The sequence below is a fragment of the Neoaquamicrobium sediminum genome, assembly GCF_040970315.1.
Classification (GTDB): Bacteria; Pseudomonadota; Alphaproteobacteria; order Rhizobiales; family Rhizobiaceae; genus Aerobium; species Aerobium sediminum.
On the sequence record NZ_JAZHFV010000007.1, the window covers coordinates 57273 to 114789 of the forward strand.

The 57517-nt window shown below is 62.9% G+C and carries 51 protein-coding genes and 3 pseudogenes (1 of these 54 running past the window's edge); 46 read left to right on the forward strand and 8 right to left on the reverse strand.

What is annotated here, in order from left to right:
- The 18 genes from V1479_RS20720 to V1479_RS20805 form a co-directional block, all read left to right on the forward strand.
- On the forward strand, positions 1 to 611 hold the 3' portion of the coding sequence (locus tag V1479_RS20720) for a crotonase/enoyl-CoA hydratase family protein (protein ID WP_252913172.1). 187 nt of this gene lie to the left of the window's left edge; the window shows 611 of its 798 coding nt (coding positions 188–798); its start codon lies beyond the left edge, outside the window; the stop codon is at positions 609 to 611.
- Complete coding sequence (locus V1479_RS20725) at positions 596 to 2611, forward strand: acetyl/propionyl/methylcrotonyl-CoA carboxylase subunit alpha (RefSeq protein ID WP_173194946.1); 2016 nt, start codon at positions 596 to 598, stop codon at positions 2609 to 2611. The genes V1479_RS20720 and V1479_RS20725 overlap by 16 nt, the downstream gene beginning before the upstream one ends.
- A gap of 53 nt (positions 2612 to 2664) precedes the next feature.
- Positions 2665 to 3774, forward strand: coding sequence for an acyl-CoA dehydrogenase family protein (locus V1479_RS20730; protein WP_173194945.1), 1110 nt, complete (start codon positions 2665 to 2667; stop codon positions 3772 to 3774).
- 74 nt (positions 3775 to 3848) lie between these two features.
- Positions 3849 to 4454 (forward strand): biotin transporter BioY, encoded by a 606-nt coding sequence (locus V1479_RS20735; RefSeq protein WP_206680624.1) that lies wholly within the window; start codon positions 3849 to 3851, stop codon positions 4452 to 4454.
- 269 nt (positions 4455 to 4723) lie between these two features.
- Complete coding sequence (locus tag V1479_RS20740) at positions 4724 to 5941, forward strand: CaiB/BaiF CoA transferase family protein (protein ID WP_173194944.1); 1218 nt, start codon at positions 4724 to 4726, stop codon at positions 5939 to 5941.
- Positions 5938 to 7104, forward strand: coding sequence for an acyl-CoA dehydrogenase family protein (locus V1479_RS20745; protein WP_173194943.1), 1167 nt, complete (start codon positions 5938 to 5940; stop codon positions 7102 to 7104). The genes V1479_RS20740 and V1479_RS20745 overlap by 4 nt, the downstream gene beginning before the upstream one ends.
- 110 nt (positions 7105 to 7214) lie before the next feature.
- Positions 7215 to 8069 (forward strand): SDR family oxidoreductase, encoded by an 855-nt coding sequence (locus V1479_RS20750; RefSeq protein ID WP_173194942.1) that lies wholly within the window; start codon positions 7215 to 7217, stop codon positions 8067 to 8069.
- Between the two features lie 27 nt (positions 8070 to 8096).
- Positions 8097 to 8915 (forward strand): ABC transporter ATP-binding protein, encoded by an 819-nt coding sequence (locus V1479_RS20755; protein ID WP_244649507.1) that lies wholly within the window; start codon positions 8097 to 8099, stop codon positions 8913 to 8915.
- A complete protein-coding gene (locus tag V1479_RS20760; protein ID WP_368804602.1) occupies positions 8908 to 10827 on the forward strand; it encodes an AMP-dependent synthetase/ligase in 1920 nt (639 codons plus the stop codon). Before V1479_RS20755 ends, V1479_RS20760 begins: the two co-directional genes overlap by 8 nt.
- The gene (locus V1479_RS20765) at positions 10828 to 11715 is read left to right on the forward strand and encodes a branched-chain amino acid ABC transporter permease (protein WP_173194941.1); all 888 of its coding nucleotides are present in this window, start codon (positions 10828 to 10830) and stop codon (positions 11713 to 11715) included. It abuts the gene before it with no gap.
- Positions 11687 to 12793: a branched-chain amino acid ABC transporter permease gene (locus V1479_RS20770; protein ID WP_252913179.1), complete on the forward strand. Its 1107-nt coding sequence runs from the start codon at positions 11687 to 11689 to the stop codon at positions 12791 to 12793. Before V1479_RS20765 ends, V1479_RS20770 begins: the two co-directional genes overlap by 29 nt.
- Before the next feature lie 7 nt (positions 12794 to 12800).
- Entirely contained in the window at positions 12801 to 13619 is an 819-nt protein-coding gene (locus V1479_RS20775) for an ABC transporter ATP-binding protein (protein ID WP_252913180.1), read from the forward strand.
- Between the two features lie 60 nt (positions 13620 to 13679).
- Positions 13680 to 14900, forward strand: a complete 1221-nt coding sequence (locus V1479_RS20780; RefSeq protein WP_368804603.1) for an ABC transporter substrate-binding protein — start codon at positions 13680 to 13682, stop codon at positions 14898 to 14900.
- A gap of 101 nt (positions 14901 to 15001) precedes the next feature.
- Positions 15002 to 16252, forward strand: coding sequence for an ABC transporter substrate-binding protein (locus V1479_RS20785; protein ID WP_368804604.1), 1251 nt, complete (start codon positions 15002 to 15004; stop codon positions 16250 to 16252).
- A gap of 86 nt (positions 16253 to 16338) precedes the next feature.
- Positions 16339 to 17121: an enoyl-CoA hydratase-related protein gene (locus V1479_RS20790; protein ID WP_173194940.1), complete on the forward strand. Its 783-nt coding sequence runs from the start codon at positions 16339 to 16341 to the stop codon at positions 17119 to 17121.
- Between the two features lie 13 nt (positions 17122 to 17134).
- Positions 17135 to 17917, forward strand: coding sequence for an enoyl-CoA hydratase/isomerase family protein (locus V1479_RS20795; RefSeq protein WP_173194939.1), 783 nt, complete (start codon positions 17135 to 17137; stop codon positions 17915 to 17917).
- Between the two features lie 41 nt (positions 17918 to 17958).
- Positions 17959 to 18717, forward strand: coding sequence for an electron transfer flavoprotein subunit beta/FixA family protein (locus V1479_RS20800; protein ID WP_173194938.1), 759 nt, complete (start codon positions 17959 to 17961; stop codon positions 18715 to 18717).
- Positions 18717 to 19643, forward strand: coding sequence for an electron transfer flavoprotein subunit alpha/FixB family protein (locus V1479_RS20805; protein ID WP_173194937.1), 927 nt, complete (start codon positions 18717 to 18719; stop codon positions 19641 to 19643). Before V1479_RS20800 ends, V1479_RS20805 begins: the two co-directional genes overlap by 1 nt.
- A 220-nt stretch (positions 19644 to 19863) precedes the next feature.
- Here the strand turns inward: V1479_RS20805 and V1479_RS20810 are convergent, their stop codons facing one another.
- Together V1479_RS20810 and V1479_RS20815 are read right to left on the reverse strand one after the other, a co-directional pair.
- Complete coding sequence (locus V1479_RS20810) at positions 19864 to 21030, reverse strand: CaiB/BaiF CoA transferase family protein (protein ID WP_368804605.1); 1167 nt, start codon at positions 21028 to 21030, stop codon at positions 19864 to 19866.
- Positions 21027 to 22190, reverse strand: coding sequence for a CaiB/BaiF CoA transferase family protein (locus V1479_RS20815; RefSeq protein WP_173194935.1), 1164 nt, complete (start codon positions 22188 to 22190; stop codon positions 21027 to 21029). Before V1479_RS20815 ends, V1479_RS20810 begins: the two co-directional genes overlap by 4 nt.
- Before the next feature lie 107 nt (positions 22191 to 22297).
- Between V1479_RS20815 and V1479_RS20820 the strand changes: the two genes are divergently transcribed.
- The 13 genes and pseudogenes from V1479_RS20820 to V1479_RS20880 all read left to right on the forward strand — a co-directional run bounded on the left by V1479_RS20820 (position 22298) and on the right by V1479_RS20880 (position 33138).
- Positions 22298 to 22669 carry a Zn-ribbon domain-containing OB-fold protein gene (locus tag V1479_RS20820; RefSeq protein ID WP_173194934.1) on the forward strand — a complete coding sequence of 124 codons (372 nt, stop codon included), beginning with the start codon at positions 22298 to 22300 and terminating at the stop codon, positions 22667 to 22669.
- 4 nt (positions 22670 to 22673) lie between these two features.
- Positions 22674 to 23825 carry a thiolase family protein gene (locus tag V1479_RS20825; RefSeq protein WP_257810498.1) on the forward strand — a complete coding sequence of 384 codons (1152 nt, stop codon included), beginning with the start codon at positions 22674 to 22676 and terminating at the stop codon, positions 23823 to 23825.
- Positions 23826 to 23846: 21 nt separating this feature from the next.
- On the forward strand, positions 23847 to 24704 hold the full coding sequence (locus tag V1479_RS20830; RefSeq protein WP_173194933.1) for a MaoC/PaaZ C-terminal domain-containing protein: 858 nt from the start codon (positions 23847 to 23849) through the stop codon (positions 24702 to 24704).
- Between the two features lie 11 nt (positions 24705 to 24715).
- Positions 24716 to 25843: a CaiB/BaiF CoA transferase family protein gene (locus tag V1479_RS20835; RefSeq protein WP_368804606.1), complete on the forward strand. Its 1128-nt coding sequence runs from the start codon at positions 24716 to 24718 to the stop codon at positions 25841 to 25843.
- Between the two features lie 92 nt (positions 25844 to 25935).
- Positions 25936 to 26658, forward strand: coding sequence for a transglutaminase-like domain-containing protein (locus V1479_RS20840; RefSeq protein ID WP_173195028.1), 723 nt, complete (start codon positions 25936 to 25938; stop codon positions 26656 to 26658).
- Complete coding sequence (locus V1479_RS20845) at positions 26655 to 27104, forward strand: MaoC/PaaZ C-terminal domain-containing protein (RefSeq protein ID WP_257810502.1); 450 nt, start codon at positions 26655 to 26657, stop codon at positions 27102 to 27104. Before V1479_RS20840 ends, V1479_RS20845 begins: the two co-directional genes overlap by 4 nt.
- Positions 27101 to 28219, forward strand: a complete 1119-nt coding sequence (locus V1479_RS20850) for an acyl-CoA dehydrogenase family protein (protein WP_173194932.1) — start codon at positions 27101 to 27103, stop codon at positions 28217 to 28219. Before V1479_RS20845 ends, V1479_RS20850 begins: the two co-directional genes overlap by 4 nt.
- Positions 28216 to 29367 carry an acyl-CoA dehydrogenase family protein gene (locus V1479_RS20855; RefSeq protein WP_368804607.1) on the forward strand — a complete coding sequence of 384 codons (1152 nt, stop codon included), beginning with the start codon at positions 28216 to 28218 and terminating at the stop codon, positions 29365 to 29367. Before V1479_RS20850 ends, V1479_RS20855 begins: the two co-directional genes overlap by 4 nt.
- 19 nt (positions 29368 to 29386) lie before the next feature.
- Positions 29387 to 30196, forward strand: a complete 810-nt coding sequence (locus V1479_RS20860; RefSeq protein WP_173195027.1) for an enoyl-CoA hydratase/isomerase family protein — start codon at positions 29387 to 29389, stop codon at positions 30194 to 30196.
- Positions 30197 to 30226: 30 nt separating this feature from the next.
- Positions 30227 to 31423 carry a phenylacetate--CoA ligase family protein gene (locus V1479_RS20865; RefSeq protein ID WP_368804608.1) on the forward strand — a complete coding sequence of 399 codons (1197 nt, stop codon included), beginning with the start codon at positions 30227 to 30229 and terminating at the stop codon, positions 31421 to 31423.
- Between the two features lie 202 nt (positions 31424 to 31625).
- A complete protein-coding gene (locus V1479_RS20870; protein WP_173194931.1) occupies positions 31626 to 32645 on the forward strand; it encodes an MBL fold metallo-hydrolase in 1020 nt (339 codons plus the stop codon).
- A 75-nt stretch (positions 32646 to 32720) separates the two neighbouring features.
- A pseudogene (locus V1479_RS20875) lies at positions 32721 to 32822 on the forward strand (IS66 family transposase); the annotation flags it as partial.
- Between the two features lie 22 nt (positions 32823 to 32844).
- Positions 32845 to 33138 (forward strand): nitronate monooxygenase family protein, encoded by a 294-nt coding sequence (locus V1479_RS20880; RefSeq protein ID WP_173194855.1) that lies wholly within the window; start codon positions 32845 to 32847, stop codon positions 33136 to 33138.
- A gap of 289 nt (positions 33139 to 33427) precedes the next feature.
- Here V1479_RS20880 and V1479_RS20885 read toward each other — a convergent pair whose 3' ends face one another.
- From V1479_RS20885 to V1479_RS20895, 3 genes are read right to left on the reverse strand one after another with little or no spacing between them, the layout of a single operon-like run.
- Positions 33428 to 35014, reverse strand: coding sequence for a DHA2 family efflux MFS transporter permease subunit (locus tag V1479_RS20885; protein WP_368804609.1), 1587 nt, complete (start codon positions 35012 to 35014; stop codon positions 33428 to 33430).
- Positions 34998 to 36197 carry an HlyD family secretion protein gene (locus V1479_RS20890; protein WP_206680611.1) on the reverse strand — a complete coding sequence of 400 codons (1200 nt, stop codon included), beginning with the start codon at positions 36195 to 36197 and terminating at the stop codon, positions 34998 to 35000. Before V1479_RS20890 ends, V1479_RS20885 begins: the two co-directional genes overlap by 17 nt.
- A 1-nt stretch (position 36198) precedes the next feature.
- Entirely contained in the window at positions 36199 to 36600 is a 402-nt protein-coding gene (locus V1479_RS20895) for a MarR family transcriptional regulator (protein WP_206680610.1), read from the reverse strand.
- A 94-nt stretch (positions 36601 to 36694) separates the two neighbouring features.
- Between V1479_RS20895 and V1479_RS20900 the strand changes: the two are divergent.
- From V1479_RS20900 to V1479_RS20915, 4 genes and pseudogenes are all read left to right on the forward strand, one after another.
- Positions 36695 to 36808: pseudogene (locus V1479_RS20900) on the forward strand (universal stress protein); the annotation flags it as partial.
- A 143-nt stretch (positions 36809 to 36951) separates the two neighbouring features.
- Entirely contained in the window at positions 36952 to 37170 is a 219-nt protein-coding gene (locus V1479_RS20905; protein ID WP_368804610.1) for a universal stress protein, read from the forward strand.
- 6 nt (positions 37171 to 37176) lie between these two features.
- Entirely contained in the window at positions 37177 to 37986 is an 810-nt protein-coding gene (locus V1479_RS20910; protein WP_206680608.1) for a MarR family transcriptional regulator, read from the forward strand.
- 435 nt (positions 37987 to 38421) lie between these two features.
- Positions 38422 to 38601, forward strand: a complete 180-nt coding sequence (locus V1479_RS20915; RefSeq protein ID WP_173194928.1) for a hypothetical protein — start codon at positions 38422 to 38424, stop codon at positions 38599 to 38601.
- Between the two features lie 46 nt (positions 38602 to 38647).
- Here V1479_RS20915 and V1479_RS20920 read toward each other — a convergent pair.
- Positions 38648 to 38856, reverse strand: a pseudogene (locus V1479_RS20920) (IS110 family transposase); the annotation flags it as partial.
- Between the two features lie 501 nt (positions 38857 to 39357).
- Between V1479_RS20920 and V1479_RS20925 the strand changes: the two are divergent.
- The 10 genes from V1479_RS20925 to V1479_RS20970 all read left to right on the forward strand — a co-directional run bounded on the left by V1479_RS20925 (position 39358) and on the right by V1479_RS20970 (position 52696).
- Entirely contained in the window at positions 39358 to 40332 is a 975-nt protein-coding gene (locus V1479_RS20925; protein ID WP_173194926.1) for a DUF3991 and toprim domain-containing protein, read from the forward strand.
- 125 nt (positions 40333 to 40457) lie between these two features.
- On the forward strand, positions 40458 to 41057 hold the full coding sequence (locus V1479_RS20930) for a DUF1419 domain-containing protein (protein ID WP_173194925.1): 600 nt from the start codon (positions 40458 to 40460) through the stop codon (positions 41055 to 41057).
- Positions 41058 to 41064: 7 nt separating this feature from the next.
- Positions 41065 to 41463, forward strand: coding sequence for a DUF3085 domain-containing protein (locus tag V1479_RS20935; RefSeq protein WP_173194924.1), 399 nt, complete (start codon positions 41065 to 41067; stop codon positions 41461 to 41463).
- Between the two features lie 87 nt (positions 41464 to 41550).
- Complete coding sequence (locus V1479_RS20940) at positions 41551 to 46623, forward strand: helicase-like domain-containing protein (RefSeq protein WP_368804611.1); 5073 nt, start codon at positions 41551 to 41553, stop codon at positions 46621 to 46623.
- A gap of 266 nt (positions 46624 to 46889) precedes the next feature.
- Positions 46890 to 47705, forward strand: coding sequence for a competence protein CoiA (locus tag V1479_RS20945; RefSeq protein ID WP_173194922.1), 816 nt, complete (start codon positions 46890 to 46892; stop codon positions 47703 to 47705).
- Between the two features lie 285 nt (positions 47706 to 47990).
- Positions 47991 to 49658, forward strand: coding sequence for a ParB N-terminal domain-containing protein (locus V1479_RS20950; RefSeq protein ID WP_173194921.1), 1668 nt, complete (start codon positions 47991 to 47993; stop codon positions 49656 to 49658).
- Between the two features lie 84 nt (positions 49659 to 49742).
- Positions 49743 to 50216, forward strand: a complete 474-nt coding sequence (locus tag V1479_RS20955; RefSeq protein WP_368804612.1) for a UCP036055 family protein — start codon at positions 49743 to 49745, stop codon at positions 50214 to 50216.
- The gene (locus tag V1479_RS20960; protein WP_368804613.1) at positions 50213 to 51091 is read left to right on the forward strand and encodes a DUF7007 domain-containing protein; all 879 of its coding nucleotides are present in this window, start codon (positions 50213 to 50215) and stop codon (positions 51089 to 51091) included. The genes V1479_RS20955 and V1479_RS20960 overlap by 4 nt, the downstream gene beginning before the upstream one ends.
- A gap of 196 nt (positions 51092 to 51287) precedes the next feature.
- Positions 51288 to 51605 (forward strand): hypothetical protein, encoded by a 318-nt coding sequence (locus tag V1479_RS20965; protein ID WP_173194854.1) that lies wholly within the window; start codon positions 51288 to 51290, stop codon positions 51603 to 51605.
- A 503-nt stretch (positions 51606 to 52108) separates the two neighbouring features.
- Positions 52109 to 52696 carry a hypothetical protein gene (locus V1479_RS20970; protein WP_173194920.1) on the forward strand — a complete coding sequence of 196 codons (588 nt, stop codon included), beginning with the start codon at positions 52109 to 52111 and terminating at the stop codon, positions 52694 to 52696.
- A 250-nt stretch (positions 52697 to 52946) separates the two neighbouring features.
- On the opposite strand, the gene V1479_RS20975 is transcribed toward V1479_RS20970, so the two are convergent.
- Together V1479_RS20975 and V1479_RS20980 are read right to left on the reverse strand one after the other, a co-directional pair.
- Positions 52947 to 55433, reverse strand: a complete 2487-nt coding sequence (locus tag V1479_RS20975; protein ID WP_173194919.1) for a S8 family peptidase — start codon at positions 55431 to 55433, stop codon at positions 52947 to 52949.
- Positions 55434 to 55441: 8 nt separating this feature from the next.
- Positions 55442 to 56419 (reverse strand): AAA family ATPase, encoded by a 978-nt coding sequence (locus tag V1479_RS20980; protein WP_173194918.1) that lies wholly within the window; start codon positions 56417 to 56419, stop codon positions 55442 to 55444.
- Positions 56420 to 57254: 835 nt separating this feature from the next.
- On the opposite strand from V1479_RS20980, the gene V1479_RS20985 reads away from it, so the two are divergent.
- Positions 57255 to 57440, forward strand: coding sequence for a hypothetical protein (locus tag V1479_RS20985; protein WP_173194917.1), 186 nt, complete (start codon positions 57255 to 57257; stop codon positions 57438 to 57440).
- Positions 57441 to 57517: the final 77 nt, after the last annotated feature.

The window sequence follows — 57517 nt, forward strand, 5'->3', positions numbered from 1 at the left end:
GGAGCTTCTGCGCGGGGGGCGACTTCAACTGGTTCGCCTCGAACGTGCAAAAGAGCCGCGCGGAACGGGTGGAACAGAGCGCCACGCTCGCTCGGCTCTTGCGCCGGCTCGACACACTGCCAAAGCCGCTGATCGGGCGAATCAACGGGGCGGCCTATGGCGGGGGCGTCGGCCTGATATCGGTGTGCGACTACGCCATCGGCGCCGAGGGCGCGACGTTCGGCCTGACCGAGGTGCGGCTCGGCCTCCTGCCCGCCAACATCTCACCCTATGTGGTGGCGCGCATCGGCGAGGCGGCGTCGCGCGAGACGATGCTGTCCGGTGCCCTGTTCGACACGGCGCGGGCCGAACGGATCGGACTGCTGACCGAGGTGGTCGCGCCCGATGCGCTGGACGAGGCGGTGGAGCGCGTCGTCCAGGCCCATCTGCAGGCCGCGCCCGGGGCAGTGGCCGACACCAAGCGGCTGATCGCCTATGTCGCGAGCCACGGGCTCGAAGACAGCATGATCTATACCGCCGACCGCCTGGCCGACGCCTGGGAGACCGAGGAAGGCATCGAGGGGATCAACAGCTTCCTGAACAAGGACACGCCGTCATGGCGGGTGAGTTGAGCTTCACCCGCGTCCTGATCGCCAACCGCGGCGAGATCGCCCGCCGGATCCAGCGCGCCTGCCGGAAGCTGGGGCTGGAAGCCGTGGCCGTCTTCTCCGAGGCTGATCGCGACACACCCTTCGTCGCCGAGGCCGATTACGCCGTCTGCATCGGCTCGGCCGCCCCGGCGGAAAGCTACCTGAAGATCGACGCCATCCTCGAGGCGGCGCGCGCCACCGGGGCAGGCGCTATCCATCCCGGCTATGGGTTTCTGTCGGAGAATGCCGAATTCGCGGGGCACGTGGAAGAAGCCGGATTGGTCTTCATCGGGCCTTCGCCCGAGGCCATTGCGCGTATGGGATCGAAGATCGAGGCCAAGGCCACGGCCGAGGCCGCCGGCGTGCCGGTGCTGCCCGGCTATCGCGGCGCCGACCAGTCCGACGGCCGGCTTCTTAAGGAGGCGCAGGCGCTCGGCGCGCCCTTCCTGGTCAAGGCCAGCGCCGGCGGCGGCGGGCGCGGAATGCGGCTTGTCACCGATCCCGGCGCAGCAGGCGAGGCCATCGCCGCCGCGCGGGCCGAGGCGAAGGGCGCCTTTGGCGATCCGACAGTGTTCCTGGAGCGCTACGCGCCGCGCGCCCGCCACGTCGAGGTGCAGGTGCTGGGCGACGCGTATGGCCATGTGCTGCATCTGGGCGATCGCGACTGCTCGCTCCAGCGCAACCACCAGAAGCTGATCGAGGAAGCGCCCGCCCCGGATATTCCCGACGCTTTGCGCTCGGCCATGCGCGATGCCGCGGTGCGGCTGGCGCGGGCCATTGGCTACCGCTCGGCGGGCACGGTGGAATATCTGTACGACCCCACGCGGGCCGAATTCTACTTTCTGGAGATGAACACCCGCCTCCAGGTGGAGCATCCAGTGACCGAGGCCATCACCGGTATCGACCTGGTGGAGTGGCAGTTGCGTATCGCGCGTGGCGAGGCGCTGGGGTTTGCGCAAGAGGACGTTTCGTTTGACGGCCACGCCATCGAGGTCCGCGTTGCCGCCGAGAACCCGGCCGAGAATTTCCGTCCCGAAACCGGGACGATTACGCTATGGGCGCCGCCGGGGATCGTGCGACTGGACAGCGGGGTGGAAGAAGCATCGGTCGTAAGACATCACTACGATTCGATGCTTGCCAAGTTGATCGTCCACGGTGCGGACCGTGACGAGGCGATCCGCAAGGCGGTCGCGGCGCTCGATGAATTTGCGGTCGGCGGAGTGGGAGTGAACCTGGCGTTTCAGCGAGCGCTGATTACGCATCCCGACTTCGTCGCCATGGCGCACTATACGGCCAGTCTGGCCGAGATGTTCCCCTGCGGCTGGACCGCCCCCGTATCCGACGACGAAACCCGCGCTCTGGCCGCGCTGGCCCTGCACCTGCATCTTGCGCCCGCGCCGGACACGCCTTGGCAGAGCCTCGCCGCCTGGCGGCTGACAGAGGCTGCGGGGCGGGCGGGCGCGGCCTGCTACTGGAGCGATGACGCCGATGCGCCGATCAGGGTCGCGGGGCAGGGCGCGCGGCTAAAGGTGATACTGCCCGACGGCACCGCCCTTGGCGTCGACGCTGCGCGCCTGACCGCGCAGCGTCTGACCGGGCGGATGGACGGCGCGCCCTTCACCCGCCGGGCCCATGTGCTGCGGTCGGGCGACCGCTGGCAGGTGCATCTTTCCGCGCCGGAAGGCATGACGATGGTGCCACTTCGTACGCTCGAGGACCGGCACCTGCAGCGCGCCTCCGGCGCCGTGGGCGGTGCCGACACCGTGCGCGCGCCCATGCCCGGCGCGGTGGTCGAGATCCGGGTGGCGCCCGGCGAGCGGGTGAGCAAGGGCAAGACGCTGGTGGTGCTCGAAGCGATGAAACTCTTGCAAAGCCTGCCCGCGCCCGTCGCGGGCTTGGTAGCCGAGATCTACTGCGCGCCGGGCGACACGGTCGCCGGCGGCGCGCCCCTGGTGAGGCTCGATCCGGAGGACAGGACGTGACCCGACACGAGACTATCGACGCGGCCACCGGCCCGTTCGGCGAGGATATCCAAATGATCCGAGCTCAGCTGCGGCGCTTCATCGAAACCGAGGTGAAGCCCAAGGGCGAAGCCTGGGAAGAGAAGGGCATGGTTTCGCGCGAGGTGCTACGCCAGATGGGCGCGCTCGGCGTTCTCGGCATGCGCTATGACGAACAGTATGGCGGCGCCGGGCTCGATGTCATGTCGAGCGTGATGCTGGCCGAGGAGGTCGGCCGGTCCACCTTCGGCGGGTTCTCGGCCACGGTGCTGGTGCATACCGATATGGCCTCGCCGCACCTGGAAAACGCCGGCACACCCGAGCAGAAGGCGCGCTGGTTGCCCGGCATCACCGCGGGCGAGACGATCACCGCCGTCGCCGTGACCGAACCGGGCGCGGGCTCGGACGTTGCGGGGATGCGCACCCGCGCCGTGCAGCATGGGTCGGATTGGGTGTTGAACGGCACCAAGATGTTCATCACCAACGGTGTGCATGGCGATCTCTACTTTGTTGGCGCCAAGACCGACCCCGACGCCAAGGGCTCGCGCGGGATCACCATGTTCGCCATCGAAAAGGGCACACCGGGCTTTTCGGTCGGCCGGGCGCTGAACAAGACCGGCTGGCTGTGTTCGGACACGGCCGAGCTGATTTTCGAGGATGTCCGCGTGCCGGCCGAGAACGTCCTCGGCGAGGTGAACCGCGGCTTTTATGCGGTGATGAAGAACTTCCAGAACGAGCGGATCGTGCTGGGCGCGATGGTCTGCGCCGAGGCGCAGACCGCGCTGGACATGACCGTGGACTATGTCAAGCAGCGCAAGGCTTTCGGCGGCGTTTTGTGGAACAAGCAGGTCGTCCGCCAGCGTCTTGCGGACTGCCAGACACGGATCGAGGCGGGCCGGCAGCTCGTCTATCACGCCGCGCGGCTCGACGCGGCTGACGTTGAATGCGTGCGCGAGGTGTCAATGGTGAAGGCTTATTGCGGCGAGCTGGCCAACAGCGTGCTCTATGACTGCGTGCAGTTCCATGGCGGCATGGGCTACATGCGCGAAAACCCGGTCGAGCGAATGTCGCGCGACGTTCGTGTGCAGGCGATCGGCGGGGGCGCGACCGAGGTGATGCTTGAAGAAGTCGCCAAGCGCATGTGAACAGCCAATTGAGCCCCAACCTCTGAAGAAAACTCTTCAAGATCTCAGCCCAAGTCATGAAAGGAGTCAGAAAGATGTATAGCAACAAGATGTTTGTGGGACGGAATATTGGCGCAACATTGCTCGGCGAGGCGCTCATCCTGATCGCCGGTACGATACTTCTGACGGCGTCTGCGAAGGCGCAAGTTCCGTTCTATCCAGTTCCGATGACGTTGCAGACCCTGGTGGTCGTTGCGCTTGGCCTGTTCCTCGGGCCTGTCCGTGGTTCAGGCATCGTCATTGCCTATATCCTGCAGGGGCTGGCAGGCTATCCGGTCTTCGCCGGCACGCCACCGGCGTCTTCTGGCCTGGCATATGTTGCCGGGCCGACGGGCGGCTACCTTGCGGGTTTTGCGATATCGGCCTTTGCGGCTGGATGGCTGGCAAGAAAAGGATATTCCAAGACAATCCCGGGGGCGGTCACAGTTGCAGTCGTCGCAGGTGCGCTGATCTACGTTCCCGGGCTCGCATGGCTGGGTGTCTTCACCGGCTATGGAGAGCGCCTCCTCACGGCCGGCTTCTATCCGTTTCTGTTGGGTGACTTGGTTAAATCGGTTATCGCCGGTCTGCTCTTCATTGGCGCATCCGCGGTCGTTCCGAGACTTGGACACATGTCGGGAGAAAAGCCCGAGAAGAAATAATGGAGTGTCCCTTCTCGACCGCGAACGATGCGGAGACCAAAGATGGTGTCCGCGTTTCGAGGGCGATGGCTTTCGCCTTGTGGCGTCCTGGCCGAAATGCCGCCGCACGGCTTCATTCAGCCGGCGAGGCGACCTATCGAGCGAACGGGCGATCCGTGACTCGCCCGCTTCGCCCCATCACTTTCTTGCGGCCTTCGCGTAGATTCCCTCCTTCAAATCTAACATATGTTAGATTATGCTTGCTTTCGTGAGTACCAGGGAGGGCTGACATGGCGATGCCGCTCGGCGATATTCGGATCATTGAACTTGGCCATGTGATCGCAGGGCCGCTGGCGGCAGCACTCCTTTCGGATTTCGGTGCCGAGGTGATCAAGATCGAAGCCCCCGGCCGAGGCGACATGATGCGCGAATTGGGCCCGAAAGCGCAGGACGGGGTCGGCGTCTGGTGGAAGACGCTTGCCCGCAACAAGCGAATCCTCGCGCTCGACTGGAAGAGCGATCCCGGGCGCAAGGTCCTGGAAAAGCTGGTCGAAAGTACCGATGTTCTGGTGGAAAATTTCCGTCCCGGCGTGCTCGAGCGGGCGGGGATCGGGCCTGAGGTTCTGCATCAATGGAACCCCGACCTGGTGATCTTGCGGGTGTCGGGCTACGGACAGGATGGGCCGATGCGTAAGACGCCGGCCTTTGGGCGCGCCGCCGAGGCGATGAGCGGCCTGGCGCACCTCACGGGCTACGCCGATGGCTCGCCAATGCATCCCGGTTTCCCGGCCGCCGACAGCACGACGGGGCTGATGGGAGCCCTGGGCATCATGATCGCCCTTTTCGCCCGCGAGAGGGGCAGGGTTCGCGGTCAGATCGTCGATCTGGCGGTATTCGAAGCCCTGTTGCGGCTAATCGATTATCATATTCCCGCTCTGACCGGAGCAGGTGTCTCGCCGATGCGCAACGGGCTGCGTCAGCCGATGGATTTTGCGCCGGGCGGCACATTCCGCACCAAGGACGGTGTCTGGGTGACCGTCTCGGCCGGGGGCGCGGAGACGGCCAGACGGCTGTTGCGCGCGGTGGGCGGGGACAGTTTTGCCGAGGATCCGCGCTTTGCCACGATGGAGGGAATCTCGGCGCATATGAGCGAGATCTTTGACCGGCTCAACGAATTCGTCACCGCGAGGGAGTTTGCCGAGGTCGAGGCGGAATTCGCGCTCCACGACGCGGTGGCCGCGCCAGTGCTGAGCGCCGAGAACATCGTGGCCCACCCGCAGATCGCCCATCGCGGCGATATCGTATCGGTCGAAGGCGATGCGACGAAGGTGGTCGGCCCAGTGCCGCGTCTGAGTGATACGCCGGGCAGCGTTCGCTGGTTGGGGCGGCGGCCGGGCGCGGACACTGCTGAAATCATGCAGGAGCTCGGCTGCGACCTGGCGACGATCGAAAGGTTGGTGGAGGCAGGCCTGATCGCAGTTAGCCCTGCCGGGGAGGAAACGGCATGAGTTTCAGGCTGACCGAACACCAGCAGGACATCCGCGATACGATCCTGAGGATCTGTGCGGCCTTCGACGACGAATACTGGCTGGAGCGCGACCGCAACGGCGGCTTTCCCCACGACCTGCACAGGGCGATGGCGGACGGCGGCTGGCTGGGAATTGCCATGCCGGAGGAGTTTGGAGGCGCCGGCCTCGGGATCACCGAAGCCACGATCATGATGCAGGCCATTGCCGAGTCTGGCGGCGGTGCCAGCGCGGCCTCGGCCGTTCACATGAACATCTTCGGACTGAACCCGGTCGTGGTCTTCGGCAGCGCGGAGCAAAAGGCACGGATGCTGCCACCTCTGATTAAAGGGCGCGAGAAGGCCTGTTTCGGCGTCACCGAGCCGACGACCGGCCTCGACACGACCAGGCTCAAAACGCGCGCGGTTCGACAGGGGGACCGCTATGTCGTGCATGGCCAGAAAGTTTGGATTTCCACCGCCCAGGTGGCCGACAAGATCTTGCTTCTGGCGCGCACGACGCCGCTCGAAGAGGTGGCAAAACCGACCGAGGGCCTGTCGCTCTTCTATACCGATCTGGACCGGACCTTCGTCGATGTGCGCGAGATCGAGAAGATGGGCCGCAAGGCGGTCGACTCGAACGAACTGTTCATCGATGGGCTGCCGATCCCGGCGGAGGACCTGATCGGCGAGGAAGGACAGGGTTTCAGACAGATCCTGCACGGGCTCAATCCCGAGCGTATCCTCGTGGCCGGGGAGTGCGTGGGCATTGCCCGGATCGCTCTAAAACGCGCTGCCGCCTATGCCAAGGAGCGCCAGGTTTTCGGACGCCCGATCGGACAGAACCAGGGGGTGCAGCACCCGCTCGCCAAGGCCTGGGCGAAGGTCGAGGCTGCGAACCTGATGGTAATGCATGCGGCGGCGCTCTACGACGCGGGAGAGCCGTGCGGGGTCGAGGCGAATGCCGCCAAGTTGCTGGCGGCCGAAGCCGCTGTCGAGGCGACACAAACGGCACAGATGACATTTGGCGGCTTCGGCTACGCCAAGGAATATCACATCGAGAGACTGGTTCGCGAAGCGCTTCTCTTTCACATCGTGCCGGTCACGCCGCAGATGCTGATGTCGTTCATCGCCGAGAAGGCGCTGGGTCTGCCCAAATCGTACTGAAACCGGAGCGAAACCGTTCCAGTGAAAAGGGGGGTTGCGCATTTTTCTAACGTGCGTTAGATTTAATCAGATCAAGAACAACAGTCCGATCCGCTTTGGGAGGAGCGTCAATGCCGGAAGCCGGTTACGGGTTTTCCCGTGAAAGACTGCGCGATCATCCAACGGTCTATGTTGATGGGCTGTTCTCGGGAAAAACCATTGTCGTGACCGGCGCGGGAGGCGGGCTGGGCCTGGCGATCGCCACCCTGTTCGCCCGTCTCGGGGCTGATCTGGCCATCAACGGGCGGAACGAGGAAAAGCTCGAAGAAGCCGCAAAGTTCCTGCGTGGCTTTGGCGGGCAGGTGCTGGCTCGTCCCATGACCATCCGGAATCCCGAACAGGTACAGAATTTCGTGGATGGCGTGGGCGATCATTTCGGCGGGTTCGACATTCTGGTAAACAATGCGGGTGGACAGTTTCCGCAGCCCGCCCTTGAATATGCGCCGAAGGGCTGGAACGCCGTCATCGACACCAACCTCAATGGCACCTGGTGGATGATGCAGGCCGCGGCCCGAAACTGGGTCAAGGCCAAGCGTCCTGGTGCCATCGTGAGCATTGTCGCGGATATCTGGCGCGGGATGCCTGGTATCGCGCATAGCTGTGCTGCGCGCGCCGGGGTCATCTACCTGTCCAAATCGGTGGCCGTCGAATGGGCGCCGCACAATATCCGCGTCAATTGCGTGGCGCCGGGATGCTGCGAAAGCACCGGGTTTGCGCGATATCCCGAGGAGGGGGCGGCGACGTTTGAGGAGTCGAACCCGATGCGCCACGCCGGAGACGAATGGGATGTCGCCGAGGCGGTAGTCTATTTGGCTGCGCCTTCCGGCAAGTTCATTACCGGCGAAGTGTTGACCGTGGACGGCGGGCAGCAGCTGTGGGGCGATCCCTGGCCGACGGGCCGGCCCGACTATTTCCGTATCGCGTGATACCAGAACAAGAGCTTCGACGGCGATATGAATGAAATGACAAACAATTACACCCGAGAGCAACAACACGCCAAAGCTCCTCCCGTATTGGAGTGTCGCGGAATCGAGCGTCGATTCGGCGGTATTGTTGCCGTTAGCGGCGTGGACCTCAGTATTCATAAGGGCGAAATATTTGGCCTCGTCGGACCGAACGGGAGCGGGAAGACGACGGTGACAAATGCGATCACCGGGTTCTATCCGCCGAACAAAGGCTCGATATGTCTCGATGGCAAGGACATCACGGGCACCGCGCCTCACAAGGTGGCCAAGCTCGGCGTCGCCCGGACCTTTCAGAACCTTGCGCTTTTCAACGGCATGAGCGTGCTCGAGAACATTCTCTTGGGGCGCCACATCCACATGAAGCCCGGAGTTCTTCCCACTGCGCTGTATTGGTGGGTGGCGCGACCGAGCGAGATCAGGAACCGCGAAGTGGTAGAGGAGGTGATCGAATTCCTCCAGCTCGAAAGCATCCGCAACGAGCTTGTGGACGGGATTCCAATCGGGCTCAAGAAGCGTGTGGAACTGGCACGGGCACTGGTCGCCGAGCCCCATCTTCTCATTCTCGACGAGCCCATGGCCGGCATGAACCAAGAGGAGAAGGGGTACATGGCCCGTTTTATTCTCGACGCGAGAGCTGAACGGGGCATAAGCGTGCTGCTGATCGAGCACCACATGGACGTCATTACCGGTATCTGCGACCGGATGCTGGCGCTCAATTATGGCGAGATGATCGCCAGCGGGATTCCGAAGGAGGTCGTCAAGGATCCCCGGGTCGTTGAGGCGTATATCGGGGGCGCCCATGGCTGAGACCACACAAAGCCCGACGGTCGCGGGTGAAACCATTGCCTCGGTTCTGATGCGGAACGCGTCCGAACACGGCAGCGACATCGCATTGCGGGAAAAAGAGCGTGGGATTTGGAAGGCAACCACCTGGGCTCAATACACGGAAGAGGTGCTGGCCTGCGCGGCCGGCCTCGACGGGCTCGGCCTGAAGCCGGGGGACGCGGTGCTCATTCTCGGCGACAATCGTGTACGCCTCTATTGCGGAATGCTGGCGCTGGCCACGCTCGGAGTTTACGCAATGCCCGCCTATCCGGGCACCACACTCGAAGAGCTCCAGCATTTCGCGGACGAGGCGAACGTCGTAGCCGCTCTCGCCGAGGACCAGGAGCAGGTGGACAAGATTTTGGAACTGCGTGACGCCGGGGCCGCGCAGTTGAAGTACATCGTGTATGACGACGGCCGGGGCCTCGGCTTCTACAAGGCGGCCGGACTGATGTCATGGGAGCATCTCGTCGAGAGCGGCAGCCATCGTCTCAACGGTGAGCCGGGGCTGCGCGAGAATCTGCTCGGCCGGGCCAAGCCCGACGATCCGGCGGTGTTCCTGCATTCGTCGGGCACGACGGACAAGCCCAAGGGCGTCGTGCTGAGCCAGAAGAACGTGTTGGCGGCGGCGCGGAACGGCCATGCCGCCGGGGCCTTCGACTTCGGAGAGCAGGTGCTGGCCTATCTGCCGATGGCCTGGGTGGGCGATTATGCGATCACGGTAGCCGCCGCGCTTCTGCTGCGCTTCACCGTCAACGTGCCCGAACGACAGGAAACCGTGCTGCGTGATATGCGAGAAATCGCGCCGACATTCTATCTGGCCGCACCGCGCAGCTGGGACAACATCCTGACCACCATTCAGGTAGGCATCGAGAATTCGACGCCGCTGAAGAAGTGGCTTTATCACTTGTTCATCGAACGGGCCATGGCAGCCGAGCGTCGCAAGCTCAACGGCATGAGCGCTGGCGCTTTGGAAGGTATCGGCCGTTTCATCGGCGAGATTCTGATCTTCGGGCCGATCAAGGACCAGTTCGGCATGCACCGTCTCAAGAACGCCTTCACCGGCGGTGAGGCGATCGGAGAGGACACCTTCGTATTCTACCGGGCGCTCGGCATCAAGCTGCGCCAACTGTATGGTCAGACGGAGAACAGTGCCATCAACGCGATCCAGGCGCCTGATGAGGTGCGGCTCCACACCGTGGGCAAGGTTGCCCCGGGGGTCGAGGTGAAGATCGCCGACAATGGCGAAATCCTCCTGAAGTCGGATAGCGTTTTCGCCGGATACTATAACAAGCCCGAAGCTTCGGCCGAGACGCTTTCCGCTGGCTGGTTGCGTTCAGGCGATGCCGGCTACCTCGAAGACGATGGCAATCTCGTGGTGCTTGGCCGCGTTTCAGAAGTGATGCACACAAAAGCCGGAGAGCGCTATGTGCCAAATTACATCGAGAACCGCCTGAAGTTCAGTCCATACATAAAGGACGCGGCCGTGGTGGGCGCAGGCCGACACGAATTAACGGCAATGGTGTGCATCGATTTCGATGCCGTCGGCCACTGGGCCGAAGTGAACGGCGTACCCTATGTGTCCTATGCCGATCTGTCTCAGCGCGAAGAGGTGGCCGCGCTTCTGAGCGAGGCATTCCTGCGGGTAAACAAAGTCCTCCCGGAGCCTCTGCGGCTCAAAAGGTTCGTCAGCCTGCACAAGGAATTCGATCCCGACGACGGAGAGATCACGCGCACGCGCAAGCTGCGCCGAACGGTGGTGGAAGACCGCTACCAGAACGTGATCGCGGCGCTTTACGACGGATCAAAGCACGTCCACGTCAGCGCCGTCGTGACCTACGAGACGGGTGAGACGGGAAGGGTCGACCGCACCCTCCCTGTCAGGGAGGTTTAGATGGAACTAGTTTTCTTGGCTGAGCTAGCGGCGAACGGAGCTCTCACAGGGTTGCTCTACTCGTTGTTCGCGATCGGCCTGGTACTGATCTACAAAGCCTCTTCCGTGCCAAACCTCGCGCAGGGCGGGCTCACCATGGTGGGAGCGTACGTTGTGCTGGCGCTAGCTCGCGACATAGGGCTTCCGCTCTGGGTGGCAATCCCCGTGGCTGCCGTCGCCATGTTCGGTTTCGGTATGGGGATCGAGCGGGTTGCGCTGCGCCGGCTCGCTGGCCGACCGATCGTGATGATCCTCATGATGACGCTCGGGATTGACATCTTTCTGCGCGGCACGACGCTTGCTATCTGGGGCGGTACGTCGCGCTCGGTCGAACTAGGCGTCGGCTATGATCCGCTTTTCATTGGCGACGTTCTGATCAGCCGCATCCATTTGGTTGGCGCTGTTGTAGCCCTCGTTTTGTTTGTGGTCTTCGTCCTGTTCTTCCGCAGCCGACAGGGTATCCGCCTGCGCGCAATAGCCGACGATTACATGGCCTCATGGTCCGTCGGCATATCTGTCGAGCGTGGGGTTGGCCTGTCCTGGGGACTGGCTTCGATCGTTGCGGTGGCGGCAGGCGTCATATGGGGCGAGGTTCAGGGCGTCGACCAGTCGCTGTCGCTCTTGCTGCTCAAGGGATTGACGGTAGCCGTTCTAGGCGGGCTGGACAGCATCTTTGGCGCGGTGCTCGCGGGGATCATTCTCGGCATCATCGAGAATGTGGGGTCCGCCTATCTGGATCCGTTCGTGGGCGGTGGCAGCCGCGACCTGATCGTGGCAGCGGTGCTCATCCTCACTGTCATGCTTCGGCCGCACGGTCTGTTTGGCCGTCAAGACATCGAAAGGGTTTGACGCGATGTTTTACCGGCTATCTGGTATCCATCATACCAGCTACGTATCCGACAGTCGGCTCTACAAGATTCCAGCCGACAGGAATCTCGCACTGTTCTTCCTGGCGCTCGGCCTGGCAGCTCCGTTCCTTGTCGGGTCGCTGTACCTCAACAGCTATATGTTGCCTTGGCTTGTTTGGACGGCAGCGGCGCTCGGGCTCAACCTGGTGACGGGTTGGGCCGGCCAACTGCACCTCGGCTATGCGGCGGTGATGGCCGTCGGCGCATATTCGGCTGTTCACGCGGCCAGGTACGGCTTGCCCTGGGAATTCGCGCTCCTGATCGGTGGGATTTCCGCCTCGGTCATCGGCAGCCTGTTCGCCTTCGCGGCCCTGCGGGTGAAGGGCCTCTATCTGGCCTTGACCACACTGGCGATGCAGTTCGTCATGGACTGGGTGCTGACCCATTCGCCGGCGATCTCGGGTGGCTCGCACGCTTCGCTGCAGGCGCCCACATTTGCACTTCTGGGCCAGCGGATTACGTCGGATACAGGCCTGTATTATGTCGCCTTCGGCTGGTGTCTGCTTGTCACCATTTTTATGCTGAATCTGCGCCGTACCGGTCTGGGTCGTGCGCTGGTGGCAGTCCGCGAGAAGGACTATGCGGCGGCCATTCTCGGAGTCAACAGCTTCTACTACAAGATTGTTGCGTTCGCGACCTCCTCCTTCATCGGCGGAGTCAGTGGAGCGATCCTTGTCGCTACGTTCTTTTTTCTGGCCGCGCCCGAACAGTTCTCGGTCGCCGTGTCGATCCAGGTTCTGGCTATGGTGATCGTTGGCGGCCTCGGCAGTATCATCGGCACCTATTTTGGTGTCGCGTTGATCCTGCTGGTGCCGGGCGTCGTCAATGGCCTCGTGGCAGAAGGCGCCGGAGCACTGGGGCTTCAACTGAATGTCGAATCGCTGGCCCACATTCCGAACGCGGTCTACGGAGCGATCATCATCATCATCCTGATGATCGAGCCGCTGGGATTGGGCAAGCTTTATAGCAACATCCGGGACTACCTGAGGGTGTGGCCCTTTGATCAATTCAAGAAATAGGCCGGAGATGACCCACGCTCCCGACAAAGAAGCAGAAAACATCCTGTCGATGAACAGTGTAGAGGTCCTGTATGACAACGTCATGTTGGCGATCAAGGGGGTCTCCATCCAGATTCCAAAAGGAGGAATGGTAGCGCTGCTTGGGTCCAACGGGGCCGGAAAGAGCACGACGTTAAAGGCGATCAGCGGCCTTCTCAAGGCCGAGCGCGGCCGCGTCAACCGCGGCGAGATCAGCTTCGACGGCGCAGTGATCACCGGTGTTCCTGCGCAGCGACGTGTAGAGATTGGGATTTGCCATGTGATCGAAGGCCGTCGAGTTTTCGAACATCTGACGCCCGACGAGAACCTCGAAGCGGCTGCACCGATTTCGATGAATCGCGCCACACTCAAAACGGAAAAGCAGAGAATCTACGAGTACTTTCCGCGCCTCGCTGAACGGAAGAACTCCCAGGCGGGATATCTCTCAGGCGGCGAGCAGCAGATGCTGGCGATTGGTCGAGCATTGATGACCCAGCCCCGTCTTCTGATGCTCGATGAACCGAGTCTAGGCTTGGCTCCTTTCCTGGTGGCCGAGATCTTCAGCATCATCAAGAAGGTCAACGAGGAAGAGAAGTTGTCTGTTTTGCTGGTCGAGCAGAATGCACTCGCGGCGCTGGAGATCGTCTCGGACGGGTATCTGATCGAGAATGGCCGCGTTGTCATGCACGACACGGCCCAGGCATTGAAAGCGAATTCAGACATTCAGGAATTCTATCTGGGGGGAGGTTCGGGAACGAATTTCCACGACATCAAACATTACAGTCGGCGCAAACGCTGGCTGAGCTGACTCGATTGTTCCAAACGAGACCGGGAGGAGAATATGCAGTCGATTGGAAGAACACTGGCTTTGGCCTTGCTCGCCGCAGGCCTCCTATCGGAATCCGCCAAGGCGGCGGATCCCGAGCCATTCAGGATCGGCGTTTGCTACGATCTGAGCAAGGCCTATACTTTCGCTACGCCACAGGTCTCGCAGGCGGCGCTCGATCTTGCCGATCTCGTCAACATGAAAGGCGGAATCGATGGGGCACAGGTCGAGGTGATCGTGCGCGACCACGGCAATGAGCCGCAGCGCGGGATCGAATGCTACAGCAAGCTCAGCCGCGAGGGTGTGTTCGTTTTCGACACGCTGTCCACACCGGTTTCACTGGCGATCTTGCCGCGCGCAATGAAGGACCAGCGCATCCTGATGCAATCGCTTGTCGGGCGAGGCGACGCTGTCGACGGCACCGTGTTCAACTGGGTCTATCCTGTCGGACCGACCTACTGGGGCCAGGCGGCCAACGACATCGCCTATATCAAGCAGCTGCACGACGGAGATCTTTCGGATGTAAAGGTGGGCTTCGTCTACTTCGATTATCCCTTCGGGCAGGAGCCGATCGAGATCCTTAAAACACTGTCGGGTAAGGAAGGATTCGACCTGGTCCTCTATCCGGTTCCGTTGCCTGGCAGCGACCAGGCGAGCGTCTGGTCCAAAGTGCGCCGAGATAAGCCTGACCATATCATCAGCTGGATGCTTGGCGGTGCGCACGTGGTTGCGTCAAAGGAAATGAAGCGTAACGGTATCCCAATGGAGAAGTACATCGCCGTCAACTGGCTCAACGAGGTGGATATCTCCAATATCGGCGCGGCGGCGGCGAAGGGGCTCAAGCGCGGTACGAATGTCGTGGGCGGTCAGGACATCCCACTCTACAAGGAAATCATGACCGAGCTTTATGACAAGGGCAAAGGTAACGGCCCGGTCGAAAAGACGCTGGATGTTTTCTACAATACCGGCCTTGCGATGTATTCGATCGTGTTCGAAGCTGCTCGTCAGGCGGCTTCGCTGCACGGCCATCCGATCACTGCCGAGTCATACAAAGCCGGGCTAGAGGCGATCGAGAAATTTGACGCAAATGGCCTGATGGCGCCGATCACGGTGACGGCGGAGGATCATGGCGGCGGAGGTCGCACGCGCATCGAAATGTGGGACGGGGCCACTTGGGTGCCGCAGACCGACTGGATTGCCGCCTATCAGGATGTCGTCTGGGAGGTTGTTAAGGAGAGTTCGTCGAAGTTCGACGGCAATTGATGTGAAGCAGGTGCAAGCCGCACCGTCCGTGGGGCCTGTGAAGCCGGGCCCCGCGGAGTGGGCAGTCAATGAGGAAGCGATATGCAACAGGGAGGTTCGACATGACTATATTCAATAGAGTGACTGCCGCTGTACTGGCAGCGGCGCTGGGACTGGCAATCCAGACAGCCGCGGCACAAGACAAGGAGCCGATCCGCTTCGGCCTTTGCTTTGATCTGAGCAAATCCTACACCTTCATCTCACCGCAGGTGGCGCAGGCTGCGCAGGATCTGGCCAAATACACAAACGACGACGGCGGCATAGAAGGTCATCCAGTCGAAATTATCGTGCGCGACCACGGCAACGAGCCGCAGCGCGGTGTCGAATGCTACGAACAGCTCAAGCGAGAGGGCGTCTTCATTTTCAACTTCCTCTCGACGCCCGTGACCAATGCCGCTCTGCCACGTGCGATGAAGGACGGCAACATCGTCATGCAATCCTTCGTCGGCCGCGGCGACGCTGTGGATGGCGATGTGTTCAAGTGGATTTTCCCGGTCGGTCCGACCTATTGGCAGCAGGCGGCCAATGACGTGGCCTTCATTAAGGATCAGTTGGGAGGTGATCTGAGCGAAGCCAAGATCGGCTTCATCTATCTAGACTATCCTTTCGGTCAGGAGCCGATCGAGATTCTCAAGACCCTCTCGGAGGAAGAAGGCTTCGAACTCAAACTCTATCCAGTGCCACTGCCCGGCAGCGACCAGGCGAGCGCCTGGACTCAGATTCGGCGTGACAAGCCTGATTACATGATCAGCTGGATCCTAGCCGGCGGTCACGTCGTGGCTTCGAAGGAGATGAAACGGAACGGATTTCCGATTGATCGCTATCTTTCGGTGAACTGGCTGAACGAAGTTGACATCAAGAATATCGGAGCCGATGCAGCCAAAGGCATCTTGCGGGGTACTAACGTGGCGGGTGGCCAAGAAGTTCCTCTGGTCAAGACAATGCTCGAGACCTTGTATGCCAAGGGTGAAGGCAGTGGTCCGGAATCGCTCGTCCGCGACGTCTATTACAACACCGGGTTAGCTATCTATGCCACTGGGTTCGAAGCTGCCCGCATTGCGATCGAAAAACACGGCTGGCCGCTGAATGCCGAAAGGATGAAGGAAGGATATGAGTCCATTGAGAATTTCGACGGAAATGGTGTGATGTCGCCGATCACCGTGACCGCGAAAGACCATGGAGGCGGCGGTAAGACCCGCGTCGAGCAGTGGGATGGTTCGACCTGGGTGCCGCTCACGGATTGGAGCGCGGACTACACCGACGTGGTGTGGGAAGTGATCAAGGAAAGCTCGTCGAAATTTACCGTCGAGTGATTTGACGGCGTGCCTGCGGGTCGGAGTGACCCGCAGGCATAAGCCGGTTCCCAGTCGTGCAAGGTCAGTCTGCGAGGGATCGAGAAATGGAAAGCAGCCCCATCGAAGTATCCGTCGAAGGTGGCGTGGCCATCGTCACTATCAACCGGCCCGACCGCAAGAACGCGCTCTCGGTCGCCGCCGCCAACGGATTGGTCGATGCATGGGAGCGGATCGAGGCCGACGATACGGTCAGCGTTGCGATCCTGACCTCGGCTGATTGCGGCGTCTTTAGCGCCGGGCTAGACCTCAAGGAGGCGGCAGAGATCGCGCGAAATGAGGGCGTCGACATCCTCAGCAAGATGCGCGACCCCTTTCACGACACGATGCGCGCCTGTCGCAAGCCGATCATAGCTGCCATGACCGGCTCCTTGATGGCTGGTGGGATGATGCTGGCGCTGAACTGCGATTTGCGGGTCGGACTCAAAGGAACCAAAATCGGGATCACCGAAGTCAAGATCGGACGCGGCTCGCCCTGGGCAGCGCCGGCGCTGTGGATGCTGCCGCAGCCTGTCCTGATGGAAATCGTTCTGACCGGCGATCTCATGCCGATCGAGCGGCTGCACGGTTACGGCTTCACCAATTATCTTGAAGACACGCCTGATCTGGTTCGCGAACGGGCCCGCGACCTCGCACGTCGGATCGCCAGTGCCGCACCGCTTTCGGTAGTAGCTGCGAAGGGCAGTGTGCGCGCGACCATGGATCTGGGCTGCGCCGCCGGGCTGGAAGAGGGTAAGCGCCTGCACGAAGTGGTCTATGCCAGCCAGGATGCCATCGAGGGCCCGCGGGCCTTTGCCGAAAAACGCGCGCCCGTCTGGCAAGGCCGGTAAAGGAGAGAGAGGCATGGGCGAATTGATGCGGCTTGATCGTGATGGGCCTGTGGGCGTTTTGCGCTTTCTATGCACGGAACGGCGCAACCCTTTCAGCATTGCATTCGTCGAGGCGCTCATCGCCAATCTGCGTCAGGCCGAGATGGACGATGCGATACGTGCCGTGGTGATGACCGGCGGCGAGCATTTCTCAAGCGGCGGCGATCTTGTCGGCTTCCGCGCCGAGATCGCCAAAGGCGCCCGCGCCACCTCGCAGATGGTCGACATGGTCCACGACGGCGGTCGTGCCGCCTATCAATTCAAGAAGCCACTCATCGCTGCGGTGAATGGAATCGCCTATGGCGCGGGGCTAAGCCTGGCGCTGTCGGCCGATATCGTCGTGGCTGCCGAGGATGCGCGCCTCTGCGAGGTCTTTGCCAAGGTCGGCGGCTGCCCCGACACCGGGTCGAGCTGGCTCCTTCAGCAGCGCGCCGGGGCTGGGGTGGCCCGGATGCTGGTGCTTACCGGCCGCGAGATCGACGGACGAACGGCTCGCGAGCTGCGTGTAGTCGAGGAATGCGTCCCGGCCGAGGAGGTCGAAAACCGAGCAATCGAGATCGCGCGAGAGATCGCCGCCCACCCCGCCTTCGGCATGCAGACAACCAAGCGTGTCATGCGGGCGGCTGCCGAATGCTCCTACCTCGAGGCTCTGGAGATCGAGCGCGATGCGCAAAGCGTGCTGCTTTGCGCCCATGATTTTCCCGAGGCCATGAACGCCTTCCAAGAAAAGCGGCCGCCACGGTTCAAGGACTGCTGATTGCGGCCAAAGACGTTCAAACAGTCATAGGAGAAACGCCGATGAAGGTGCTCGTGCCCGTCAAACGCGTGATCGACTACAACGTGAAGGTTCGCGTGAAAGCGGATGGGAGCGGTGTCGATCTCGCGAATGTGAAGATGTCTATGAACCCTTTCGACGAGATTGCGGTTGAGGAGGCGATCCGTCTGAAGGAAGCGGGTACGGCGGACGAGGTCGTAGCAGTTTCGATCGGGGTGAAGCAGGCGCAGGAGACGCTGAGAACGGCGCTGGCGATGGGGGCGGACCGCGCGATCCTGATTGTGGCGGCCGCAGATGTGCATCAGGACATCGAGCCCCTGGCGGTGGCGAAGATCCTGAAGGCGGTGATCGACGAGGAGCAGCCGAACCTGGTGCTCGCCGGCAAGCAGGCGATCGATAACGATATGAATGCCACCGGGCAGATGCTCTCGGCGCTGCTGGGCTGGAGCCAGGCGACCTTCGCCTCGGAAGTGAAGGTCGAGGGCGGCAGCGCCGTGGTGACGCGCGAGGTCGACGGCGGGCTGCAGACCGTCAAGGTCAAGCTGCCGGCGATCGTGACGGTCGATTTGCGCCTCAACCAACCCCGCTACGCTTCGCTGCCGAACATCATGAAGGCCAAGAAGAAGCCACTCGACGAGAAGACGGCGGCGGATTACGGCGTCGACGTGAGCCCGCGGCTCGAAGTGGTGAAGACGGCCGAGCCGGAAACACGCCAGGCTGGCGAGATCGTGCCGGATGTCGATACGCTGGTGGCGAAACTCAAAGAGAGGGGGTTGGTGTGATGGCTGTTCTTCTGCTGGGCGAAGTAAATGACGGCGAACTGGCACTGGACCCCACCGCCAAGGCGGTGAATGCCGCCAAGGTGCTGGGCGAGGTTACCGTGCTCTGCGCCGGGGCTTCGGCGGCAGCCGCCGGCGTGGCAGCCGCGACGATCGAGGGCGTGGCGAAGGTTCTGGTGGCCGAGCATCCGGCGCTGAGCCACCGCCTTGCCGAGCCAACTGCGGCAATGATCGTAAGCCTCGCGGGCGACTATTCGCATATAATGGCCCCGGCCACCACCGACGCCAAGAACGTGATGCCGCGGGTGGCCGCGCTACTGGACGTGATGGTGATCTCCGATGTCTCGGGCGTTGTCGATGCTGAAACGTTCGAGCGCCCGATCTATGCCGGCAACGCAATCCAGACGGTGAGATCGAAGGACGCCAAGAAGGTCGTGACCCTCCGAACCTCGGCTTTCAAGGCCGCCGGCAAGGGCGGCCCGGCCAAGGTGGAGACCGTAGATGTGCCCGGTGATCCGGGCCTGTCGGAATGGGTAGAGGACAAGGTGGCCGAAAGCGACCGCCCCGAACTGACCTCTGCCGGGGTCGTAGTCTCTGGCGGCCGCGGCGTCGGCTCGCAAGGAGACTTCGCCCTGATCGAGAAGCTGGCCGACAAGCTTGGCGCAGCAGTGGGCGCCTCGCGGGCCGCAGTCGACGCCGGCTTCGCGCCGAACGACTGGCAAGTCGGCCAGACCGGCAAAGTCGTGGCGCCCGAGCTCTATGTTGCAGTGGGCATTTCCGGGGCGATCCAGCACCTTGCAGGGATGAAGGATTCCAAGATCATCGTCGCAGTCAACAAGGATCCGGACGCCCCGATCTTCCAGATCGCCGACTACGGCCTTGTGGCTGACCTCTTCCAAGCCGTACCCGAGCTGATCGAGAAGCTCTGAGACGCGTTATTCGAGGATCTCGCCTTGGTTAATTGGCCGCCCATTTTACGAGCCGGGCCGCCGAGGAACACAAGATGTTCCCGGGACAACGCGAGAAAGCGGGAAAACCGTGCGACGCATAGTTGCTACAGATTTGACGCGAGGGTAATCCTATAGCGCCGCGAAGAACCGCCGCCAGCGGCTCATGCTCGCGTGATGGTTTCCGGAGCTGGAAAGCCGTTCAGTCCTCCACCACTCCGCTCAGAATCTCTTCGCTATGTTCACCAAGGCGCGGCGCGGTGCGCAGATCGTGCCGCGCCGGCGTGGCCGAAAACTTCACCGGAGGTTTGGTTGTCCAGATGGCGCCTTCGGTGGGATGCGCCACGCGTTGGAAGAAGCCGGTTGCCTTGATGTGGGAATCCTGCGGCAGGTCGGGCAGCATGCTCACCGGCATGACCGGGATGTCGGCTTCCTCCATCAAGTCGATCCATTCCTGTGTGGTCCGCGACGGCGCGAACTGCGCTACCATGTCATAGACCGCGCCGATATTGCGGCTGCGTTCGTCCATGTTCGTCACCCACGGATGACAGAGCATGTCTTCACTTCCGATGGCGCGGAAGAAGCGGGCCCATTGCGCGTTGGAATAGGGAAGGATGGTAATATACCCGTCCTTCGTCTGGACCGGACGGCGATGCGGCACCAGCATACGGCTGTAGCCGAAGCTTTGCGGGAGGTCTTCGAATGTCGCGGCGGCCATGTGCTCCACCAGCAGAAACGACGCCAGCGTTTCGAACATCGGCACCTCGACATGCTGCCCCTCGCCGGTGCGTTCCCGGTGGTAGAGCGCGGCCATGACCGCCCAGGCCGCCGTGACTCCGCCCAACTTGTCGGCCAGAATGGTTGGCGCATAGGAGGGCGGCGCGCCGGGGTCGCGCATCGTGGCCAGCCCCGCCATGCCCGAGACCGCCTGAACGCTGTCATCATAGGCGGGCTTGTCGCGGTACGGCCCGTCCGACCCGAAGCCCACGGCAGCCACGGTAATCAGGCGGGGATTTTCACGGCGCAGGGCGTCCGGTGCCAAGGACAAGCGGGCCAGCGCTGCAGGGCGAATGCTGGATATGAAGACATCGGCGTCGCGCAAAAGCCGGCGTAAAGACCGCCGGCCGTCATCGGTCTTGAGATCCAGCACGACGCTGCGTTTGTTACGATTCACGCCCAGAAAGGCTGCACCCATGCCGGGGTTTTGAGCCGGCTGCACCTGGCGCAGCATATCGCCCTCGGGGCTTTCTACCTTGATGACGTCGGCCCCCAGATCACCCAGCATCTGCGTGGCCAAGGGACCGAACACGACCGAGGTCATGTCAATGATCCGGACCCCCGACAGAAGTGCGGGTCTTGCTTTGCTCATGTCTGGTCCTCACCCGCCACGGGCGCGGCGAACTCCCGTCGGATCGCCGCATTATGCGCCCCCAGCGCAGGCGAGGCGCCCAGCGGCACATTTTCGCCCGACCTGCGAATCGGTGGTGTCGGTAGACCAATTTCGCCCGACGGGCACTGAATGAGCGTCCGGTCGAGCTGCGGGTGGCTGGAAAGCGTCGCGACGTCGTTGACCGCGCCCGAGGCGATGTCGGCTTCACTCAGGAGCGCCAGCATCTGCGCCCTGTCGAGCGCAGCGAAAGCGGATTCGATCATCGGCTGCAGCACATCCCGGTTGCGGTTGCGGTTGTCATTGCCGTCGAAACGCGGATCCTCAACGAGTTCGGGCCGCTTCAGAACCGCGTTGCAAAAGCGCGCCCATTCGCGCTCGTTCTGCACCGACAGTACGATCTGGCCGCCATCGCGGCAGGTATAGGCGCCATAGGGGCAGATCACCGGATGACTGAGGCCCACCCGAGGCGTTGGACGTCCGGCACAATCGTGAAAGATAAGCGGCACCGCCATCCAATCGGCCATGGTGTCGAACATCGCCACGCTGACGCCGCGGGCGCGCCCGGTGCGCTGGCATTCGATCAGCGCTTCGCAAATCCCCGCATGGGCGGTCATGCCCGTGGCGATGTCGCACACCGAAATGCCGACCCGTCCGGGTCCGTCCGGCGTGCCGGTGATCGATGCCAGTCCGCTCTCGCATTGCACAAGCAGGTCATAGGCCTTGGCATTACGCATCGGCCCATCATCGCCGTAGCCCGTGATATCGCAGGTGACGAGCTGCGGGAAACGCGCGCGCAGCGATGCCGAATCCAGTTCCAGCTTTTCGAGCGAACCGGGGGCGAGGTTCTGCAGGAACACATCGGCGCGGGCGAGAATCCGTTCCAGCAGCGCACGATCGTCTGGGTCCTTGATATCAAGCTCCAGAGATTCCTTGCCCCGGTTAAGCCAGACGAAATAGGCGCTTTCCCCGTTCGCCGCTCTATCGTATCCGCGAGCAAAATCGCCCGATCCCTTGCGCTCCACCTTGATGACCCGGGCACCCGCATCTGCAAGGCGCGACGAGCAGAATGGCGCGGCAACCGCCTGTTCTAGCGCAACCACAAGCAGCCCATGCAGCGGGCCCTTTTCGTCGATGTTCATATTCTTCTCGAACGCGTGAATTTTGAGCTTGCCAGAAATCTAACATCTGTTAGAAATATCGTCAACTCAGATGACCTGGAAGCGCAGTTAGGGAAGGGTGGTTGAGAATGCACGAAGGCCCGGATGTAGCCTTTCGAAGGGGGCTGGCAGAAGGCAAGGTGGTTCTTCCCAAGTGCAACGCGTGCGGACGTTTCCACTTTTTCCCGCGCGTGGTCTGTCCGCATTGTTACGCAACATCGTTCACGTCACACGAGATTTCGGGCAGGGGCGAGATCCATACCACAACGGTCGTCAGGCGCGCGCCCGATAGGGGCGGCGATTACAATGTCTGCATCGTCGAACTGGAGGAACGGGTTCGGATGATGAGCCGCGTTGAGGGCGTTGCGCCTCCTGACGTGGAGATCGGCATGGCGGTGATCGCCTATGCGGGAGAGATCGACGGCACCCCCGCCGTGCTGTGCAGGCCGGAAGGGGGCTGAAGAGGTGGAGAACAAGCTGCGCGGCAAATCTGCGATCGTGGGCACCGGACACGCCGGCTTCGGCGAGGCGCCCGGACTGACGGCCTACGACATCATGGCGCAGGCGGGCTTGGCGGCACTGGCGGATGCGCAGCTGAAACTGTCCGATGTGGACGGACTCTTTTGCACGATGATGGAAGACAGCATGCCAGCGTTGATGGCGGCGGAATATCTTGGCATCCGCCCGCGTTTCGTCGAGGGGACGATGACCGGCGGCTCTTCGTTCGTCAACTACATCACCGCGGCCACCATGGCGCTCACAGCGGGGTTGTGCGATGTGGCGCTGATCGTCTACGGCTCGAACCAGCGCAGTGGGTCGGGCAAGCTCGTTACGGCCTCGCGGCCGCCGCCTTACGAACAGATCTATCGCCCGCGCTATCCGATCTCCGCCTATGCTCTTGCGGCGGCGCGGCACATGCACGAATTTGGCACCACGCGCGAACAGCTGGCCGATGTGGCGGTTGCCGCGCGGGCCTGGGCGCAGCACAATCCCGAGGCCTTCGCGCGCGGCGACCTGACACGCGAGGATGTGCTCGCCGCCCGCATGGTGAGCGATCCGCTGACGGTGCGCGACTGCTGCCTCGTCACTGATGGCGGCGGGGCGATCGTGATGGTTCGATCCGAGCGGGCGAGGGATTTCCCCAAGCCGCCGGTTTACGTTCTTGGCTCCGCCGCCGAGAGCACGCATCGACAGATTTCTCAGATGCCGGATTTCACCGTCACGGCGGCCAGGGAGTCGGGTGCGCGCGCCTTTGCCGCAGCAGGGGTGACTCCGTCCGACATCGACGTGGTCGAACTTTACGACGCCTTCACCATCAACACGATCCTCTTTCTGGAGGATTTGGGCTTTTGCGAGAAGGGCGAGGGCGGGGCCTTCGTCGAGGGCGGGCGGATCGCGCCGGGGGGTGAGTTGCCGGTCAACACCAACGGCGGCGGGCTCTCCTGCGTGCATCCGGGCATGTACGGCATCTTCACGGTGATCGAGGCGACCCGCCAGATCCGGGGCGATGCGCCGGGACTTCAGATCGCAAATATTGATCTGGCGCTCGCCCACGGCAACGGCGGCACGTTGTCGAGCCAGGTCACTGCAATTCTGGGCTCGGAGAACACGTTGTGAGACGACTGGGGAGGCGAAGCGATGCCGCTCAATTATGAGGCTCTCTCCAACTGGGAGTTTGAAGATGTAGCGCAAACCCTCACCGAGCGCGACACCATGCTCTATGCGCTTGGCTTGGGCTTTGGCGAGAATCCGACCGACGAAAAAGAACTAGCCTATGTCTATGAGGACGGGCTGATGGTCGTGCCGTCAATGGCCGTCACGCTTGGCTACCCCGGTTTCTGGCTGCGCGATCCGCGCACCGGGATCGATTGGAAGAAGGTCTTGCACGGCGAGCAGTGGCTGGATGTCTACAAGCCATTGCCGGTCAAAGGTGAACTGATCGGCCGTACCAGGATCGATCAGATCTCCGATAAGGGCGAAGAGCGCGGCGCGGTCATCTATCTGAGCCGTGACATCATCAATGCGGCCAGTGGCGAGACGCTGGCCAAGGTCTCGATGTCGACCTTCTGCCGCGGCGACGGCGGGTTTGGCGGCGAAAACAAACCGGGACCGACGCCTGCGTCCATCCCCGAGCGTGAGCCCGACCATGTTTGCGATCTTGCGACGCTGCCACGCCAGGCGCTGATCTATCGCCTGTCGGGCGATTACAACCCGCTGCACGCTGATCCCAAGGTCGCCCGTGCGGCAGGGTTCGAGCGCCCGATCCTGCATGGCCTGGCCACCTACGGGCTGGCGGCCCGCGCCATTCTCAAGACGCTCTGCGACTATAACGCGAGCCGGCTGACCGGACTGGATGTGCGCTTTTCCGCCCCGGTCTATCCGGGCGAGACGGTGCGGTTTCATATCTGGCGGGAAGGCAACGAAGCCCGATTCAAAGCCTCGATCCCCGAGCGTCAGGTCGTGGTGCTGAACAACGGCGCAGCCCGCTTCGCCTGAGGACAGCGAACATGGCTCAGCCGCTCAGCGATATTCTCGTGCTGGATTTCAGCACGCTTCTGCCTGGCCCCTTGGCGACCCTGATGCTAGCCGAGGCCGGGGCGGAAGTTGTCAAGCTGGAGCGCCCCGGCACGGGCGAGGACGCGCGTCATTCGGCGCCGAAAATCGACGGCGTCAGCATCGGTTACGCGATCCTGAACCGCGGCAAGAAATCGATTGCGCTGGATTTGAAGGCTGAAGGTGCGGTGGAGAGCCTCCGTCCGCTGATCGAGAAGGCCGATGTCCTGGTCGAGCAGTTCCGCCCCGGCGTGATGGATCGGCTGGGCTTGGGATATGAGGCGGTGCGTGCCATCAATCCGGGCATCGTCTATTGCTCGATCACCGGCTACGGACAGACCGGGCCGAAACGGGATTTTGCCGGCCACGACCTGAACTATGTCGGCGACGCCGGAATCCTGTCGCTCAGTCGAGGTCCGGACGAGCAGCCGACAATGCCGTTCGCGCTGGTGGCCGACATTGGGGGCGGCAGCTACCCGGCGGTGCTCAATATCCTGCTCGCCCTGCGCGAGCGCGATCGTACGGGGCAGGGCGCCCATCTCGATATCGCCATGGCCGAAGGTGCCTTCGTTTTCGCCTATTGGGCTCATGCCAAGGGCGTTGTCGCCGGAGAGCCGATTGGCAATGGCGCCGACCGGTTGACGGGCGGACTGGCGCGTTACCGGCTCTATTCCGCAGCCGACGGGCGGCAGATCGCCGTGGCGGCACTGGAAGAGAAGTTCTGGCAGGCCTTCTGCCAGGTGATCGGACTCAGGACGGAGCTGCGCGACGACCTCGCCGATCCGCAAGCAAGCTCTGCCGAAGTTGCCCGCCTCTTGGCGGCACATCCGGCCTCGCACTGGGAACCGCTTCTGGCCGAGGCCGATTGCTGCTGCACGGTGGTCAAGACCCCGGCCGAGGCGGCATCCGACGACCATTTTGCCAAGCGTGGCATATACGGCCGGCAAGTGCGAATCGGGGAACGGCGCGTACCCGCTCTGCCGCTTCCGATCGCGCCGGCTTTTCGCGCGCCGCCCTCCCGCGACGAGGCCGCGCCCGATCTCGCACGTGACAACCGCTATTTCGGGCTGCCCGACCCATGAGACACCGCCAAGAACGCCGAACCATTGACGGTGGCAGCGTGGTCCATTAATCTAACAGGTGTTAGAATTGCTTCTCCCAGAAGGTGGATATGATGACGACCTCCCAAGAAGAGCTCCCGGAAGAGGCCGCGAGATACGTCGTGCCCACGTATTTCGTGAACAGCGACAGCCCCGAGGTCCAGCAGTTCGTCGCCCGGGCTCTGCGCGATCTACCCAACGATGCATCGAAGAGCGATAAGGCGATCCGCCTATTCGAGGCGGTGCGGGACGGTATCCGTTATGATCCCTACACCTTCGCCTTGACGGCCGATGCTTACCGGGCGAGCGCCATCGCCGGAGCGGAGGCCGCCTTCTGTGTGCCCAAAGCGATCCTCTTGGCGGCCTGCCTGCGCGCGGTCGACATTCCTGCAGCGCTGGGATTCGCCGATGTGCGCAACCATCTGAACACGCCCAAGCTGCGGGAGCTGATGGGCACCGATCTCTTCGTCTATCACGGCTACGTGCAGCTCTGGCTCGACGGCAATACCTATAAGATCACGCCTGCGTTCAACATGGAGCTGTGCGAGCGGTTCGGGGTCAGGCCGCTAATCTTCGATGGCAACAGCGACGCCCTGTTTCACGAATTCGACGTCAAGGACCAGCGGCACATGGAATATGTGAACGATCGGGGGCTCTACGTCGACGCACCGATGGAGGAATTCCTGCGCCTTTTCAAAAGGACCTATCCCAAGCTCGAGCAGTTCAATCGCGAGCGCATCTCGCACAGCGCCGAAGGGGTGGACGCCGGGTTTGCGGCAGCGGGCAAGGTCTCATGAAATATCTGGAAGATTTCCAGCCAGGTCAGATCTACAGGTTCCGCGCAGAGCCGCTGAGCAAGGAGGAGATCATTGCGTTCGCGCATGAATGGGATCCGCAGCGGCTGCACACCGATGAGAACTATGCCGTGTCCGTCCACGGCAGCCTGATCGCCTCGGGCTTTCAGACGATGCTGCAGGTGTTCAAGCCAGTCATGCATGGAATGATGCCGGAGATCGCCAATATCGGGGGGTTGGGTTTCGATTCGCTGAGATGGCCTCGGCCAATTCGGCCCGGCGAGGCGCTGGACATCGAACTGGAAGTCTCTTCGGTCACACCTTCGAAGAGCAAACCGGATAGGGGCGTGCTGGCCTACACGCTCAGAGCCATGAATCCCGCAGGACAGGTCGTGTTCACTGCCGATACTCCGGTGATGATCAAGCGCCGGCCCTCGGAGGAAAAATGAGCAACGCTGCACATCACGACCAGGACGATTTCCGCCTATTGCGTCAAAGCGTCCGCACGCTGTTGGAGCGCGCGGGCGGCGTGGCGCGAGCGCGCAAGATCAGGGACGAAGGCGGCGGCTGGGATGCGCCCGTGATGACGGAACTGGCCGAGGCTGGCGTGTTCGGCGCAGTGGTTCCCGAAGAGGCCGGCGGCCTCGGCATGGGGCTGGCCGCCGCCGGTATCATCGCCGAAGAAGTAGGCCGGGCGATCGCGCCCGAGCCTGTGGTCGCCTCGGTTGGGCTCGCAATTGGCCTTTTACGCCGACTCTGCCCCGAGCATGCGCTTCTGACCGAGGCGCTGGCCGGCACGACGGTCCTGGCAACAGCATGGCAGGAGCGTGACGCCAAAGGTCTCTCCAACACCCTGTCATCTCGGTTCGAGAACGGCGCTCTGACCGGGATGAAATCATGGGTCGCGGGGGTGGCTGCTGCAAGTGGCATCCTCGTCGTGGCGGAGACCGGCGGCGGACCGGCTCTCGTTTTGCTTGAACCCGGCGGCAAGGGCATAGCCTTCGACAAACGGCGTCAGTCCGATGGCAGTATACTGGCCGAGCTACACCTGTCGGGCGCGCCAGCCGAATTGCTCGCAAAGGGCCCGGCCGTCGCAAAGGCTCTGGAAGCTGCGGTCAGCGACACGACGGCGCTGACGGCGGCCGAGCTTGTCGGGGTCAGCGCAAAGGCGCTGGAGATCACGCTCGACTACATCAAGACGCGCGAGCAGTTCGACAAGCCGATCGGTTCGTTCCAGGTCATTCAGCATCGCGCGGTGGACATGCATGTCATGCAGGAAGTGGCCGAAGCGGGCGTGCGCGACGCGCTAGGCCTGATGGACGCGACAGAAGCCCCGCGCCTGCGTGCCCGCCAGGCCAGCCGCGCCAAGGCCCGGGCTTGCACCACGGCCAGGAAGATCACGCGCGAGGCCATCCAGCTGCATGGCGCGGTCGGCTACACCGACGAGTTCGACATCGGGCTTTACCTGAACAGGGCGCTGGTGCTCTCGGCCTGGCTGGGCGACGACGTCCATCACCGGCGGCTCTGGCTGAACGCCCGCAACGCAGAGGAGGCCGCCGAGTGATCGACTACAACGCCATGAGCGACGCGGACTTCCGCAGTGAGATACGGCAGTTCTTCGAAACCGAGTATCCCGAAGAGCTGCGCAATCTTTCGCATCGCCCGAAGTTCGCCGAAATCGAGCACTGGCACCGCAAGCTTCATGCCAAGGGCTGGGTCGCACCGGCCTGGCCTGCGGAGTACGGCGGCATGGGGCTGAACGCGGCCAAGCTTCTCATCTTCTATGAGGAACAGCAGCGTTGGGGGGTCGTGCGCGGCCGCGACATGGGCGTGCAGATGGTCGGTCCGCTCATCATCAAGTTCGGCACCGATGCTCAGAAGGCATACTGGCTGCCCCGCATTCTGAGCTGTGAGGACATTTGGTGCCAGGGCTATTCCGAGCCGGGCGCAGGGTCCGATCTGGCGAACCTGCGCACGAACGCCGTGATCGACGGGGACGAGTTCGTGATCAACGGACAGAAGATCTGGACGACGATGGCGCATGACTCGACGCACATTTTCATGCTGGTGCGCACCGATCCGAAGGCCCCAAAGAAGCAGCAGGGCATCAGCTTCATTCTTGTGCCGATGGATCAGCCGGGGGTCGAGGTCCGAACGATCACCACGCTGGCGGGCGAAACCGAGTTCTGCGAGGTCTTCTTCGACGATGCCCGCACCCCGTGCGAAAATCTGGTCGGCGAACTGAACAAGGGCTGGACCATGGCCAAGTCCCTGCTCAGCTTCGAGCGGGTGTTTATCGGCGCACCGAGTCTGGCCCAGAACGCGCTTGGTCAGCTTGAAACCTACGCCCGCGGTGCCGGCCGCTTCGACGACCCGGTCTTTTGCGATCGGTTCGCCGAGGTCGCGCTCGATGTCGAGGATCACGCGGCGCTTTACGCGCGCTTCGCCGATCAACTCAAGCGGGGCGAACCGCTGGGTGCGGATGTCTCGATGCTCAAGATCTGGGTGACCGAGACGTTTCAGAAGATCACCGAACTCATGATCGAGGTGGCAGGACCCGACGGCGGCACCCTCGGCCCATTGCAGGTCGGCAATGTTGGCGTCGATGTTCTGGCGGCCTTCTACAAGGCCCGGCCGACCACGATCTACGGCGGGTCGAACGAAATCCAACGCAACATTCTATCGAAAGCTGTCCTGGGCCTGCCGGGCTGATCACGAGGGAGGATTTATGATGTCCGATCGTTACGCGAAATACGACAAGCTGAAATTCGATTATCCGGCCGAGCGCGTGCTGCGCATCACTTTCGACCGGCCCGAGACCTTCAACTCGGTGGACGCCGAGACCCACACGCAGATGACCGATATGTGGATCGACATCGATCGCGATCCCGACATCAATGCGGTGATCGTCACCGGTGCAGGCAAAGCGTTTTCGGCGGGCGGCGATTTCAGTCTGATCGAGAGCATGATCGGCAATTCGCACGAGATCATGAAGACGTGGAAAGAGGCCAGGAACCTCGTCTACAACATCATCAACTGCAACAAGCCGATCATCTCGGCGATTAACGGTCCCGCGGCCGGCGCCGGCCTGGTCGTCGGAATCCTGGCCGACGTGTCGATCGCGGGCAAGAAGGCCAAGATCGTTGACGGCCATCCCCGTCTCGGCGTCGCCGCCGGTGATGTCGCCGCGATCATCTGGCCGCTGCTGTGCGGCATGGCCAAGGCGAAATACTATCTGATGACCTGCAAGCCGGTCTCGGGCGAGGAAGCAGACCGGATCGGCCTGGTGTCGATGTGCGTCGAGGATGACGTTCTGCAGCAGACCGCGCTCGACATCGCGACCGAGCTTGCGAATGGCTCGCAGAGCGCGATCCGCTGGACCAAATACTCGCTCAACAACTGGCTGCGTCAAGCCGGACCGATCTTCGACGCCTCCACCGCCCTCGAGATGCTGGGTTTCATGAGCGAGGACGTGAAAGAAGGCGTCCTGTCGCATCGCGAGAAGCGCGCGCCAAACTTCCGCAAGGACTGTCCGATCTGACCCGTGAGTAGCAGGGGAGACCATAAAGCAATGTCCATTGACATCTATCAGGACATCGCGACCGCCTACAGCGCAGCTGCAACGAAGGCACCGGGACTGAAGGCACGGTTCGCCGCGGCAGGGTTCGACCCTGCGAAGGTTTCATCTCTTGCGGATCTTTCCCGGTTACCGGTGATGAAAAAAGAGGAACTTCTTAAACTCCAAAGAGAGAGACCGCCATTCGGCGGGTTTCTCGCCGCCGACCTGACGGATGTCTCGCGCATTTATGTCTCGCCCGGCCCGATCTTTGAACCGGCGCTGCCCGGTGGCGGCGGGCACGGGCTGGACCTGCTGTTCAAGACCGCCGGGGTCGGCAAGGGGGATGTCATTCTGAACACCTGGATGTATCACCTCGTGCCGGCCGGGCTTCTCTTTGACGAGGCGGCGCAGGCCGCGGGCGCCACCGTCATTCCCGGCGGCGTCGGCAACACCGAATTGCAAGCCCAGATCGTCGTCGAGACCGGCGTCACTGCCATCTGCGCGTCGACGGCTTTCTTCCTAATCCTGGCCGACAGAGTGATCGAGACCTATGGCCGCGGCGCCTGGAAAGTGAAGACCGCCTTTCTGGGCGGGGAGATGGGCGACTGGATGGCCAAGCGCCGGCGGATCGAGGCTGATTACGGCGTTTCCACCTGGGCGGCCTATGCCACCGCTGATCTTGGCCTTGTCGCGTATGAGGATGGCGGCGACGGCTATGTGGTGCATCCGGACCGCGTGGTGCAGATCTGCGATCCTGTCCGCGGCGACCAGCTCCCCCACGGCGAGACGGGCGAGGTCGTGGTGACCGCACGCGATGCTACCTGGCCGATGATCCGCTTTGGCACTGGTGACAGCGCCCTCGCGCTGGAGAGGAACCAGGACGGCAGTGTGCGCCGGCTTTCGGCGCTGCAGGGCCGGGTGGGCGCGGCGGTGAAGGTGCGCGAGATCTTCGTCTACCCACGCGTGATCGAGGAGGTGGTGATTGCCACACCCGGCGCAATAGCGGCTCAGGCCGTGGCGACGCGCGAAAACGACCGAGATCTTATCCGCATCTCGATCGTTCTGCAGGAGGGCGCCGACCGCATTGCGGCCGAAGCGGCGGCCAAAGAAGCGTTCCAGCGCCATGCCCGCATCCGTGCAGACGAGATCATCTTCATTGATGCGCTTCCCGAGGACGCGCCCCTCATCGTCAATGGCAAGGACATCTGAAGCCACAGCTCAAGCTCCAGCGACGGTCAAGCGAGCGCCACCAAAGCAGGTGTGAGCCTCACCGTCGACGAACCCATACTCGATTCAGGAGAAGGCCTCTTGAAAGTTCTCGTCCCGGTGAGGCGGTGGTCGAGGCGAGCGTGAAGCCGCGCGTAGGCTTTCGGTAGACAAAGCTCTCCAATCGCTGCATCTATTGGAAATTATGCCTCAGTTTCCCTTCCATTCGCCACCGGTGGCAGGACAAGTTATCTCGGTTGCGCCAGGGGTTCTCTGGGCCCGCATTCCGCTGCCGTACCGTCTTGATCACGTGAACGTCTATCTTGTCCAGGATGGCGACAGCTGGACGCTGATCGACACCGGCATCAATACGGACGAGGCGAAGGCAGCTTGGCAGGCTCTCTTGGGAGGACCGCTATCGCATGTCTCCATTTCGCGCGTCGTCGTGACCCATCATCATCCGGACCACATCGGGCTTGCAGGATGGCTTTGCGGCAAGTTTGGCGCCGAAATGCTGACAAGCCAGACTGCCTATATGACTAGCAGGGTCATCTCCCTTGCCCCGCACGAGACGGGGCTTCGCCACTATTTCGATTTCTATGTTAACCACGGCATGAGCGAGGAAGGCGCCGGACTCGTCGCCATTCACGGTAGCGAATATCTGATGCTCGTTGCGGAACTGCCTCCCACCTTTCTCAGGCTCGTTCTGGCCGACAAAATCACGATCGGACGCCGGGAATTCAGGGTGATCACTGCGGACGGGCATGCCCCCGAGCAGATCCTTCTTTACTGCGAGCAGGATAGGCTGTTGTTCGCTGCCGATCAGATCATCGAGAAGATCTCGCCCAATGTCAGCGTGTTCGCCGGCGAGCCTAATGGCGACCCGCTCGGACATTTTCTCAGGACACTGCGCTTTATGCGTCAGGAACTGCCGGACGATGTCCTGGTGCTGTCGGGGCACGGCCGCCCGTTCTACGGGCTGCATGAACGATGTCTCGAACTTGAGGCACACCACGAAGGACGCTGCCAACGGATCCGGGAAGCATGCGCAAAAGCGCCGCACTCAGTGGCGGATCTCGTTCCTATCCTCTTCACCCGCAAGCTCGACGCCCACCAAATGAGTTTCGCGTTCACGGAAACGCTGGCTCATATCAACCGGCTGGTACGAAGATCGGAACTGGCCGCGGTCAGAACTGCGGAGAAGGTCCGCTATGTCACCACCTGATATCCCAGGCGCGTGAGAACGATAATGTTGCCGTGCCTGTGGGGCGTCATTCTTGTCATGGTTCCGAGTGGATGCTCCAACAACGCCGCGGAAAGGGCCCTGCGGAGTTTGGCCCTCGGACGAAAATCATGGCTCTTCGCCGGGTCCGAACGCGGGGCCGACCGCGCGGCCGTCATGTCGCTCGGGCTCAACCGCGACCTTGTCGCCGCCGTGCATTCCATATGGCGGGCTCGTCTTCCGCGACGTCACCACGGTCCGCTTCCCGGCCAAGGCGGCGGACGCCGCCGTCGACGGGTTGATCGCCGTCACCTACGGCGCGGGCGGCCATGCCGGCCTGATCAGCCCTTTCGCAGCGCTGCACGAGATCCGGCAGATATTCGACGGAACGCTGCTTGTCGGCGGCGCGCCTGATGGGTGCGGACTTGGTCTATATGAGCACCTGCTCCATGGCGACGGCCGAGGCGGTCGAGCGACAGAGACAGATGCTACCTAAAGTGAAGGCAGCCGATATCGTCTATACTCCGGCCGTCAGTGGCGCGCCAGGCAATTTCCTGCGCGCAAGCCTCGCGACGGCGGGCAGGAACCTCCGACGACCTCACTCAGCTCAAGAGCGGCGCGGATCAACGCCTGTCGGGTCTGCTCGGAAGAGCCGGCGTGAGGGGGTCGGGTTTGCATGGTTTCATGTCCAAGTCACTGAGGCCCGAGTTCGCGCGAGGCACGACTCGATGCGGCGGCGTTGATGCGGCTGACCGCCCGACCGAAGAGGGCCGTGCCCAACATAGTTAGTCGGTCGCGCCGACAGAGGCGCTGTGCGCGTCGAGCCTGCGACGGGTTTCGGCGCGATACAGCAGCCATGTCGGCAACAGCGCAATCGCAAAGACGATCGCCACAACAATGAAGCCATCGCGGAACGCGGCCGTATTCGCCTGAATTGCGATGCTTTGCGCGAGAAAGGACATCGCCGCCGGCAGTTGTTGGAAATCCGGTATGCCGGCCGCCTTGACCATTCCCGCCACCTGGTTCAGCAGTGAAATTGTCGCGGTGTTGTCGCTGGTCTGGGTCGCGGCGAATGCGTCGGCGTGCATCACGGTCCGTCGCTCGAGGAAGACGGCAAGCAGGTTGACCCCGAAGGCACCGCCGAGCTGTCGTATGAAATTGATCGCTCCGGAGCCCTGGGCGACCAGCATTGCGGGCAACACCTTCAGCGAACTTGCGGTCAACGACGGGAAAATGAGGCCCAGACCGACCCGCGACAGGACGGTGAGCCAGGCGAGCGTCCAGAAGCTCGTGTTGATGTCGATGTCCGCCGTGAGATAGGAGGAATAGGCGAAGATCGCGAGACCGGAGCCGATCAGCCAGCCTGACGGGAGGCGATCGGACATGCGCCCGGCGATGGGGAATACGAGCACCAGAACAAAGCCCGAGGGCATCAGCAGCAGGCCCGCCTGTGTCGGCGTCAACCCCTGGATCGTCTGGACGAACAGCGGGACGAGATAGGTCGAGCCGAAGAGGCCCGCGCCCATGATGAAGCCGACCAGACAGGCGGAGGCGAAGGGCAACTGCGCGAAAAGCCGCATGTCGAGCATCGGCTTTTCGGTGCTGATCTCCCAAAGAACGAACCCTGACGCTGCAAGCGCGGCAATCGCGAACTGCGCGAGGATCGGATCCGAGGTCCAGCCCTCGCGCTGGGCGTTGGTCAGTGCGTTCAACAGAAAACCGAGAAAGACGCAAAGAAGGATCATGCCGGTCCAGTCGAATCCCGGGCGCGGCCCGCTTTCGGCCCGCGATGGCAGAAAAAGGTTCGATAGGACAATGGCTAGCGCGGCAAAGGGAAGACCGAGATAAAAGACATACCGCCAGTTGAATGCATCGATCAGGACGCCGCCGATCCATGGTCCGAGCGCCGGTGCGAGCACGACGCCAATGCCGAATATCCCCATGGCGGCACCGCGCTGGTTCGCCGGAAAGACCTGGAAGAGCAGAACCATTGCAAGTGGCTGTACGATTCCGGCGGCCGCCCCCTGGATCACCCGCGCAATGGTCAGCACGGTTTCGTTGGGAGCAAGCCCGCCTAGGACCGATCCCGCCGCGAACAGCATGAGCGCCGTGATCATGCTTAGCCGTTGGCCGAAGGCCCTGTTGGCCCAGTCGGCCAGCAGCATCGTCGCGGTCATCGCAGCGAGGAATCCGGTCGAAATCCATTGCGCCTCGACCTGGCTGATGCCGAACGTCCCCATGACCCCGGGAATTGCGACATTGACGATCGTGGTCGAGAGCACGACCGCAATCGCGGCGATCATCACGGTTCCCGTCGCCAGCCAACGGTAGGCCGGACCATAACGGTCGAAGAGATTATCGATCGACGACATCGATGCTGACTTCCACCATCATTCCGGGACGCAGCAGACCGTCCTGTTTTCCGATGGAAATCCGCACCGGCAGGCGTTGGGTCACCTTGGTGAAGTTGCCGCTCGGATTGGGGCTGGGCAGCAGGGCGAACTGGCTTGTAGCCGCTGCGCCGAGCCGCACGACCTCGCCGTGGAATTCCCGTCCGGGATAGGCGTTGACGGTGATCCGAGCGGGTGCGCCAATTTGAACATTCCGGAAATCCGTCTCCTTTACGTTCGCATCGACCCATACGTTCTCGGGATCGTGATAGATAAGCAGCCTGGTGCCGGGCGATACGTATTCACCGGCGTCAACGAAGGTGCTGTCGATCACGCCGTCGAACTCCGCTCGGATTTCGCGCTTCGTCAGGTCGATGCGCTTCTGTTCGATCTGCGCGGTCAATGCTTCGATCTGTGCATCAAGCGTGGCGATCTGCCGTTCAAGCACGCCGATCTGGGCCTCCTCCGCCTCGACCACCTGCAGATTTGCCTTGGCGGTCTCAATGCCTGCCGCGGTCGAACGCTCCTGTTGCGTAGCGGCCGCGAGCCGGGCTTCTGCATCCTCGAGCTGCTGGATTGACAGAACATTTCGCCCCGCAAGAGCCGTGACGCGGTCGAACTGGGATTGCGCGTTCTCGAGCGTCGCCTCGGCAGATGCGTGCGCGGCTTCCGCAGCGGTAATTTGGGCGCGGGCGGCGTCAAGCTTGGCGGCGACCTGGGTTCGTATCAAGTCCTGCTGCGCGCGCAACTGGTTCTGCTGTGACTTGACGCCGGATACCTGAGCCTTCAAGCCTTTCAGCTCTTGCGCGACGGAGGCCGAATCCAGCGTCGCAAGAACCTGGCCCTTCGCGACCCTGTCTCCCGCAATGACGGAAAGCGTCACGATCCTGCCAGAGACCTCGCTGCTGACGGCGACCAGATTGCCGGCGATGCGGGCATCGTCCAGGAAGACATGGGTCCACCGCGCCGCCAGCCACGGATAAGTGAAATAGGCTGCAACACCAAGCGCCGCCAGAATCACCACCGTTCGGACGAGGCGGCGGACTCTTCCGTCGCGCCGCCCTGGTGAGGCGGTTGTTTCGACGGTGTCCCCCGAAGGCTCAGCTTCGGCGACGTCCAGCTCCCTCACCTTCGCGTACTGCGAGGGCTTTGCTTCCATGTTCATTCTAAAACCCTTCAAGTCGGCTGCCGATGAGACGCAGCACGCGATGCGCGGTCGCCAGATCATCCGGGTGAATCCCGTCCATCACTTCTTTCCTGAAAGCATCCGCAATGCGATCTATCTCGTCGATGACCGCCCTAGCGCTCTCGGTGAGGTGGATTTTCTTGACGCGCCGGTCATCGCCGGCCTCGAGGCGCTCGATCAGCCCCCGCTCCTGGAGCGCATCCAGCAGACGCACCAAGGTGGGCCCTTCCACGCCGATCTTGTCGGCAAGGTCCCTTTGCGCAAGACAGCCTGAGTGCCGCAGATGCAGAAGTGCAATCCACCGCGCCTGCGTCAGCCCCAGATGCTTCACGCGCGCGTCGAGGAGCGTTCGCCAACGGCGCCCGACCCGGCCAAGTTCCACGGCAAACTCTTTGCTCGGATCCAAAGTCTTAGCTTTCTTATTGATAGTGTGCTACTGATTAGCTTAGCCTCGATCATGAAGCAAGGGCTACGATATGTACCGCAAGGTGCTGCTGGCGTATGATGGGTCTGCCGACGGGCGTCTTGCCCTTGGCGAGGGAGCGCGGCTTGCGCAGCTATGCGGAGCGCAGGTTTGCCTGCTGGCAGTGGTGCAGATTTCCACGGGCATGGTGTTTGCGGAGGGCATGCATCCGGGAATCGTCGGCGACCAGAGCGAGGTCTACCGAAACATTCTCGCCGAAGGCGAGCGGCGGTTGCGAGACATGGGCTCCGACCCGAAGTCCGCCTCAATATGGGTGACCCCGGACCGGAGATTTGCGCCGTCGCAAGGGAGATCGATGCCGATCTTGTTGTCATCGGACACCGCCAGCATGGAACCCTGGCAAGGTGGTGGTCAGGGTCGGTGGCCACATATCTCGCCGACCATCTGACCTGCAGCCTGCTGATCGGGCGGATGGAGATGTCCAACCCGCACTCCGACAGGCCGAAGGTCCGGTCAAAGGCTCTTTGACAAACCATGCCAGACAGAGTCCCGAGCAACCAAGTCGTCCAAATCGATCAAGCCCGTGTTTGCTTGCCGGGAGACGTCGCCCTTGCCCTTGAAGGGCTCGCCTTTGCCAAGTCGTTCCACCGACAGCTTTCGTTCGAATTCGAGGCCGCCGGGCTTGCAGTGACGCCTGCCGAGGCCCGCGTGCTCCTGACCGTGGCGCAAAATGAAGGCCTCCGCCAGACGCAGTTGGCCCAATTGCTTTCCTGCGAGGCGATGACCCTCGTCGGCGTGCTCGATCGCTTGCAGGCTGCGGGCCTGGTCAAGCGGGAGCCTGACGAAAACGACCGCCGAGCGAAGCGGGTTCTATTGCGGCCCGCGGCGATTCCCCTCGTCAGAAGGATCAAGAAAGTCTTCACCGAACTCTGCGTTGCCACTTGCAACGGACTGGACGATGAAGCAGCCAAACAGTCCCGGGACACCCTTTCGCGAATGCGTGGGAATCTGGCGGAGCTGGCGGCAGGCGCGTATCCGGCGAGCAGAATTGATCAGCCGGCGGAGGAGAGTTCCGGCCACGACCGGGAAGGCACGGTGGAGCACAACCAAAATGGCCGTCTTTCTCCGTCTCAGTGCCGGATGGCCAGAGCGGGGCTGGGACTTTCCGTCCGTGAGCTTGCGAAACAGGCAAAAGTCTCTGGACTTACTGTTACCCGCTTCGAGAACGGCAACGTCTCGTGCCCGGACGAAGTGCTGGACGCTCTGAAACAGGTCTTGGAATCAAACGGCGCGGAGTTCATCAGCGAGAACGGGCGCGGCCCGGCTGTGCGGCTCCGAAAGTAAAGATTTCCGGCAGGGACGGCGTGTCTCTTCGCAGAACAACCATCAGCATCAGTGTGACGAGGCAGCGAGCGTGCCCTGATCGAGGTGAAATGCCGCCGTCCCCAATATTGGAATGCGCAGCACCCAGGCGAGCCGGATTTCCCACAGGGGCGCAGAATCGAACTGGAACTGCGGATTTCCTCCAGACCGGATGATGCTTCCGACTTGTTTTTCATCCGAAAGTTCATGCTCCGTAACCTGCCTGTTCGTCCGCAACCGGCATTGTGGCAAACTCAATCGTATCGAGCCGGAAACCGAGAACTCCTGTCCGTCGCAATCTCGCCTCATCGGGCTTCCCGGGTAGTGTCGATAGTTCTGCAAATTCGCTGATTGGGGCGGTCACGGCCGCGCGCCTGAGGCCGAGCCGTTCTTCAGCTCCACGCCCAAGTTCGCAGGATGCTGGAATCCGTCGACCTGTTCAGCATGACCGCAGCCGCCTCTTATGGCAGTCGGCGCAACCGTTTGTCGCCACAGCGCAATATGGCTGTCGAAACCTATGAGAACCGGCTCGAGGCAGACCGCTGCATCAGCAGCGGCGACCTCAAGGAACACAAGAAACTCAATGCTGCCGCGTGACCAATTTTATGGCCGACCCAAGTTGCTGAACTTGACGCACACGACCGTGCGCGGCCACGTCGAGCGCAGCCTTGGCATGCCGCCCGTCAATGCAGATCGCCGGCAGCCCTGTGCTGTCGGCGCATCGTAGAACCACTCCGACAGCGGCCCCGTCTCGAAGATGATCCGGCGGGCATACGGTGCGCGCTTGCCGATCACCGCCGCGAGCAGTTGAGGTCCGGAGGCGCACTTGCCCTGCCAAGTCCTCTTGCCGTCATTTCATGGATAGTAAATTTGGCGCCAAGTACCGCGCCGCCTTTCAGCGACCGGATTCTTGCCGCCCCTGACCTGCCGCTCGAATAAACAGAACACTTCCTCTGATCACGGCTCGACAATCTCATCGGCGATGAATGGCATGGATGGCTACGTGCGCCCGCGTCCGAGGCAATCGAACTGAGTACCATCACTCGGCCAAGGTCGCCGCGGAAATCGCCCGCATCTCTCCGCAGGCGGAAATGGATATCGACATGGTGACCGCGATTGTCGCCAAGGAAGAGCGATGCAGCGGTTGACGTGCGGGTGTGCGTGCCGCTTGCGCGCTGCGCCCGGCAAGGGAGGCTTCGCCGCGGCGGGCGAGATCGGTCCGGCCCCGCAAATCTGCCGGGTTGCCCGCCGCGCCCTTGCCCGGCTTGCTCTTCGCGGCCTGCCGATCCTCGTCCCGGCACAGACCGGGAGCGGGAATCGGATAAGAGGAGCGCGCGAAGGCGCAGGCGAGACATGGAAAAAGCAGACCTGGAAGAGTTGAGAGGGAAGGTGCCCTGCAGCGCCGTGCTGGAGGACGCGGGGTTCGCGCTCGATCTCAGGGAGAGCAGCGGCAAGGCGATGAAGTATCGCCGCGCCAGCGAGATCGTCATCGTCATCCATGACGGCAACGGCTGGTTCGATCCCTTGTCGGATGCAAAGGGCGACGTCTTCTCCCTGGTGGAACATCTCGACGGCATACCTTTTGCCGCCGCGCTCTATGTCGTTGCCGAACTGGTCGGCTTTGTACCGTCCGAACCGGTCTGGACACACGAGGCCAGGGACCGTGCGCCCGACCTGACGATCGTGGAACGCTGGCGGGTCCGGCGAAAACCCTGGCCCGGCTCGGCGACATGGCGTTATCTCCGCGACACGCGCCACATTCCCGAGGCAGTGATCCGCATAGCCGTTGCCGCGAACCTCTTGCGCGAAGGCCCGAAGGGCAGCATGTGGGCCGGCCATACCGATTCCGCCGGCGAGGTGACCGGCTGGGAGGAGCGTGGTCCCGATTGGCGCAGCTTCGCGACCGGAGGCGCCAAGGTGCTGTTCCGCCTCGGCCGGCCCGATGCGCTCCGGCTCTGTGTCACCGAGGCGGCAATCGACGCCATGAGCCTGGCCGCGATCGAGGACATCCGAGCGGATACCCTCTATATGAGCACCGGCGGCGGCTGGGCCCCGGCCTCGGCCGAGGCCCTTCGCGCACATGCCCACCGGACGGGCGCCCATCTTGTGGCTGCCACCGACAACAACGCACAGGGCGAGACATACGCCGGCCGTCTGCGAGAGCTTTCTGCCGAGGCAGGATGCGGCTTCGAGCGGATGTGTCCGCTGGCGGAAGACTGGAACGCGGAATTGGGAAGGAACCAGGAATCGAGAGGGAGGGAGAACTCGAAGGAGAATGGCTGCCGCATGCCCGCCGGCCGCCTCAAGGGTGACGCTTCGCCCGGCTGAGGCCCGGCCCTTGACACGGCCGGACGGAGAGGCGGCCGCTTGAGAGGGGTCCGGAAGGGCTGAAGACGATGGCGACGTCGAGAGGATGAGCTGCGCTCCAGCCCCGGAGGCCAAGGAGCCCACCCATGACCCTCTCTCCCATCCGCAAGATCTATTTCGGGGTTGCCGAACGCCGGCAGATGTTCCGTCTGTTCGATCGCCACGCCCAGCGCCCGAACCGTTGGCAGAACGACGACGGTGCCCTGTTCGCGGGCGAATGGTTCGAGATTGCCCGGCCCGAACACGATTACATGCTCGATATCCTGCCGCCGCTCTGGATGCGCGGTGAGATGTTCGCCCTGGGCGAATTCCTGACTGGCAGCATCACCAGCGTGTTCTATGCGCTGCGCATCAATGGGGCGGAGCGCTACTTCCATGCCTATTGCGATCTCGCCCGGCCTGGTTCGCCGGTCGAGATGCGCGACGCGATCGTCGAGCGGGAGCGCCGCCCGGTCAGGGCGATGACCCGCGAGGAGCGCATCGAGCATATCTGGAGCGCCACCGAGGACCGGTATCGCGGCTATGCCGGGGCGGGTTATCCGCCCGAGCATCGGGGCCAGCGCACCGTCATCGTCTATGGCAGGCATGAAAGCAGCTTCGCGCTACTGGATTATCTGACCGACGCGCAAATCGCGGAAAAGCTCCCGGTTCATCTGCGCCACCTGCCGCTCGCCGAGGCCGCGTGAGGCCGCCATGTTCACGTTCCCGATCATGGCCGTGCGCAAGGTCATCGCGCGCGGGGAAGCGGACGCGGCCGCCAACGGCGGCTTCCGCAATCCCTACTACGGCTTGAAACCCGGCCAGGGCGAAAAGCCCGGCCTGTGGCTCGTTGGCGACGAGGGCGTCTACATCATCTCGAACGGCAGGCTAGGCGATGGCGAGACACCGCTCGTCGTCTATTCCGCCGAATGCCACCCAAAGGGCAATCCGGATTGGTGGGACTACAAGCGCCGGTATTTCGGGGGCGATGACGGCATCGAATTCATCGATGCCGACCTGCTGATCCCGAGCTTCAACCGGAACTTCGGCGCCACCCATCTGGGGGTACAGCTCACCGAGCACGACATCTCACTCTCGCTGATCACCCGCTGACCCCATCCCGAATCTGTCACGTGCGTCGCGCCACCGGCCAATCCCGGCGGCGTGCGGCCGCGCACCCCAACACATGGAGAACAACCCATGCCCAATGACGACCCCTTCACGCTCGTGTCTTCCGGCAACACCCTTTCAGCCGGCCTCGGTCTTGGCGTCACCGCGTTCGGCACGACAATCGAACCGCCGGAGGATCACGAGGATACGCCGGAAGAGCCGGCGCCCGCGGCTACACAGCGCCCCGGCAAGACACCGGACAAAGGACGCGGCGAGAACTTCCATCTCGCCGGCGGTCGCGGTCTGGCCCGTGGCTGGAGACAACGCGCCCAGGACAATATCGCCGCCATCGCGCTCGCCCAGTCGATTGAATCCGAAGCCCGCCCGGCGACGGTCGAGGAACAGGCGGCGCTCATCAAGTTCACCGGGTTCGGCGCCTCGGAACTCGCCAATGCGGTGTTCCGGCGGCCGGGCGAGGCGGACTTTCGCAAAGGCTGGCAGGAGATCGGTTCCGATCTGCAGGATGTTACCTCAGTGCAGGAATACGCTTCGCTTGCCCGCTGTACGCAGTATGCGCATTTCACGCCGGAGTTCATCGTCCGGGCCATCTGGTCGGGCTTGCTGCGGCTTGGCTGGCGCGGCGGTCGGGTGCTCGAACCCGGCATCGGCACAGGGCTGTTTCCCGCCCTGATGCCCGAGGACCTGCGCCCGGTCGCCCATGTCACTGGTGTCGAGCTCGACCCGGTCACAGCGCGGATCGCCCGCCTGCTCCAGCCCCGCGCCCGGATCGTCAACGGCGATTTCGCCCGTATGGATCTGCCCGCGCATTTCGACCTGGCGATCGGCAATCCACCCTTTTCCGACCGCACGGTGCGCTCGGACCAAGCCTATCGCGGCCTCGGTTTGCGGCTGCATGACTATTTCATCGTCAAGGCGATCGACCGGCTGAAGCCCGGCGGGCTTGCGGCTTTCGTCACCTCCAGCGGCACCATGGACAAGGCCGATCCATCCGCGCGGGAAACGATCGCCCGACAGGCCGACCTTGTCGCCGCCCTCCGCCTGCCTGAGGGCAGTTTCCGGGCCGAGGCCGGCACGAATGTGGTGGCCGACATCCTCTATTTCCGGAAGCGCAGGCCAGACGACGCCGAGGGCGACATGTCCTGGCTGGAAACAGAAGAGGTCCGGCCTGCAACCGAGGACGAGGGCCCCATCCGGGTCAATCGCTGGTTCGCGCAGCATCCGGATCACGTGTTGGGAATCCATGCCACGACGTCCGGACCGTTCGGCGAGACCTATACCTGCCTGCCGCAGCGAGGTGTCGATCTGGAGCAGGCGCTTGGCGCCGCCACCCGTCTTCTTCCGGAAGCGATCTATGACGGTGAGCCCGAAGCCGTCGATCCGGAAACCGATGCAGGCGATGCCCACGAATTCGATGAGCCCGATGGGCAGGGCATCCGCGAGGGCAGCTTCTTTGTCGGCAAGAACCAGGCGCTGATGCAGGTGCGCGACGGTGAACCCGTCACCATCACGGTGCGCAAGGGCCGTGCCGCAGAAGGCGTCTCCGACAAACAGGCCAGGATCATCCGAAAGCTGATCCCGATCCGCGACGCCGTGCGCGAGGTCCTCAAGGCTCAGGAGCTCGATCAGCCCTTCAAGCAGCACCAGGTTAGGCTGCGCATCGCCTGGTCGAACTTCGTGCGCGCCTTCGGTCCGGTCAATTCCACGACCGTATCGGTGAAGGAGGATCTTGAGACCGGCGAAGTCCGCGAGACGCACCGCCGCCCCAATCTCCAACCCTTCCTCGACGACCCCGATTGCTGGCTCGTCGCCTCGATCGAGGATTACGACCTCGAGACGAACACGGCGCGCCCCGGTCCGATCTTCACCGAGCGGGTGATCGCTCCGCCCTCGGCGCCGGTCATCACCTGTGCCGCCGATGCGCTGGCCGTGGTGCTCAACGAGCGCGGTCATGTCGATGTCGATCACATTGCCGAGCTCATGCATGCCGATGTGGACACCGTCATCGCCGAGCTGGGTGACGCCGTTTTCCGCGAACCCGAGACCGGGTCCTGGCAGACCGCCGACGCCTATCTCTCGGGCAAGGTGCGCGACAAGCTCAAGGCCGCGGAAGCCGCCGCTGCACTCGATCCGGTGTTTGAATGCAATGTCCGGGCGCTGCGTGACGTCCAGCCTGCCGACCTCAGCCCGTCCGATATCACGGCGCGACTGGGTGCCCCCTGGATTCCCGCCACCGACATTGTCGATTTCGTCAGGGAGATGATGGGCGCCGACATCAGGATCCGCCACATGCCCGAACTCGCCTCCTGGACGGTCGAGGCACGACAGCTCGGGTATACCGCCGCGGGGACCTCGGAATGGGGCACGGATCGGCGGCACGCCGGCGAGCTGCTTGCCGACGCGCTCAACAGCCGGGTGCCGCAGATCTTCGATACCATCAAGGACGGCGACAGCGAAAAGCGCGTCCTCAATGTGGTCGACACCGAGGCGGCCAAGGAGAAGCTCACAAAGATCAAGACGGCCTTCCAGACCTGGATCTGGTCCGATCCCGACCGCACCGACCGGCTTGCCCGGGATTATAACGACCGGTTCAACAACATCGCTCCGCGAACGTTCAACGGCGATCACCTTCAGCTTCCGGGCGCCTCAGGCGCCTTTTGTCTTTATGGGCACCAGAAACGCGGCATCTGGCGCATCATTTCGGCGGGTTCGACCTATCTCGCCCACGCCGTCGGCGCCGGCAAGACCATGACCATGGCCGCCGCAATCATGGAGCAGAAGCGGCTCGGGCTGATCGCCAAGGCGATGCTGGTCGTTCCCGGTCATTGCCTGGCGCAGGCGGCGCGCGAGTTTCTGGCGCTCTACCCGGCCGCCCGCATCCTTGTCGCCGACGAGACCAACTTCACCAAAGACAAGCGGCATCGCTTCCTCGCCCGTGCCGCCACGGCCAAATGGGATGCGATCATCATCACCCATTCGGCATTCAGGTTCATTTCCATTCAGTCCGCCTTCGAGCAGCAGATGATCTCCGACGAGCTCGAGCTCTACGAGGAACTGCTGACCAAGGTGGACGGCGACGACCGCGTGTCGCGCAAACGGCTCGAGCGGCTGAAGGAGGGGCTTCAGGAACGGCTCGAAGCGCTCGCGACGCGCAAGGACGATCTTCTGACCATCTCCGAGCTCGGCATCGACCAGATCATCGTCGACGAGGCCCAGGAATTCCGCAAGCTCTCCTTTGCCACCAACATGTCAAGCTTGAAGGGGGTCGATCCGAACGGGTCGCAACGGGCGTGGGACCTCTACGTCAAGTCCCGCTTCGTTGAAACCAAGAACCCCGGCCGCGCGCTGGTGCTGGCCTCGGGCACCCCGATCACCAACACGCTCGGCGAGATGTTCTCGGTGCAGCGCTTCCTCGGCATAGAGGCGCTGAAAGAGCGTGGTCTGCACGAGTTCGACGCCTGGGCATCGACCTTCGGCGATGTGACGACCGAACTCGAGCTTCAGCCATCGGGCAAGTACAAGCCGGTCACGCGCTTTGCCACCTTCGTCAACGTCCCCGAGCTCATCGCCATGTTCCGCTCCTTTGCGGACGTCGTGTTGCCCGAGGACTTGCGGCAGTATGTGAAGGTGCCGGCGGTCTCGACCGGCAAGCGGCAGATCAGGACCTCCAGGCCGTCCGCCGCTTTCAAACGCTACCAGACCGTGCTCGATGCGCGCATCAAGGCGATCGAGGAACGAGAGGGACCGGCAAGGCCCGGAGACGACATCCTCTTGTCGGTGATCACCGACGGCCGCCACGCTGCGATCGATCTGCGCCTGGTCGACCCCGATAATGGAGACGAGCCCGACAACAAGCTCAACGACCTGATCGGCAACGCCTTCCGCATCTGGTCGGAAACCTCACAGAACATTTATCGCAAGCCTGATGGCGATTGCTTTGAGCTGCCCGGTGCCGCGCAGATGATCTTCTCCGATCTCGGCACGATCAGCGTGGAAAAGAGCAGGGGGTTCTCTGCCTACCGCTGGATCCGGGACGAGCTCGTGCGCAGGGGCGTGCCGGCGTCGGAAATCGCCTTCATGCAGGATTACAGACGCGCGCAGGCCAAGCAGCGGTTGTTCGGCGACGTCAATGCCGGCAAGGTCCGGTTCCTGATAGGCTCGTCGGAAACCATGGGCACCGGCGTCAACGCCCAGCTCCGCCTCAAGGCCCTGCATCACCTCGACGTGCCGTGGCTGCCCTCGCAGATCGAGCAGCGGGAGGGGCGCATCGGCCGGCAGGGCAATCAGCATGACGAAATCGATATCTTCGCCTACGCAACGGAAGGCTCGCTCGACGCCACCATGTGGCAGAACAACGAGCGCAAGGCCCGGTTCATCGCCGCCGCACTTTCCGGCGACACCTCAATCCGCAGGCTCGATGATATGGGCGAGGGCCAGGCCAACCAGTTCGCCATGGCCAAGGCGATTGCGTCGGGCGATCCGCGCCTGATACAGAAAGCCGGGCTCGAAGCCGACATCGCCCGGCTGGAGCGCCTGCGGGCCGCCCATATGGACGATCAGCATGCGGTCCGCCGTCAGATCCGTGAGGCCGAACGCGGCATTGAGGTCGCGAACCGCCGAATCGCTGACATCGGCATGGACATCGGCCTGCGTCTCCCGACCGCGGGCGAGGCTTTCGCCATGACGGTCGCCGGCAAATCCTTTTCCGAGCGCAAACCCGCCGGCAGGGCGCTGATGAAGGAGATCCTCACGCTCGTCCAGCTCCAGCAGGAAGGTGACACCGCAATCGCCTCGATCGGCGGCTTCGATGTCGAATTCTCCGGCGAACGGTTCGGTGGCGATGGCTACCGCTACACCACCATGCTCATGCGCACCGGCGCCGAATACGAAATCGAACTGCCGGTCACGACGACACCGCTCGGCGCGGTCGCAAGGCTCGAGCACGCGCTCTCGGGATTCGAAGACGAGCGGCTCCGCTATCGCCAGCGTCTGGCGGATGCCGAGCGCAGGCTCTCTTCCTACCGCGCTCGCCAGGGCGAAGCTTTCGCCTTTGCGGGAGAGCTTGAAAACAAGCGCCGGCTATTGGCCGAAATCGAAGCCGAGCTCGCGGACGCAGCGACAGGGTCCGAACGGGCCGCCGCCTGACGAACTCTCTCTGAGGATAGTCGATCAACCGGAGTTGACCGGGACCGGTCGGCGGCTAATCTTGCAACATGCCTGAGCACAAGAACGGAGCCTGGCATGTTCGACATTCCGTCATCATAACCGGCGACCGGCATTGCCCCGTCACGCCGAAGATAATCAAGACAGCACCAGCTCCGTCTGGCCATGCTGCGGTTTGCTTCCATCCAAAACAAACAATCTGCGCCCGCCACACTGGCGGATGCGTCTCAATATATATGGAGTCGGACATGCGCTATGCATTGGTCAACAACGAATGCGTCGAAGCCAGCCACGGTCTTTCTGCCCTGTGCCCGGGCTGCGGACAGCCCATGGTCGCCAAATGCGGCGACCGCCGCGTCCATCACTGGGCGCATCGCGGCAGGCGAACCTGCGATCACTGGTGGGAGCCCGAAACCCGATGGCATCGCCAATGGAAGAGCCGATTTCCGGCCGGTTGGCAGGAGTTCGTCCATGTTGCCGCCGACGGCGAGCGGCACATCGCCGACGTCAGGACCGGTCACGGTCTGGTGCTCGAATTCCAGCACTCCCACTTGCGGCCCGACGAACGGGCCGCGCGCGCGGCCTTCTATCCGAACCGGATCTGGGTGGTTGACGGCACCCGCCTCAAGCGCGATGCGCCGCGCTTTGCTGCAGGTGGGCAAATGCTGCGGCCCACGCCCTGGAGGGGAATTTACACGCTCGCCTTCCCGGGAGAGTGCTTTCCGCCGAACTGGATCGATTGCCGGGCTCCCGCCTTTTTCGATTTCGCGGGTGCGGAACCCGTTGCGCCGGATGCCACGCCCATCGAGCGTTATCTTTGGGGGATTCTGCCAGGGCGGGCGGACGGCCACGGCGTCGTTGTGGCGCTCGGCCGGCGAGGTCTCGTGCGGGCCGCGCACGAGGGTCCGCAGATACTGGACGCGGCACAGATCGTCGGCGTCCTTCAGGCACGATTCCGGGCGGCACGCGTGGCGGCGATGCAGGAGGCCCGCCGGCTCCCATCCGGAAAACGATGGAAGCGCAGGCGCGTGTGGAGAAGGCCGCGGCCACGGCGGCGGTTCTGACGACCTGCGGTCAAGAGCCCGAAACATGACAGGGGAGGGGGAGGAAGAAATACCCCTCGCAGAGCAGCCAGGCCGCTGACGGTTTCACCTCAACCGCACCGCTCGCAATCCCGGCCGCGTCGTCCTGCGCAGGGCTGCCAGCCCTGCTCGCCCTGCCGGGCAGGGATGCTCCGGCGCAGTTGCACCGGCCCGTCCGCTCCGCGGGCCGGGGGGGGGTGTCTTCGGCAAGAAGACGAAAAGGGACCGGCGTGGTGCCGGCTCCCGAACCCCGAAAGGAGCATCCCGATGGAAATCAAGCTCGTCGATCCGCGCGCGCTCGTCGAAAACCCCGACAAGGCCCGCCGCTCGAAATCCAATCCCCAGGCCGATGCGCTGCTGCTCGCAACGATCAAGGCGGTCGGCATCGTGCAGCCGCCAGTCGTGGCGCCTCAGCCGGATGGCGGCAACGGCTTTGTCATCCAGGCCGGGCATCGCCGCGTCAAACAGGCGATCGCCGCCGGTCTCGAAGAGATCACGGTCATTGTCGGAGAGGCCGCCGAGGATGGCGGCGCGATGCGTTCGCTCGTTGAAACGCTTGCCCATGAAGGGCTCAATCCGGTCGACCAGTGGCGCGCGATCGAGCGCCTCGTTGCCATCGGCTGGACCGAAGAGGCGATCGCCGTCGCGCTCGCACTTTCGGTGCGCCAGATCAAGAAGCTCCGGCTTCTCGCCAATGTGCTGCCGGCCATGCTCGATCATATGGCCAGGGGCGACATGCCCAATGAAACCCAGCTCCGCACAATCGCGGCCGCCTCGGTCGACGAGCAGAAGGAGGTCTGGAAGGCCCACAAGCCCGGCAAGGGCGATCCGCAGGTCTCCTGGTGGAGCGTCGCCAACGGTCTCTCCAAGACCCGCATGTATGCGCGCGATGCGAGTTTCGACGACGAACTCACGCAGGCCTATGGCATTTCCTGGGTCGAGGATCTGTTCGCGCCCGCCGACGAGGACAGCCGCTACACCACCAATGTCGAGGCCTATCTCGGTGCCCAGCAGGAGTGGATGACGCGGAACCTGCCCAAGAAGGGGGTCATCACTGAGGCCAACACCTGGGGCCAGCCGGAGCTGCCCAAGAAGGCCGAGCGCGTCTACGGCAAGCCCAAGAAATCCGATCACACCGCCATGTATCTCGATCGCGACGGTAAGGTGCAGACCGTTCACTTCCGGATGCCCGAGCCTAAAGCCGTGAAGGGCAACGGGACCCCGGACGAGGATGCCGTCGTGATGCCCAAGACGCGGCCCGACGTTACCCGCAAGGGCATCGAGATGATCGGGGACTTCCGCACCGACGCCCTTCACGAGGCACTCGGCCGTGCCCCGATCGAGGACGACACGCTGATGGCGTTGCTGGTTCTCGCCTTCGCCGGCCAGAATGTCAGGGTGGACTCCGCCAATGGAGGCGGAGACGATTATCACTATGGCAACCGACGGATCGCGCGTCACGCGGCGGCGCTCTTCGACGCCAAGGGCAAGCTCTCCTTCGACATGGAGACCCTGCGCGTCGCGGTCCGGTCCATGCTGATCGAGGTGCTCTCCTGCCAGGAGAACCGGACCAATAGCGGCATCGTTGCTCGCGCCGCGGGCGATGTGATCGGCGCCGACGGCTTTCTGCCGAACATGGGCACGGAAGAATTTCTGTCCTGCCTGTCGCGCTCCGCCCTCGAAGCATCGTGCGAAGGCACGTCCGTCCTGCCCCGGGCCCGGGTCAAGGATACGCGGACGGCGCTGGTCGAGGCGTTCAACGAGCAGACTTTCGTTCATCCCTCGGCGTTCTTCGCACCCGACCGCGACGCGCTCGCCGCGTGGCTCGCGTCCAACACGGTCACCGAGGAGGACGAGGAGCCGGACGGCACGGACGCCGAACCGGTCGACCCGGACCACGACGACAGCGAGGGGTTCCGCGAGGCCGCCGAATAGCCCGTCCTTCTCTTTCGAATGTCTTTCCGCCGCCGGTCTTCCCCGGCGGCGGCTTCGTTTCAGAATCCACAACCGGAGGACATCATGTCCGCACAACTGATCTTTGACCACGTGCCGCTGGGCGCGATCATCCGCTATTCCGACGGCACCCCGCGGCCCCCCGAGCGCCATCGGCGCAAGCTGCGGGCCTGGGAGAGTCGCAACAACACCGGCCGGCTCGTCAGGAAACAGACTGGCACGCGCGTCGGCGAAACCACGATACCGGCCGCGATTACGCTTCATGAGGGGGATTTCGGCAGCAAGGCGGTGATCGTCCTGCGGGTCTTCAAGACCCTTTCGGTCGATAGCGACCTCGCCTTCACTGTGGTCGAACGGCCCGCCATCGGCTCCGTCCTCGTGCTCGACCGCCCCGGCGATGAGGCCGAGCTCGTCCATGTCGCGGCCAACCGTCAGGCCGCCGATGAATGGTTGTCGCGGAATGGCTATCCAAATGCCATGCTCCGTGAGGTGACCGCCGACGAGGCCGCGGCCGATCAGGTCGAGGGGAGGGCGGCATGATCCGTTCTCATTCATCGCACCCTCGGCCGGGCGGAGCGTCGGACCAGTCGGGGGTTCGCTTCGGCATCAGCGCCGAAGGGTTTCCCGTGGCGCGCGTCGATGACACCGCCTTCGCCATGCTGCCCGGACGCGTCGGCCAGTATTTTCTCGCCACATGCTGGTGCGCGCGCCGGCCGCTGGCGGAACTCACGCGCAATGACTTCTACGGGCATGGTGGCCAACTCGCGGACGAGCCGGAATTCAGGGCAAAGGTGCTCGAACAGGCCGAGCACCAGCGCGAGAAGCGCGCGCTCGGCCGCCGGGAAATGCGCTCCCGCGCCTATACGCCGTGGGGACCCTCGCAGGGCGCGACGGTCTTCGCCGAGGGCATCATCTGCCATTCGACAGCCGGACATGGCGGTTTCCATCTCTCGGGCGCCCGCAATGCCAGCGTCGACTCCAGGCTCCGGAAAAAGGACGGCTGGTACGAGGAAGACGCCGAATGGGCGATCGTTGCGATCACCTTCCCGCACCTGTTCACCGGGTTCGAACGGCGATATGCCGAGCAGACCCGGAAGGACTCCTGGCCGGACGCCTGGGAGGCGATCTTCGGAACCGTTCTGCAGCCCGGCGAATCCCGCGAGAAGGATCGCCGGGCCTTCGAGGCGCTACATAGGGGGGACTGGGTTGTCGTCTCGGCAATCAGCTCAGAGCACCACGATGGTTTCGTTGAGGTGGTCGCCACATTGGGTGGAGGCCGTGGCGAGGGTATCGAGCGCCGGCGCTTTCTGGTCCCGGCCGGCGAGTACGAGGTCGGCCGTTTTGGCTTCGTCGTCGATCCGGCGCGCCACGCATCCTATGGCGGGCCCTCGAGCTTTGTCGCCGGGGGGAGGTGATGTCCATCCCATGGAAAGCGATCGCGGTCCGCTTCGGCTGGCGGGCTGCGTTCGGGATGGAGGGCGCACATCCCCGTCTTGTCGTCCAACACACGCGCCATCGCCATCGCTTCACAGGCGCCGATGCCTGGAAGCGCGCGGTGCTCGTCTCGATCCGCGCGCCACGCTTCAATCATCCAGCACGGAGACCCAACCGATGACCACCTTTCTCGTCGCGGTACACATCCTCGTCGACACGCAGGCCGCCAGTCCCCGTTCGGCTGTCGCAGTGGCTTTGGAGAACCAGTTCGACCGTTGTGCAGCAGCTGTTCCGGCGGCCGGCACGATAGTCGATTGGGCCGTCGCCGGCGAAGACCTCGCCGCATCGATGGCACCTGTCGTGATTCCGGCCGACTACACGCCGGGAGCAACACCGTTTCCCGAATGGAGCACCGCGCGAGAGCCAAGCGCGGAAAAACGACCCGGATCTGCCCGTCCAGGCCTCGATCCCGCATGCAAGGCGCCGGTCAGGTGATACCTTCCATACGTCGAAGGAACTGACTCGATCGATACCGTTTCACGGGAGCTCGCTCGTCGGGCGTGTGCGACCGCCATCCTCAGGAGGAATTGTGAGGACAGCAGTGTTCGGCCGCAGGATGCCGGGGTGTCCAGCCTCTCGGGATGACGGGCGGGCGGTCCGGGTCATCGTCATTTCCTTCATGGGTCAGCTTCGGTGGAACGCCACCCCCTGCCGGTCTCCCTTCGGTTTTGGCTTCGGTCCTAAACCGGCGGCCGGAGCCTTCAAGGCCGCTGGCGCGCCGCGGAGCGGCCATGCGCACCAGCCTCGACAAACCAGCCCAGCGGGACGGCGCGAGGGCAATATGCCCTGCTTGCCCGCAAGGCTAGTCCGCTCGGCTTTGGTCCGCACGGACCCTGAAGCCTCCTCCTTCCGCCGGTTTTTCCGGACCGCGCCCGAAGGGAGGGCCGGCAAGGGCCGGCTCGAGCCTTCGGCCAAACCATGAAGGAAAGGACTCTCACATGACCAGAACCGCTCGTTCCAGCCGTCAATCCAGCAAGGTCGTCCAGCTCCGAAAGGGCGTCTCCCTCGAAATGGTACGCCTCTCCTGTCCCGACAGCGCCCAGGCATCCCTTATTGCCGAAAGCTTCGGCCTCCCCGTTATCGACAGCGACGGCATCCGCCATCTCCATCGCAAGGTCATCATCGACACGGCCGACTCCTTGAACGAAGGCCTCGGCGAACGGGCCATGCAGATCCATCTCCAGCGGATCGTCGGCTCCTATGTCGGTTCAGCCCACGGCGCCGGGCAGTTCTATTCCCGGTCGGTCTCGGAAGCCCGCGACGCCACGGCCAGAAACGCCAACGACGACCGCGACGCGGACCTCGACGGTCCTGTCGGTTTCGACAGCGCGGCCCAGCGCAAGCGCGAATTCGCGGCCGACATGGGCATTCAGGCCCATGCGCTCCGTTGCGCAGCCGAAGGTGTGGTGGCTGGCTACGAAGAGGTCGTCGGCGAAGCCTGGAAGCCCTTCGAACGCCATGTCGAAAACCCCGGGCAGACCGTCGATCGCAAGGCAGCCGAAATGCAGATGGCGGCCCTTGGCTGAGCGGCTCGGGCGGAGCTCCGGCTCCGCCCATCAAAACAGGTCCGCGTGTATTACCGTTCTATGGCCCCGACCCCGATCAGGATTTTGATGGCGTGTAGCACATCAGATTCCTTACGTTGTGAACGACGATGCAGGCTATGATGAACGCACTCTTGGTGCGGCAAGCTCGCCCACAACTTCCGGTCCGCTGTGGCCCTCGCAAGCCTCATCGCGTTCTGGGTTAGAAGAGATTCGACCCTGGCTCGCCATCTCAGGCCGTTTCCACTTCGACGTCTACGCCGATCGCATTGGAGATTTCGGTGTAGAGATCGATGGTCGTCTGCGCTCGCAGGGTAAGAATGAGGGCATAGCGCACTTCCCTGTCATAGCGTTCGAGACGCTTTTTCTCACGCCACCAGCCGCCGGTCGGATAGACCGCTATGCCGTGGCGATTGGCAAGGTCGGCAGCCGTACCCTCCCAAACGTCCGAGTGAAGGGAGCCCCGATCCCGAAGGCGCGGCCCCAGGACCCATCCATCGTCCTGTCCACCGCCGTAAGCGCCATCCTCCTCTTCACGCGCGGCCGCATTGATGCGTCCACGGAAGGTATCCACGTCCTCTTCGGGCCGCTTCACAGCAAAACGAAGACCGTGCGAGGCGTAGCGGTGGCGTTTCGTCCAGCCCCGCTCTCCCGGATTTGGCTCAATGAAATAGCTCAGCGTCACGCGCAGCTCGACCTGTTCCTCACCGAGGCCCTCCAACGTTTCCACCGGCCACGGCAGATCGTGGAAAATCATGTCGCGTGTCTTGATCGTTGAGCCGTCCAGGAAGAAGGGCTGCATCGTATTCTCGATCACAAGCGTGACATCATTGTTCTGGCTACGGATCGCCCTGGCCAAATCAGGCACGCCGTATCCGTAACGGCGCAGCAGCACGCGTTTATGATTCTGTTTCGGATTAACCGGAAGATGTCCGCGCATGGCTGGAGTCCAGTCAGCGGAATGAACAATCAACCCCCTTACCGTTTCGGGCCAAAGCTCCTTCCGGTCGGCCAAAACCTGCGCTGCCATGCGAGAAGCTAGGGCAGTTGCAGCGCTCGTGTCCGCGATGACGTTGAAGTAACCGGCCTGCAAACGATTGTTCGTCGTCAGCAAGGTAAGATCATCCAGATGATCGCTGTCGCCGTTTGCAGGGTTGACGCCGTAATTGCCACCCTCGAAGACAACATCCGGCTTGATCGGCCACTCATGTTGCCATGGCACCGATGTCCGGCTGAGTGGCGAAAGATCGCCTACAGCGGCCAGCGGGCTCCAGCCGGCAAAGGTCGCATCGGTGATGGTGCATTTTTCAGTCACCGCCCCCACCGTCAGCACGTTCCACGCCTGTGCCGGGCTTTCGATCGGCGCCGCATCATTCTGATCGAGATACTCGGCTGCCGGATAAAGGGCGTTCACGTTGCCTGCCGAAACAGCAACGATGCGCTGAACTTCTCCTTCGCCATAGGCCAACTCATCAAGCGCCGCAGACCATGAAGACGGACGCCCGCGCCAATGATCGCCCGCACTGGTGACGGCAAGACAGAACACCCGCGAACGTTCCGGTGCTTGTATTTCGGCGCGGCTGATCGCTTCCGCCGTGATGTATCCGTACAGATCGGGATCATTGCCGCCTTGGTCCGGCAAGATCTTAACTGACTCCAGCGCGTGGCTGAGGCTGATCGGATCGGCACTGACAAGCGGATTGGTAAGGTCCCCATACAGGGCAAGACCGCTCATTTTCGTTCCGTGTCCCCGCCATGTCGGGCTCGTGTCCTCCACCGGCCAAACCCCGTTCCATGACTGTTGGTCTCCTGCATCGAGGACCGGTTCAATCAAGGGGTGAATCCGCGTCGAACCGGAGTCGAGAATGCACACTGATGGCGCGTCCGCATCAGGCACTTCCAACCGGTCGGTTAGTTCGTCACTCCAGTCTCGCTGCTCAGCAGGATCCATCGCCAGAAATACGGATGGCGTATCTCTTGCGAGCCGGAGTTCGGCAATAGCGTCGGTATTGGCTACGATCATGCCGATCTGATTGGGCGTCGCGAGCACGAGCACGACCTCGCGCTCGGGGAAGCGAACGACATGCTCTCTCAGCACGATGTCGAGAATGTTCGCCGCATGTTCAAGGATGGGCCGGCCTCCCGTGCGCAACCAGACTTCCCACCAGGCCTGCTGTCCTGCCGCCGGAAACAGCTGAATGTCATCGGTGAAGAGCGAGCGGGCATGAGCAAGCCGCACGTCTTCCAAGGAAGCGACAAGCGGCTGGTTCTTGGGCTTGCCTGTTGGCGTCTCCTGCGTCCTATAATCTTCGACCTTCTTGAGGTAGAGTTCCCGCTTGGCCTCCGGAACGAACACCGTGGCCGACAGGCGCGTTTCCGGATCGGCCTCTGCGGGCCGCACAGCCACCAGCTCGATATGATCCTTGCCACGCTTGTCTTCGAGCTTGTCGAGCAGCGCACGCTGCTCTTTGCCTATATCGAATTCGAGATAGAAGCCGGCCTGCCCGCCGGCAATATCCGGATTGCGCGCTGCGGCCTGCTCGGCTGCGGCGGCAATCGCGGATGTCAACGCCTGTTCCAGCCGAGCCGCATGCTGCGCGCGATTGCGCTCCGGAAGCACAACTTCACCGCCTCCGCCTCTTGGCCACGTGAACTGCTCCCGCCGCCCGTTACCGGTAATATAAATGTGCTTGAGATTCCGCTGTTCCCCGTTCGGCATCAGTACCGTTACCTATGCGCTGCCGAACCCCGCTCCTGTATGGAGACTGACAAGTCCTCGTCGGTGACATTGCTGCGATCGGCCAGTATCGCCCGCTTTGCGGCCTCGTCAGCCGCGCGGGAGATTTCGGCCTGGCTTAGACCCGCGGTAAGCTCGACAGCCTTGCCCCAGTCAAGCTTATCGGCTTCAAAACCAACCAACCGCGATTGAAGAATCTTCAGTGTCACACCTTCGTCGGGGAGGCCGTACTGGATCACGTCGTCAAAGCGCCGGAACAGGGCTGGATCGAGCAGTTCCACATGGTTCGTGGCGGCGATGATGAGGCTGTCGCTGTCGTCTTTCTCCAGAAACTGGAGAAACGAATTCAGGACGCGGCGGATTTCCCCGACATCATTGCGCTCGGATCGCCGTGAACCGATCGCGTCGAACTCATCAAAAAAGTAAACACCACGCGTTTCGGCCATCGCGTCGAATATGATCCGCAGCTTGGAGGCGGTCTCGCCCATGAACCTTGTAATCAGGGTGTCGAAGACGACAGTGAAGAGCGGCAAATGCAACTCGCCGGCCAGGGCGCCGGCGGTCATGGTCTTTCCGGACCCGGGCGGGCCGACAAGGAGAAGCTTCCGCCGCGGCTGTAATCCGCGCTCGACCAGCTTGTGCTGCTGGCGCTGCTCGGTAAGCACTCTCTTGAGGCGCAGCTCCAGTTCGTCGGTCAAAGCCATGCTTGCAAGCCGCGTCTCTGAAAAACTGACCGATACCAGCGCGGCGAGATCGCCTTTAGGCTGTGCGATAGGAACCGGCCTGCGCGCCCGCTCGACCTTGCCGCTGCGTGCCTGATCGACGAGCGCCCGCAATTGCTGAGCAACCTGGCCGTGACCTTTGCGCGCCTCATGGGCAGCCGCCTGCATCGCGATGGACAGGAACTGATCGTCATCGCGAGCGATGTGGCTCTTCAGGAGCGCTATGAGATGCTTTGAGGCCGTCATATCCGGTCCATTGCGTTAATTCGGCCATACGTCTGACAGGAACGGGCCGCGAACACGATCAGCCGACTGATGTCGCAAAACCGCTTGCCGCGCAAGCGCGGATCGCGGTCTGGTATGTCTATTCGGCTCCGGTTGTGCATCATATGTAAAATCTGATTCCGCGCGACTAGTATTGTATCAACGCCTTACAAATAGATATTAAAACATCGTTGCCTCAAAATCCGAATATAAGAAGTTCACAAGACGCTGAGCATGCGGCTGGGGCTACTGTTATCCGCAGCATCCCGGTCATGAAGTCCCCGACACCGCTCACTGAGAAATGGAGCGATCCCGCGCGCAGTGCCAAGTCTTGTTCGTAAATGGCGCCGGACGAGATTCGAATTCGCTCTGTATTTCGAAGGCAGGCAAATGTCTTCGGTCCGAGCCTCGCTCCCGAACGGCCGCCGGTCCGTTCACGGCGCCACAGACGAGGATCGATGTGTTGTTCCGGGCATCGAAATGTCGGGCCAAAGCGCTCCTCTCATTTGAGCGCCACACGTCAGCTCTGAGACTGACGCAGTGGTCGGGCAAGCAGGGTACCGCCTGAAGCGCCGGTGCCTGCCCCCTGCACGAAAACGCGCAGCATCGGGCTGACCCCCTGAGGACGATCCAATCCCGCTCTTCAGGGATGGCATTCCTGGTGCGGCCGCGGAACTTCCACGATCAACCCATAAAGGGTCCGCTAGCGAAGCTGCGGCCGTTTGGCTGACGCCTGCACGGTGACCGCGTCCGCTTGCCGCACACTGACGGAGCCATCAGAGCGGGAATTGGCCCGCTCCAACGATGGAGCCCTCGGATGTCGCACGATCTTTCCCTCGCCCAGAACCACGCCTGGACACTCGCCCGCACCCTGATGACCCCGGTCGTCCTTTTCCAGTCCGACGACGCGTACCGGGTACTCCCCGCAGATGAAGTCGAGGACTGCGAGGTCGACATTCTTTTCGAGTACGATCCCTACACCGGTGGACACGCGGTCCACTGAACCGACTCTCGGTTTACCTTCCGCAGCGGCGGCGCCCGGCGCCGCCGTCCCTTCTTTCTTGAACCGCCCACGGCCCG

Coding starts and splice junctions, on each gene's coding strand:
- V1479_RS20725 (WP_173194946.1), top strand. CDS start 596: ATGGCGGGTGAGTTGAGCTTCACCCGCGTCCTGATCGCCAACCGCGGC.
- V1479_RS20730 (WP_173194945.1), top strand. CDS start 2,665: ATGATCCGAGCTCAGCTGCGGCGCTTCATCGAAACCGAGGTGAAGCCC.
- V1479_RS20735 (WP_206680624.1), top strand. CDS start 3,849: ATGTATAGCAACAAGATGTTTGTGGGACGGAATATTGGCGCAACATTG.
- V1479_RS20740 (WP_173194944.1), top strand. CDS start 4,724: ATGGCGATGCCGCTCGGCGATATTCGGATCATTGAACTTGGCCATGTG.
- V1479_RS20745 (WP_173194943.1), top strand. CDS start 5,938: ATGAGTTTCAGGCTGACCGAACACCAGCAGGACATCCGCGATACGATC.
- V1479_RS20750 (WP_173194942.1), top strand. CDS start 7,215: ATGCCGGAAGCCGGTTACGGGTTTTCCCGTGAAAGACTGCGCGATCAT.
- V1479_RS20755 (WP_244649507.1), top strand. CDS start 8,097: ATGAATGAAATGACAAACAATTACACCCGAGAGCAACAACACGCCAAA.
- V1479_RS20760 (WP_368804602.1), top strand. CDS start 8,908: ATGGCTGAGACCACACAAAGCCCGACGGTCGCGGGTGAAACCATTGCC.
- V1479_RS20765 (WP_173194941.1), top strand. CDS start 10,828: ATGGAACTAGTTTTCTTGGCTGAGCTAGCGGCGAACGGAGCTCTCACA.
- V1479_RS20775 (WP_252913180.1), top strand. CDS start 12,801: ATGACCCACGCTCCCGACAAAGAAGCAGAAAACATCCTGTCGATGAAC.
- V1479_RS20785 (WP_368804604.1), top strand. CDS start 15,002: ATGACTATATTCAATAGAGTGACTGCCGCTGTACTGGCAGCGGCGCTG.
- V1479_RS20790 (WP_173194940.1), top strand. CDS start 16,339: ATGGAAAGCAGCCCCATCGAAGTATCCGTCGAAGGTGGCGTGGCCATC.
- V1479_RS20795 (WP_173194939.1), top strand. CDS start 17,135: ATGGGCGAATTGATGCGGCTTGATCGTGATGGGCCTGTGGGCGTTTTG.
- V1479_RS20800 (WP_173194938.1), top strand. CDS start 17,959: ATGAAGGTGCTCGTGCCCGTCAAACGCGTGATCGACTACAACGTGAAG.
- V1479_RS20805 (WP_173194937.1), top strand. CDS start 18,717: ATGGCTGTTCTTCTGCTGGGCGAAGTAAATGACGGCGAACTGGCACTG.
- V1479_RS20810 (WP_368804605.1), bottom strand. CDS start 21,030: ATGAGCAAAGCAAGACCCGCACTTCTGTCGGGGGTCCGGATCATTGAC.
- V1479_RS20815 (WP_173194935.1), bottom strand. CDS start 22,190: ATGAACATCGACGAAAAGGGCCCGCTGCATGGGCTGCTTGTGGTTGCG.
- V1479_RS20820 (WP_173194934.1), top strand. CDS start 22,298: ATGCACGAAGGCCCGGATGTAGCCTTTCGAAGGGGGCTGGCAGAAGGC.
- V1479_RS20830 (WP_173194933.1), top strand. CDS start 23,847: ATGCCGCTCAATTATGAGGCTCTCTCCAACTGGGAGTTTGAAGATGTA.
- V1479_RS20835 (WP_368804606.1), top strand. CDS start 24,716: ATGGCTCAGCCGCTCAGCGATATTCTCGTGCTGGATTTCAGCACGCTT.
- V1479_RS20840 (WP_173195028.1), top strand. CDS start 25,936: ATGACGACCTCCCAAGAAGAGCTCCCGGAAGAGGCCGCGAGATACGTC.
- V1479_RS20845 (WP_257810502.1), top strand. CDS start 26,655: ATGAAATATCTGGAAGATTTCCAGCCAGGTCAGATCTACAGGTTCCGC.
- V1479_RS20850 (WP_173194932.1), top strand. CDS start 27,101: ATGAGCAACGCTGCACATCACGACCAGGACGATTTCCGCCTATTGCGT.
- V1479_RS20860 (WP_173195027.1), top strand. CDS start 29,387: ATGTCCGATCGTTACGCGAAATACGACAAGCTGAAATTCGATTATCCG.
- V1479_RS20865 (WP_368804608.1), top strand. CDS start 30,227: ATGTCCATTGACATCTATCAGGACATCGCGACCGCCTACAGCGCAGCT.
- V1479_RS20870 (WP_173194931.1), top strand. CDS start 31,626: ATGCCTCAGTTTCCCTTCCATTCGCCACCGGTGGCAGGACAAGTTATC.
- V1479_RS20885 (WP_368804609.1), bottom strand. CDS start 35,014: ATGTCGTCGATCGATAATCTCTTCGACCGTTATGGTCCGGCCTACCGT.
- V1479_RS20890 (WP_206680611.1), bottom strand. CDS start 36,197: ATGAACATGGAAGCAAAGCCCTCGCAGTACGCGAAGGTGAGGGAGCTG.
- V1479_RS20905 (WP_368804610.1), top strand. CDS start 36,952: ATGGGTGACCCCGGACCGGAGATTTGCGCCGTCGCAAGGGAGATCGAT.
- V1479_RS20910 (WP_206680608.1), top strand. CDS start 37,177: ATGCCAGACAGAGTCCCGAGCAACCAAGTCGTCCAAATCGATCAAGCC.
- V1479_RS20915 (WP_173194928.1), top strand. CDS start 38,422: ATGCTGGAATCCGTCGACCTGTTCAGCATGACCGCAGCCGCCTCTTAT.
- V1479_RS20925 (WP_173194926.1), top strand. CDS start 39,358: ATGGAAAAAGCAGACCTGGAAGAGTTGAGAGGGAAGGTGCCCTGCAGC.
- V1479_RS20930 (WP_173194925.1), top strand. CDS start 40,458: ATGACCCTCTCTCCCATCCGCAAGATCTATTTCGGGGTTGCCGAACGC.
- V1479_RS20935 (WP_173194924.1), top strand. CDS start 41,065: ATGTTCACGTTCCCGATCATGGCCGTGCGCAAGGTCATCGCGCGCGGG.
- V1479_RS20940 (WP_368804611.1), top strand. CDS start 41,551: ATGCCCAATGACGACCCCTTCACGCTCGTGTCTTCCGGCAACACCCTT.
- V1479_RS20945 (WP_173194922.1), top strand. CDS start 46,890: ATGCGCTATGCATTGGTCAACAACGAATGCGTCGAAGCCAGCCACGGT.
- V1479_RS20950 (WP_173194921.1), top strand. CDS start 47,991: ATGGAAATCAAGCTCGTCGATCCGCGCGCGCTCGTCGAAAACCCCGAC.
- V1479_RS20955 (WP_368804612.1), top strand. CDS start 49,743: ATGTCCGCACAACTGATCTTTGACCACGTGCCGCTGGGCGCGATCATC.
- V1479_RS20960 (WP_368804613.1), top strand. CDS start 50,213: ATGATCCGTTCTCATTCATCGCACCCTCGGCCGGGCGGAGCGTCGGAC.
- V1479_RS20965 (WP_173194854.1), top strand. CDS start 51,288: ATGACCACCTTTCTCGTCGCGGTACACATCCTCGTCGACACGCAGGCC.
- V1479_RS20970 (WP_173194920.1), top strand. CDS start 52,109: ATGACCAGAACCGCTCGTTCCAGCCGTCAATCCAGCAAGGTCGTCCAG.
- V1479_RS20975 (WP_173194919.1), bottom strand. CDS start 55,433: ATGCCGAACGGGGAACAGCGGAATCTCAAGCACATTTATATTACCGGT.
- V1479_RS20980 (WP_173194918.1), bottom strand. CDS start 56,419: ATGACGGCCTCAAAGCATCTCATAGCGCTCCTGAAGAGCCACATCGCT.
- V1479_RS20985 (WP_173194917.1), top strand. CDS start 57,255: ATGTCGCACGATCTTTCCCTCGCCCAGAACCACGCCTGGACACTCGCC.